The sequence below is a fragment of the Thiohalorhabdus sp. Cl-TMA genome (assembly GCF_041821045.1).
GTDB lineage: Bacteria > Pseudomonadota > Gammaproteobacteria > Thiohalorhabdales > Thiohalorhabdaceae > Thiohalorhabdus > Thiohalorhabdus methylotropha.
This window is the reverse complement of record NZ_JBGUAW010000008.1, coordinates 112451-168715: the sequence shown is the minus strand read 5'-3', so window position 1 is coordinate 168715 and position 56265 is coordinate 112451. Positions and strand designations below refer to the sequence as shown.

At 65.4% G+C, this 56265-nt stretch carries 54 protein-coding genes, 1 other RNA gene and 2 pseudogenes (1 of these 57 running past the window's edge); 41 read left to right on the top strand and 16 right to left on the bottom strand.

Features of this window, described 5'->3' with window-relative positions:
• Nucleotides 1–167 precede the first annotated feature (167 nt).
• The 10 genes and pseudogenes from ACERLL_RS12785 to ACERLL_RS12740 form a co-directional block, all read right to left on the bottom strand.
• Nucleotides 168–524: pseudogene (locus tag ACERLL_RS12785) on the bottom strand (transposase); the annotation flags it as partial.
• 193 nt (nt 525–717) lie between these two features.
• Nucleotides 718–1035: a TRL domain-containing protein gene (locus tag ACERLL_RS12780; RefSeq protein WP_373656479.1), complete on the bottom strand. Its 318-nt coding sequence runs from the start codon at nt 1033–1035 to the stop codon at nt 718–720.
• A gap of 209 nt (nt 1036–1244) precedes the next feature.
• Nucleotides 1245–1865: an SUF system Fe-S cluster assembly protein gene (locus ACERLL_RS12775; RefSeq protein ID WP_373656478.1), complete on the bottom strand. Its 621-nt coding sequence runs from the start codon at nt 1863–1865 to the stop codon at nt 1245–1247.
• Nucleotides 1866–1923: 58 nt separating this feature from the next.
• On the bottom strand, nt 1924–2382 hold the full coding sequence (gene sufU / locus ACERLL_RS12770) for a Fe-S cluster assembly sulfur transfer protein SufU (protein WP_373656477.1): 459 nt from the start codon (nt 2380–2382) through the stop codon (nt 1924–1926).
• An 84-nt stretch (nt 2383–2466) separates the two neighbouring features.
• Nucleotides 2467–3711, bottom strand: a complete 1245-nt coding sequence (locus ACERLL_RS12765) for a cysteine desulfurase (protein ID WP_373656586.1) — start codon at nt 3709–3711, stop codon at nt 2467–2469.
• 19 nt (nt 3712–3730) lie between these two features.
• Entirely contained in the window at nt 3731–5068 is a 1338-nt protein-coding gene (gene sufD, locus ACERLL_RS12760; protein WP_373656476.1) for a Fe-S cluster assembly protein SufD, read from the bottom strand.
• A 3-nt stretch (nt 5069–5071) separates the two neighbouring features.
• Entirely contained in the window at nt 5072–5851 is a 780-nt protein-coding gene (gene sufC, locus ACERLL_RS12755; protein ID WP_373656475.1) for a Fe-S cluster assembly ATPase SufC, read from the bottom strand.
• Nucleotides 5852–5912: 61 nt separating this feature from the next.
• Nucleotides 5913–7364: a Fe-S cluster assembly protein SufB gene (gene sufB, locus ACERLL_RS12750; RefSeq protein WP_373656474.1), complete on the bottom strand. Its 1452-nt coding sequence runs from the start codon at nt 7362–7364 to the stop codon at nt 5913–5915.
• Between the two features lie 54 nt (nt 7365–7418).
• Nucleotides 7419–7898: an SUF system Fe-S cluster assembly regulator gene (locus ACERLL_RS12745; RefSeq protein WP_373656473.1), complete on the bottom strand. Its 480-nt coding sequence runs from the start codon at nt 7896–7898 to the stop codon at nt 7419–7421.
• 194 nt (nt 7899–8092) lie between these two features.
• Entirely contained in the window at nt 8093–9274 is a 1182-nt protein-coding gene (locus ACERLL_RS12740) for an NAD(P)H-dependent flavin oxidoreductase (protein WP_373656472.1), read from the bottom strand.
• A gap of 414 nt (nt 9275–9688) precedes the next feature.
• Here ACERLL_RS12740 and ACERLL_RS12735 point away from each other — a divergent pair, with 414 nt between their 5' ends.
• The 10 genes and pseudogenes from ACERLL_RS12735 to ACERLL_RS12695 all read left to right on the top strand — a co-directional run bounded on the left by ACERLL_RS12735 (nt 9689) and on the right by ACERLL_RS12695 (nt 19101).
• On the top strand, nt 9689–10135 hold the full coding sequence (locus ACERLL_RS12735) for a hemerythrin domain-containing protein (RefSeq protein WP_373656471.1): 447 nt from the start codon (nt 9689–9691) through the stop codon (nt 10133–10135).
• Between the two features lie 25 nt (nt 10136–10160).
• Nucleotides 10161–10304: pseudogene (locus tag ACERLL_RS17800) on the top strand (glutathione-dependent formaldehyde dehydrogenase); the annotation flags it as partial.
• Nucleotides 10305–10324: 20 nt separating this feature from the next.
• Nucleotides 10325–10630, top strand: a complete 306-nt coding sequence (locus ACERLL_RS12730; protein ID WP_420018519.1) for an MDR/zinc-dependent alcohol dehydrogenase-like family protein — start codon at nt 10325–10327, stop codon at nt 10628–10630.
• 74 nt (nt 10631–10704) lie between these two features.
• Nucleotides 10705–10863 (top strand): YqaE/Pmp3 family membrane protein, encoded by a 159-nt coding sequence (locus tag ACERLL_RS12725; protein ID WP_373656585.1) that lies wholly within the window; start codon nt 10705–10707, stop codon nt 10861–10863.
• Nucleotides 10864–10991: 128 nt separating this feature from the next.
• The gene (locus ACERLL_RS12720) at nt 10992–12209 is read left to right on the top strand and encodes a hypothetical protein (protein ID WP_373656470.1); all 1218 of its coding nucleotides are present in this window, start codon (nt 10992–10994) and stop codon (nt 12207–12209) included.
• Between the two features lie 890 nt (nt 12210–13099).
• Nucleotides 13100–15220, top strand: a complete 2121-nt coding sequence (locus tag ACERLL_RS12715; protein WP_373656469.1) for a TonB-dependent receptor — start codon at nt 13100–13102, stop codon at nt 15218–15220.
• A 78-nt stretch (nt 15221–15298) separates the two neighbouring features.
• A complete protein-coding gene (locus tag ACERLL_RS12710; protein WP_373656468.1) occupies nt 15299–16444 on the top strand; it encodes a PepSY-associated TM helix domain-containing protein in 1146 nt (381 codons plus the stop codon).
• On the top strand, nt 16441–16632 hold the full coding sequence (locus tag ACERLL_RS12705) for a hypothetical protein (RefSeq protein ID WP_373656467.1): 192 nt from the start codon (nt 16441–16443) through the stop codon (nt 16630–16632). Before ACERLL_RS12710 ends, ACERLL_RS12705 begins: the two co-directional genes overlap by 4 nt.
• 50 nt (nt 16633–16682) lie before the next feature.
• The gene (locus tag ACERLL_RS12700; RefSeq protein WP_373656466.1) at nt 16683–18371 is read left to right on the top strand and encodes a sirohydrochlorin chelatase family protein; all 1689 of its coding nucleotides are present in this window, start codon (nt 16683–16685) and stop codon (nt 18369–18371) included.
• Nucleotides 18372–18561: 190 nt separating this feature from the next.
• Nucleotides 18562–19101, top strand: coding sequence for a DUF2380 domain-containing protein (locus tag ACERLL_RS12695; protein WP_373656465.1), 540 nt, complete (start codon nt 18562–18564; stop codon nt 19099–19101).
• A 120-nt stretch (nt 19102–19221) separates the two neighbouring features.
• On the opposite strand, the gene ssrA is transcribed toward ACERLL_RS12695, so the two are convergent.
• Together ssrA and smpB are read right to left on the bottom strand one after the other, a co-directional pair.
• Nucleotides 19222–19582, bottom strand: a transfer-messenger RNA (tmRNA) gene (gene ssrA, locus ACERLL_RS12690).
• 303 nt (nt 19583–19885) lie between these two features.
• Entirely contained in the window at nt 19886–20350 is a 465-nt protein-coding gene (gene smpB / locus ACERLL_RS12685) for an SsrA-binding protein SmpB (protein WP_373656464.1), read from the bottom strand.
• A gap of 202 nt (nt 20351–20552) precedes the next feature.
• Here smpB and ACERLL_RS12680 point away from each other — a divergent pair, with 202 nt between their 5' ends.
• Genes ACERLL_RS12680 through ACERLL_RS12670 form a run of 3 tightly spaced genes read left to right on the top strand, consistent with a single transcriptional unit; the run spans nt 20553 to nt 23069 of the window.
• Nucleotides 20553–22220 (top strand): sodium-dependent transporter, encoded by a 1668-nt coding sequence (locus tag ACERLL_RS12680; protein WP_373656463.1) that lies wholly within the window; start codon nt 20553–20555, stop codon nt 22218–22220.
• 57 nt (nt 22221–22277) lie between these two features.
• Nucleotides 22278–22718, top strand: a complete 441-nt coding sequence (locus ACERLL_RS12675) for a type II toxin-antitoxin system RatA family toxin (protein WP_373656462.1) — start codon at nt 22278–22280, stop codon at nt 22716–22718.
• A 15-nt stretch (nt 22719–22733) separates the two neighbouring features.
• Entirely contained in the window at nt 22734–23069 is a 336-nt protein-coding gene (locus tag ACERLL_RS12670) for an RnfH family protein (RefSeq protein ID WP_373656461.1), read from the top strand.
• On the opposite strand, the gene ACERLL_RS12665 is transcribed toward ACERLL_RS12670, so the two are convergent.
• On the bottom strand, nt 23042–23401 hold the full coding sequence (locus tag ACERLL_RS12665) for an outer membrane protein assembly factor BamE (RefSeq protein WP_373656460.1): 360 nt from the start codon (nt 23399–23401) through the stop codon (nt 23042–23044). The two genes, ACERLL_RS12670 and ACERLL_RS12665, sit on opposite strands and share 28 nt — an antisense overlap.
• Nucleotides 23402–23534: 133 nt before the next feature.
• On the opposite strand from ACERLL_RS12665, the gene fur reads away from it, so the two are divergent.
• Nucleotides 23535–23969, top strand: coding sequence for a ferric iron uptake transcriptional regulator (gene fur, locus ACERLL_RS12660; RefSeq protein ID WP_373656459.1), 435 nt, complete (start codon nt 23535–23537; stop codon nt 23967–23969).
• 5 nt (nt 23970–23974) lie between these two features.
• On the opposite strand, the gene recN is transcribed toward fur, so the two are convergent.
• Both recN and ACERLL_RS12650 read right to left on the bottom strand, forming a co-directional pair.
• The gene (gene recN / locus ACERLL_RS12655; RefSeq protein ID WP_373656458.1) at nt 23975–25657 is read right to left on the bottom strand and encodes a DNA repair protein RecN; all 1683 of its coding nucleotides are present in this window, start codon (nt 25655–25657) and stop codon (nt 23975–23977) included.
• Nucleotides 25658–25796: 139 nt separating this feature from the next.
• On the bottom strand, nt 25797–26678 hold the full coding sequence (locus tag ACERLL_RS12650; protein ID WP_373656457.1) for an NAD(+) kinase: 882 nt from the start codon (nt 26676–26678) through the stop codon (nt 25797–25799).
• Nucleotides 26679–26925: 247 nt separating this feature from the next.
• Between ACERLL_RS12650 and hrcA the strand changes: the two genes are divergently transcribed.
• The 8 genes from hrcA to greA all read left to right on the top strand — a co-directional run bounded on the left by hrcA (nt 26926) and on the right by greA (nt 38011).
• Nucleotides 26926–27996 (top strand): heat-inducible transcriptional repressor HrcA, encoded by a 1071-nt coding sequence (hrcA, locus tag ACERLL_RS12645; protein ID WP_373656456.1) that lies wholly within the window; start codon nt 26926–26928, stop codon nt 27994–27996.
• Between the two features lie 176 nt (nt 27997–28172).
• Nucleotides 28173–28787, top strand: a complete 615-nt coding sequence (grpE, locus tag ACERLL_RS12640) for a nucleotide exchange factor GrpE (protein ID WP_373656455.1) — start codon at nt 28173–28175, stop codon at nt 28785–28787.
• A gap of 72 nt (nt 28788–28859) precedes the next feature.
• Complete coding sequence (gene dnaK / locus ACERLL_RS12635) at nt 28860–30803, top strand: molecular chaperone DnaK (protein WP_373656454.1); 1944 nt, start codon at nt 28860–28862, stop codon at nt 30801–30803.
• Nucleotides 30804–30895: 92 nt separating this feature from the next.
• Entirely contained in the window at nt 30896–32026 is a 1131-nt protein-coding gene (gene dnaJ / locus ACERLL_RS12630) for a molecular chaperone DnaJ (RefSeq protein ID WP_373656453.1), read from the top strand.
• Between the two features lie 36 nt (nt 32027–32062).
• Nucleotides 32063–32866 carry a 4-hydroxy-tetrahydrodipicolinate reductase gene (gene dapB, locus ACERLL_RS12625; protein ID WP_373656452.1) on the top strand — a complete coding sequence of 268 codons (804 nt, stop codon included), beginning with the start codon at nt 32063–32065 and terminating at the stop codon, nt 32864–32866.
• Between the two features lie 202 nt (nt 32867–33068).
• Nucleotides 33069–34244 (top strand): glutamine-hydrolyzing carbamoyl-phosphate synthase small subunit, encoded by a 1176-nt coding sequence (gene carA, locus ACERLL_RS12620; protein ID WP_373656451.1) that lies wholly within the window; start codon nt 33069–33071, stop codon nt 34242–34244.
• A 51-nt stretch (nt 34245–34295) separates the two neighbouring features.
• Nucleotides 34296–37538: a carbamoyl-phosphate synthase large subunit gene (gene carB / locus ACERLL_RS12615; RefSeq protein WP_373656450.1), complete on the top strand. Its 3243-nt coding sequence runs from the start codon at nt 34296–34298 to the stop codon at nt 37536–37538.
• A complete protein-coding gene (greA, locus tag ACERLL_RS12610; RefSeq protein WP_373656449.1) occupies nt 37535–38011 on the top strand; it encodes a transcription elongation factor GreA in 477 nt (158 codons plus the stop codon). The genes carB and greA overlap by 4 nt, the downstream gene beginning before the upstream one ends.
• Nucleotides 38012–38065: 54 nt before the next feature.
• On the opposite strand, the gene yhbY is transcribed toward greA, so the two are convergent.
• On the bottom strand, nt 38066–38362 hold the full coding sequence (yhbY, locus tag ACERLL_RS12605) for a ribosome assembly RNA-binding protein YhbY (protein ID WP_373656448.1): 297 nt from the start codon (nt 38360–38362) through the stop codon (nt 38066–38068).
• Between the two features lie 12 nt (nt 38363–38374).
• On the opposite strand from yhbY, the gene ACERLL_RS12600 reads away from it, so the two are divergent.
• The 19 genes from ACERLL_RS12600 to nuoL form a co-directional block, all read left to right on the top strand.
• Nucleotides 38375–38599, top strand: coding sequence for a hypothetical protein (locus tag ACERLL_RS12600; protein WP_373656447.1), 225 nt, complete (start codon nt 38375–38377; stop codon nt 38597–38599).
• A 45-nt stretch (nt 38600–38644) separates the two neighbouring features.
• The gene (locus ACERLL_RS12595; protein WP_373656446.1) at nt 38645–39259 is read left to right on the top strand and encodes an RlmE family RNA methyltransferase; all 615 of its coding nucleotides are present in this window, start codon (nt 38645–38647) and stop codon (nt 39257–39259) included.
• 166 nt (nt 39260–39425) lie between these two features.
• Nucleotides 39426–41345, top strand: a complete 1920-nt coding sequence (ftsH, locus tag ACERLL_RS12590; protein WP_373656445.1) for an ATP-dependent zinc metalloprotease FtsH — start codon at nt 39426–39428, stop codon at nt 41343–41345.
• 113 nt (nt 41346–41458) lie between these two features.
• Nucleotides 41459–42301: a dihydropteroate synthase gene (gene folP, locus ACERLL_RS12585; RefSeq protein ID WP_373656444.1), complete on the top strand. Its 843-nt coding sequence runs from the start codon at nt 41459–41461 to the stop codon at nt 42299–42301.
• A gap of 90 nt (nt 42302–42391) precedes the next feature.
• Nucleotides 42392–43753 (top strand): phosphoglucosamine mutase, encoded by a 1362-nt coding sequence (gene glmM, locus ACERLL_RS12580; protein WP_373656443.1) that lies wholly within the window; start codon nt 42392–42394, stop codon nt 43751–43753.
• A 229-nt stretch (nt 43754–43982) separates the two neighbouring features.
• Nucleotides 43983–44747, top strand: a complete 765-nt coding sequence (gene tpiA, locus ACERLL_RS12575; protein ID WP_373656442.1) for a triose-phosphate isomerase — start codon at nt 43983–43985, stop codon at nt 44745–44747.
• Nucleotides 44748–44792: 45 nt separating this feature from the next.
• On the top strand, nt 44793–45200 hold the full coding sequence (gene secG, locus ACERLL_RS12570) for a preprotein translocase subunit SecG (RefSeq protein WP_373656441.1): 408 nt from the start codon (nt 44793–44795) through the stop codon (nt 45198–45200).
• A 351-nt stretch (nt 45201–45551) separates the two neighbouring features.
• Complete coding sequence (locus tag ACERLL_RS12565) at nt 45552–45908, top strand: NADH-quinone oxidoreductase subunit A (RefSeq protein ID WP_373656440.1); 357 nt, start codon at nt 45552–45554, stop codon at nt 45906–45908.
• A complete protein-coding gene (locus ACERLL_RS12560) occupies nt 45899–46378 on the top strand; it encodes a NuoB/complex I 20 kDa subunit family protein (protein WP_373656439.1) in 480 nt (159 codons plus the stop codon). Before ACERLL_RS12565 ends, ACERLL_RS12560 begins: the two co-directional genes overlap by 10 nt.
• Nucleotides 46379–46387: 9 nt before the next feature.
• Nucleotides 46388–46981: an NADH-quinone oxidoreductase subunit C gene (locus ACERLL_RS12555; protein WP_373656438.1), complete on the top strand. Its 594-nt coding sequence runs from the start codon at nt 46388–46390 to the stop codon at nt 46979–46981.
• Nucleotides 46974–48227: an NADH-quinone oxidoreductase subunit D gene (locus ACERLL_RS12550; RefSeq protein WP_373656437.1), complete on the top strand. Its 1254-nt coding sequence runs from the start codon at nt 46974–46976 to the stop codon at nt 48225–48227. The genes ACERLL_RS12555 and ACERLL_RS12550 overlap by 8 nt, the downstream gene beginning before the upstream one ends.
• A 3-nt stretch (nt 48228–48230) precedes the next feature.
• Nucleotides 48231–48704, top strand: a complete 474-nt coding sequence (gene nuoE, locus ACERLL_RS12545) for an NADH-quinone oxidoreductase subunit NuoE (protein WP_373656436.1) — start codon at nt 48231–48233, stop codon at nt 48702–48704.
• 25 nt (nt 48705–48729) lie between these two features.
• Nucleotides 48730–50052, top strand: a complete 1323-nt coding sequence (nuoF, locus tag ACERLL_RS12540; RefSeq protein ID WP_373656435.1) for an NADH-quinone oxidoreductase subunit NuoF — start codon at nt 48730–48732, stop codon at nt 50050–50052.
• Between the two features lie 92 nt (nt 50053–50144).
• Nucleotides 50145–52502: an NADH-quinone oxidoreductase subunit NuoG gene (gene nuoG, locus ACERLL_RS12535; RefSeq protein WP_373656434.1), complete on the top strand. Its 2358-nt coding sequence runs from the start codon at nt 50145–50147 to the stop codon at nt 52500–52502.
• A gap of 58 nt (nt 52503–52560) precedes the next feature.
• Nucleotides 52561–53616 (top strand): NADH-quinone oxidoreductase subunit NuoH, encoded by a 1056-nt coding sequence (nuoH, locus tag ACERLL_RS12530; protein WP_373656433.1) that lies wholly within the window; start codon nt 52561–52563, stop codon nt 53614–53616.
• A gap of 18 nt (nt 53617–53634) precedes the next feature.
• Complete coding sequence (gene nuoI, locus ACERLL_RS12525; RefSeq protein ID WP_373656432.1) at nt 53635–54120, top strand: NADH-quinone oxidoreductase subunit NuoI; 486 nt, start codon at nt 53635–53637, stop codon at nt 54118–54120.
• 111 nt (nt 54121–54231) lie between these two features.
• Nucleotides 54232–54849, top strand: coding sequence for an NADH-quinone oxidoreductase subunit J (locus ACERLL_RS12520; RefSeq protein WP_373656431.1), 618 nt, complete (start codon nt 54232–54234; stop codon nt 54847–54849).
• A 39-nt stretch (nt 54850–54888) separates the two neighbouring features.
• On the top strand, nt 54889–55194 hold the full coding sequence (gene nuoK / locus ACERLL_RS12515; RefSeq protein WP_373656430.1) for an NADH-quinone oxidoreductase subunit NuoK: 306 nt from the start codon (nt 54889–54891) through the stop codon (nt 55192–55194).
• A gap of 87 nt (nt 55195–55281) precedes the next feature.
• A protein-coding gene (gene nuoL / locus ACERLL_RS12510; protein ID WP_373656429.1) for an NADH-quinone oxidoreductase subunit L crosses the window boundary here: on the top strand, nt 55282–56265 show its 5' portion. It continues 939 nt past the right edge of the window; 984 of the gene's 1923 nt are visible here — the first part of the coding sequence; the start codon lies at nt 55282–55284; the stop codon falls past the right edge of the window.

Here is a 56265-nt window from a genome sequence, read left to right as displayed (position 1 = left end):
GATTCATTTCGCGGACACGAAAAACGGGCGTGACCATTCCATCACTTGTGGTTGACCGCATGCCCGTCTAGGCGCAGGCGGGCGTGAATGCGCCAGTAGCCGAACCGGCGCCGCTCCAGGGCATGGTCGATGATTGCTTGCTGGAGCTGCACCTCCTCGGCCGATTGGCGGGATTCATAGCGCAGCACCGATCGGGAGATCCCCGCAAGCCGACAGGCCCGACGCTCGGAAATGGCCGTCTGTGCCCGCATCCGGGCTGCCCTGCCTCGCGCTTGGCCTGCGGGGTCGCTACTTTTCCGACAACGGCGCTTTCAGGGCTTCGTTGTCCAACATGCTGTCCGCCAGCAGCTTCTTGAGGCGTTGATTTTCCTCTGCCAGCGTCTTCAGTCGGCGGGCTTCCGAGACCTCCAGGCCGCCGTATTTCTTTCGCCAGTTATAGAATGTGGCGTCGCTGAAGCCGTATTTCCGGCACAGATCCGCTACGCCCACACCGGACTCGGCCTCCTTCAGAATCCGGAGGCAATCTGCTCCTCGCCGAACCGCTTCTTTTTTGCCCGTCCGCCTCCTCAGGGGTTAAGCGGACTCTACAAAGAAATTACTGGTCGGGAAATCGGGGAGCAGGTCAATTGTTTCCTATTCTCATTAACCGGTCCAGACACTAAAAAGCCCCGCCGGAGCGGGGCCTTTGGGTAGCGGTTTGCTGTCGGAAAATGCGGGTTAGCTCTTCGAGTTGTCCCCGTAAGCAATCACGCAGTCTTGGCCAAGGAGGACATAGTACGACCACCTATAATCGACAACCTCCACGTTGGAGATATTGCCGTTCTTAGCCGCTTCCACCAACGAAGCATCCCCGAAAGGACCGATGAAACCCAAAAGGTAGTTGGCGCAAGCCTTCCCCTTCTGAAATTCCTTCGAGAAGTCGGTGGTTTGGAAGTTGTTGGTGTTCACCACAGGGCTGGTTTTAGTGGAGCATCCAGTGATCGCCAGCCCTGCGACCCCTACCACGACCAGTTTTTTAAGCTGGGAAAACCGCAAGTTAGTCCTCCTTTTGCCGGTTGGGTATGAACGACACATACCCTACAGACATGTCCGGAGGATTTCTAAGGTGTCCGCTCCGGTAGGATGACGGACTGCGGAACGCGGTTAGGATGGGAAGCGGTGACCGAGACATGGCCCCAAAATAAGGAAAGGCCCCCCGCCATTCACGAAGGGCCTTCCGAATTCCCTAGGATCAGGGGTTTACGCTACCAGATTCCCAAAGCCAGCTTTACGTCCTCGGACATGTGGTCCTTGGTCCATGGCGGATCCCAGACCAGCTCCACCTCGGCGTCGGCCACTCCGGGCACGGACTTCACCGCCGCCTCCACCTTTCCGGGGAAGGTGGCCGCCTCGGGGCAGCCGGGAGTGGTCAGGGTCATCTTCACATCCACCTTGTGGCTGGGGTGGATGTCGAGGTTGTAGATGAGGCCCAGATCGTAGATGTTGACCGGGATCTCGGGATCATAGACCTCGCGCAGGGCGCTAATGATCCGGTCCTGCTCGATCTCCGGGAGCTGGGAAATGTCCACCTCTTCCTCCGGCTCCGAGCCGGTCGGGTCGGCGGGGTCGCTATTGCGCAGCGCCTCCCACGTGTAGGTGGCGGACTCGCCCGTGTCGAAGGTCATCTGGATGGCGTAGTGCCCCACGGGCTGAAAGCCGGAGATGTCGATCCCCTCCGCGTCCGCCCGATCGGGCAGGGCGGGGGCGTTCTCCCGCAGGAAGCTATAGGGAAAATCGGAGATGTGCCCGTCGCCCCATTCGATCTCCAGACGCTTGGACTTGGTATGGGGGCGGATCTCCTGGGGTTGTACACGCGGTTCACTCATCAGGCTCGCTCCTCAGGCAACGGCTTGGCCCGGACCGCCGGCAGGCGGCGGGCGGGCGCTACTCGGTGGTAACGCTGGCGCCTTCTTCGTCGTGCTCCAGGGCGGCGTGAACGGTGTGCCAGGCGAGGGTGGCGCACTTCACCCGGGAGGGGAAGTCGCGAACCCCGGTGAGCACGGACAGCTTGCCGAGCTCCGGGGTGTCGTCGGCCTCGCGCTGCTTGGTGCACACGTCGTGGAAGGCCTGGAAGATCTCCTCGGCCTCCGCCTTGGATTTGCCCTTGATGATCTGGGTCATCAGCGAGGCCGACGCCACCGAGATGGCGCACCCGGAGCCCTCGAATTTCACGTCCTGGACCGTGTCGGCCTCATCCACCTCCAGGTAGATGGTGAGCTGGTCCCCGCATAGCGGATTGTGGCCCACCGCATGGCGGTTGTGCTCGGCCAGCACCCCGAAGTTCCGGGGGTTCTTATTGTGCTCGAAGATCACTTCTTGGTAGAGATCGCGAACGTCCGCCATGGACGGTACTCCTTGCAGAAAGCGGCTGATCCACTTGTTCTTGTTGGTTGGGTTCCGTATCCGCTTTGGGCCCGATCCCGAGCGCTAGCCGAGGATGTCCTGCACCTCTTGCAGCCCCTGGATGAAGGCGTCCACATCGGCGCGGGTATTGTAGAGACCGAAGGAGGCACGGGTGGTGGCCGGAACCTGGAACCGGTCCATTACCGGCTGCGCGCAATGATGGCCCGTGCGCACCGCGATTCCCTGGTTGTCCAGGATGGTGCCGATGTCGTGGGGGTGGATGCCCTCCAGGACGAAGGAGAGGATGCCGGCTTTCTCCGGGGCGGTGCCGATCAGGTGCACTCCGGGCAGCTCCCGGATGGCGTCCGTGGCATAGGCCAGTAGGTCGCGCTCGTGCTCGAAGATGGCCTCCAGGCCGATGCCGTCCACGTAGTCGATGGCGGCATGCAGGCCCACGGGACCGGCGATATTCGGCGTGCCCGCCTCGAATTTCTGCGGGACCTTGGCATAGGTGGTGTGGTCGAAGGTCACCCGCTGGATCATCTCGCCGCCGCCCTGGTAAGGGGGCATGGCCTCCAGCAGCTCCTGCCGGCCGTAAAGAACGCCGATACCACTCGGCCCATAGAGCTTGTGGCCAGAGAAGACGTAGAAATCGCAGCCCAGCTCGGTCACGTCCACCGGAACCCGCGGCGCCGCCTGGCAGCCGTCCACCAGCACCCTGGCGCCCTGGGCGTGGGCCTTCTCGATGATCGCCTTCAGGGGGTTGATGGTCCCCAGGGCATTGGAGACGTGACCCACCGCCACCATCTTGGTCCGCTCGCCGAGCAGCTCGTCGAAACGGTCCATCATGAGCTCGCCGTCGTCGCTGATGGGGACCACCTTGATCACCGCCCCGGTCTGCTCGGCGACGAGCTGCCAGGGGACGATGTTGGAGTGGTGCTCCATTTCGGTGAGCAGGATCTCGTCGCCCGGCCCGAAGTTGACCCGACCGTAGCTGGCGGCAACCAGGTTGATGGCCTCGGTGGCGCCGCGCACGAAGACGATCTCGCGGGAGTCGGCCGCACCGATGAACTGCGCCACCCGCGAGCGCGCCCCCTCGTAGGCCTCCGTGGCCCGCTCGGAGAGCATGTGGGCGCCGCGGTGGACATTGGAATAGCTGGTCTCGTAGAACCGGCTAAGGGCGTCGATCACCGCGCGCGGCTTCTGGCTGGTGGCCGCGCTGTCCAGGTAGACCAGCGGCTTGCCGTGCGCCTCCTGCTGAAGACACGGGAAGTCCTGGCGGTAGCGATCCGAGTCGGCGTCGGTGACCTTGCCCGTCTGGCTGCGCATTTCTTTCACGGACACGGTCCTAGTCCTCCATGGCTTCGGTATGCGGCAACCGCTTGAGCAGCCGCTCCTCCAGCCGCGCCCGTACCGGCTCGATCCGGACCCGCTCGATGATCTCGTTGGCGAAGCCGAAGATCAGCAGGTTGCGGGCATCCTCGTAGCCGATACCGCGGGAGCGCAGGAAGAACAGCGCGTCCTCGTCGAGCTGGCCCACGGTGGCGCCGTGGGTGCAGGAAACGTCGTCGGCGAAGATCTCCAGCTCCGGCTTGGGGTCCACCTCGGTGTTCCGGGACAGCAGCAGGTTGCGGTTCTGCTGGTCGGACTCGGTGCCCTGGGCCTCGGGCTGGACCACCACTTTGCCGTTGAAGACCCCGCGGGCGCGGCCGTCCAGGATGCCCTTGTAGTACTCCCGGGACTCGGCGTTGGGCTTCAGGTGGTCGATGCGCGTGTGGTTGTCCACGTGCTCGCGCCCGTCGCCCAGGTACAGGCCGTTCAGGTTCACCAGGGCCCCTTCGGCGTCCAGGGCATCGTTGATGTCGTTGCGCACCAGCCGGCCGCCGAGGGCGATGTTGTGGTGCGTGAGCACGCTGTTCTCGCCCTGGTAGCCCTCGAAGGTGGCTACGTGGTAGCCGCCGGGGCCCTCCTGCTGGAGCTTGTAGATCTCCACCCGGGCCTGGGCGGGAGCCACCGCCTCGGTGACGGTGTTGTTGAAGTAGGCGCCGTCGCCGAGACCGACGAAATCCTCCAGCACGGTCACCGAGGCGCCTTCCTCGGCCACTACCAGGTTCCGGTAGTGGGGGCCCACGCCCTCGGCGCCCGGGCTGGTAAGGAACAGAGCGTGAATGGGGGTATCCACGGTGGTGCCGGCCGGCACGTGGACGTACACGCCGTCACCCATGAGGGCGGTGTTGAGGGCCACGAAGGCCGTACCTTCCGGATCGGCGTATCGCCCCAGGTTGCGCTGGAGCGCTTCGGAGGGCTCCGCCAACGCCGCGCTCATGGGCTGCACCACCACGCCCTCCGGCAACGGCGCGGTGCGGGACAGGGCGGGGGAGTACACGCCGTCAACGAACACTAGGCGCACGGTCTCTGGGTCGTCGAAAACGTACTCGGCGATCTCCTCCGGCCGCAGTCCCGGCGCCTCGGTAGCGGGAAGCCCGAACTGGCGCTTCTCCAGCGGCCGCAATGAGGTGTACTTCCACTCCTCGTCCCGCGGAGCGGGGAGGCCGGTCTCGGCGAAGCGGTTCATGGCGGCCTGGCGCCGCTCGGTTACCCAGGCCACGTCCGAGCCGGGCAGCCGTTCCCGCTCCTGCTCGAACAGCCCGGAATAGTGATCGACGATCTCGGTGCGTTCGGTCATGGCTTACTGCCCCTGCGCCACTTCCTCGGCCTGCGCCTGATCGGCGCCGGTGAGCCAAGCGTATCCGGTCTTCTCCAGCTCCTGCGGCAGGCCGGCGTCGCCGGACTTGGCGATCTGGCCGTTGTGGAGCACGTGCACCTGGTCCGGGACGATGTAGTCCAGCAGCCGCTGGTAGTGGGTGATGAGGATGAAGGAGCGCTTCTCGTCGCGCAGCTGGTTCACCGCGTCGGCGACGATCTTCAGGGCGTCGATGTCGAGGCCCGAATCGGTCTCGTCGAGGATGGCCAGCTTGGGCTCCAGCACGGCCATCTGCAGCATCTCGTTGCGCTTCTTCTCGCCGCCGGAGAAGCCCTCGTTCACCGAGCGGTAGAGGAGGCTGTCGTCCATGCCGGTGAGCTTCATCTTCTCGCGGATGAAGGCCACCAGGTCCATGGCGTCCAGCTCCTCCTCGCCGCGGTGCTTGCGGGCGGCGTTCACCGCGGACTTGAGGAGGTAGATATTGCTCACGCCGGGGATCTCGACGGGATACTGGAAGGCCAGGAACAGACCCTCGTTGGCCCGCTTCTGGGGCTCCATGTCCATGAGGTCCTTGCCGTCGAAGGACACCTCCCCGGCGCCGACGGTGTAGCCGTCGCGGCCGGCGAGCACCCCGGCCAGGGTGGATTTCCCGGAGCCGTTGGGGCCCATGATGGCATGGACCTCGCCGTCGCCCACCTCCAGGTTGATCCCCTTCAGGATCTCGGTGTCGTCCACGCTCGCGTGCAGGTTCTTGATGCTGAGCACGGTGCCGTCCTCTTCATGATTCGGTGTTCGGCCGGAGCGCTGGCCCCGGCCATTGGAAGTTTTACCCGACGCTGCCCTCGAGGCTCACCCCGAGCAGGTTCTGCGCCTCCACGGCGAACTCCATGGGCAGCTCGTGGAAGACCTCCTTGCAGAAGCCGCTCACGATCATGGAGACGGCATCCTCGGGGTCGATGCCCCGCTGGGTCAGGTAGAAGATCTGGTCCTCGCCGATCTTCGCCGTCGAGGCCTCGTGCTCCACCTGGGCGGTGGGGTTCTTGGTCTCGATGTACGGGAAGGTGTGCGCGCCGCACTTGTTGCCCATGAGCATGGAATCGCACTGGGTATAGTTGCGGGCGTTCTCGGCGTTCTTGCCCACCTGCACCAGACCCCGGTAGGAGTTCTGGCCGAAGCCGGCGCTGATCCCCTTGGAGATGATGGTGGACTTGGTGTCCGCGCCGAGGTGGATCATCTTGGTGCCGGTATCCGCCTGCTGGTAGTTGTTGGATACGGCCACCGAGTAAAACTCGCCCACGGAGCGGTCGCCGCGCAGCACCACGGAAGGGTATTTCATGGTGATGGCGGAGCCGGTCTCCACCTGGGTCCAGGCGATCTTGGAGTCGTCGCCGCGGCACTCGCCGCGCTTGGTCACCAGGTTGTAGATGCCGCCCTGGCCGTTCTCGTCGCCCGGGTACCAGTTCTGCACCGTGGAATACTTGATCTCGGCGTCCTTCTCCGAGACCAGCTCCACCACCGCGGCGTGCAGCTGGTTCTTGGAGTGGGCGGGCGCCGTGCAGCCCTCCAGGTAGCTCACGTAGGCGCCCTCGTCGGCGACAATCAGGGTGCGCTCGAACTGGCCGGTCTCCGAGGCGTTGATGCGGAAGTAGGTGGACAGCTCCATGGGGCAGCGCACGCCCTTGGGCACGTAGACGAAGGAGCCGTCGGAGAACACCGCCGAGTTCAGGGCGGCGAAATAGTTGTCCCCCGGCGGTACCACGGTGCCCAGGTACTTCTCCACCAGCTCCGGATAGTCCTGCAGGGCCTCGGAGAAGGAGCAGAAGACGATGCCCTCCTCGGCCAGCTTCTCCTTGTAGGTGGTGGCCACGGAGACCGAGTCGAACACCGCGTCCACCGCCACCCCGGCGAGCTGCTTCTGCTCGTCGAGCGGAATGCCGAGCTTCTCGTAGGTTTCGAGCAGCTTGGGGTCCACCTCGTCCAGGGACTGCGGCTTGTCCTCTTCGCTCATGGACTTGGGCGCCGAGTAGTAGACGATATCCTGGTAGTCGATGTAGGGGTGGCGGATGTTCGCCCACCGCGGCTCGGTCATTTCCTTCCATTGCCGATAGGCATTGAGGCGCCACTCCAGCATGAACTCCGGTTCTTCCTTCTTGGCGGAGATCATGCGGATGATGTCCTCGTTGAGCCCCGGAGGGACCGCATCGACTTCGATGTCGGTATAGAAGCCGGGGGTATAGCCCCGATTGAGAACTTCGTCGAGCTGGCTCGAAGACGCCATATTTGCCTCCATCCCGGGAATTGGGAAATCCCTCCGGACCGCGTCCGGGTCGTTTTATTCCGCTTGGACCAGGGGGGCCTGCTCGTGGACCCCCAGGAACGCCAGGGTGCGGGTCTGCACACCCTGGACCGAAATCGGTTCCGTCATTTCTGCCACCGAGACCCCTTCCAGGGCCCGCATGATGGCGTGATTGATGCGCTGCCAGTTGCTCTGCACCGAGCAGGACTTCTCCTGCTCGCACTGCAGGGCGTCGCTGGCGCACTCGGTCAGGGCGATGGGCCCTTCCATGGCCCGGATCACCTGGGCCACGGAGATCTCCTTCGGGTCGCGGGCCAGAGAATACCCGCCGTTCTTGCCGCGCTGGGCCACCAGCAGGTTGCCGCGCTCCAGGACCTTCAGGATCTTGCTCACCGTGGGCACGCCGATGTGCAGATCGCTCGCTAGCTCCCGAGCGCTGAACCGCCGCTCCGGGTTCCTGGCGAGGTGCGTCATGACCACGGTGCCGTAATCGGTCATCTTACTGATGCGTAGCATCCGGTGCCGCTCCGTTCACAGGCTGTTGGAAAACGATCGGGGACTCGCCTTGCTTCCGGGCCTGGGCGTTCAGCAGCGCCCGCTCTACGTTTTGCAACACCCTGGTTCGCCCTGTCGGGAAACTAGGACTAATCTAGTCCTATTTAGTTTCCCATGCAATACTTATGGTCCGATTTTTTTGGTCGGGTATTGGGTCAGGGGGTCGCTATGGCCGTCTCATGGGAGGCAGTGACGCCCAGGAGGTGGCACAGCGTCTCGCGCACCGAGCGGATCTGGCTCCCGAAGGGAAGGGCGGCGCCGCCGCGGAAGAACAGGCCCTGGCTGACCTTGCCCTTCTGGGCGGCGGCCAGGCGCGTCTCGATACAGAACTGGCCGGCGCTCGCCTTGCCGTCCTTGAAGCCGCAATGGGCGAGGCACTCGACGAAGGTGGGGCAGGTGGCCGTTTCCGGGCAGGCTCGGTTCAAGAGCTGCTCTTCCAGTCCCAGGTAGCGGTCGAGCCAGGGGGTGCGCACGGCCCGTGCGGGCAGGCCGGCGGCGCTGATGAAGGTCACGGTGTCGCTGGCCGGGTTGGCCCCCAGCAGGACGCGCTTGAACTCGGGATGGGCGTCGCCTTCGGCGGAAACGGCGAAGGGGGTGCCCACCTGGGCGCCGTCGGCGCCCAGCTCCATGACCTCGGCTAGCCGCTCGGGTCCGTTTATGCCCCCGGCGGCGATCACCGGCACCGCGGCGGCCTCGTCGCCGAACTCGGCCAGGGCGGCGCGCACCTCGGGCAGCACCGTGGGGTAGTCGTAGCGCGGGTCCCGCTCCTCGCCCACCTTGCCCACTCCCAGATGGCCCCCGGCGTAGCGGGGATTCTCCACCACCACCGCGTCGGGGAGGCGGTTCTGCCGTTTCCAGCGCTTTAGGGTGATCCGCAGGGCGCGGCCATCGGAAACGATGGGAATCAGTGCCACATCGGGGTAGTCCGCGGTGAGCGCCGGAAGCTCCAGCGGCAGGCCGGCCCCCATGATGATGGCGTTTGCGCCGCTGGCGCAGGCCTGGCGCACCTGCTCGGCGTAATCGCGCAGGGCGCGCATGACGTTCACCGCGATGAAGCCCCCGGATCCCGCAATGGCCCGCGCCGCCCGGATTTCCCGGTCGATGGCCACCAGGTTGGCGGCGGTATGGTCCGCCGGATCCCGGCTGCGCTTGTGCTCCTTGAGGAGGTCGGGGTGCAGCTGGCGCAGGTCCACGCTGGCGATGGTGCCCACGCCCCCCGCGGCGGCGACGGTTCCGGCCAGGTTGTGGGCGGAAACCCCCACACCCATGCCGCCTTGAATGATGGGAAGAAGCTTCCGGCCGAGGATGCGGAGCGCGGGAAATGCGTGATCGATCATGGAGCGCTTCAGCTCTCGATTGGAGTGTTTCGGGACAGGCTAGCGGCGGACGGCCCGCCGGGAATTGATGGCGGTCAAAGTAGCCTTACTCTGTATACGTGTTTTTTGGCCGTGTTTCAAGCGCGGATGTCCGCGTGCCTGTCCGGGAAGCCCTGCCCCCTGTCTTCGGCGAGCCCGCTCCTTTCGGGCGTTCCGGTGTGGCGCAGCCCGTAACCGGTGCTGGCGGCTGCGCTCCCGGCTCGAATCCTCTTCCTCCGCCGCCGCTTCCTCCGTTTCCGCCAACCGTTCCACACCGGCCCATGCATCCGCGCCGGAGCGGCTTCGGGCAAATGCCAGGGAGGCTGCGGCTGCCCCCAATGGACCGACTCCCGGCCTGGGAGTAAGCCTGCTAGAAACGAAAGCGGAGGAACCGTAATGACGGATATCTACCAGAAGCTGGTCCAGGATCACCGCGAGACCGCGAAGATCCTCTCGGAGCTGGACAACATCGCTGAGAGCGATCCGGTGCGGCGGGACGACCTGTTCGCCAAGCTGAAGCAGGAGCTTCTCATGCATGCCCGGGCGGAGGACGCCACGTTCTATAACGCCCTGCGCCAGCACCGGGAGAGCGAAGGCGATGCCCAGCATGCCAAGCACGAGCACGACGAGGTGGAGAACATGCTGCGGGAGCTCAGCCATCTCGATCGCTCCACTCCGGAATGGGCCGCCAAGTTCCGCGAGCTGAAGCAGAACGTGGAAGCCCATGTGGACGAGGAGGAGAGCCAGATTTTCTCCGAGGCCCAGGATATTTTCGATGCGCAGCAGGCCGGCGAGATCGGGCGCAGCTTCGATCAGCAGAAGGCGCAGCTGGCCCGGCAATAGGTGGCCAGGCATTCGGGGGGAAGCAATAAAGGCCGTGGTCTTTCACGACGTGGGCGATATTCGGCTCGACAACGTTGCCGATCCCGGGCTCCACGAGGGTAAGGACGCCGTCATTCGCACGACGAGCAGCGCCATCTGCGGTACGGACCTGCACATGGTGCGCGGAACCTCCCCTTCAGCAATGTGGGTGTGGGTACGGTAAAGCTGCCCGAGGAGGGGGGGACGGCCAACGCGGGACTGCTTTCGATCATCGGGGTCTATCCGCCCATGCATCGGAGCTTCCCCACCGGCCAGGCCATGTCCAAGAACCTGACCCTACCCATGGGCAACTGCAATCACCGCCAATACATCCCGGGAATGGTGGAGCTGGTGAAAAACGGTTCCCTGGATCCGGAGGGGATCCTTACCCGGCGGGAGCCCGTCACCAACGTTCTGGAGGCCTACAGCCGGTTCGATGAGCGTCGGCCGGGCTGGGGCAAGGTGGCGCTGCAGTAGGGCTCGACGGAGGCCTCCACCGGTTCGAGCTTACCGAGGAGCGAGGGATGGAAGCACGGGAAGACAGTCTCTTCATGGATATTCTGCGCATCATAGCCGCCGTAATTCTTCCGCCCCTGGGCGTTTTCCTTCAGGTGGGGATCAAGGGGGCCTTCTGGCTGAATATCCTGCTTACCATTCTTGGATTCATACCGGGGATCATTCACGCCGTCTGGGTGATTGCCAGGCGGTAGGGGCTGCCTGGAATTGTTGACAGGGTGGGGCTCCCGCCGCAACGCGAGCGCGTCCGGGAGCCGTAGCCCCGCTGTTCATTGTACTGGCGGATGGTTCCGCCCCTTGCAAATCGCGGAGGAGGTCCGCAATGGCGTTCAATCCCCTCACCGAAACCGGAATTCCGCTCGATCAGCAGCTTCGTTCCTGGCGCGAGCTCAACGTGGAGCCCTATGACACCCAGTCGGTGAATCCCTACACCCGCTGCCGGATCATCGTCATGAACGGCGCGGAAATGGAGAGCATGTGGTTCGGGCACCACTTCGCCCGCCACACTACGGACCTGGACATCAAGCGCCAGCTTGCCCAGGTGCGCCGTATCGAAACGCAGCAGCAGAAGGTGAACAACTGGCTCATACCCGGCAACGAGGACGCCCTGGAGCTGACCATCGGCTACGAGCAGGTGGCGGTGGACCTGACCGCCTGGGTGGCCCAGCAGGAGCCCGATCCCTACGCCAAGCAGTGCTACGACTTCGGTCTGCTCGAGGACTTTGACCACCTGTTCCGGTACGCCAATCTGATGGACATGACGAATCCGCGGAAGGCTACCGAGCTGGTCGGTGATCTTACCGAGATCATGCCCGGCCGGCCCACGGTGTTCGAGCATCGGGACCCGTATGACGACATCCGTCGGCCCCTGGCGCGCACCAGCGACCCCCGTTCGGCCATGCATGCCATGACCATTACGGCCGCCGAGCAGCAGACGCTGAACTTCTATTGCAACGTGGGCAATCGCCCGGAGGAGCCGCTTGCCCGCGCCCTATACCAGGAGATCGCGCAGATCGAGGAGCAGCACGTCACCCATTACGAGAGCATGCTCCCCGCGGACGCCAGCTGGGCGGAGCAGCTGGTAATGCACGAATACAACGAATGCTGGCTGTACTGGTCCTTCATGCAGACCGAGGACGACGAGCGCATCCGCAAGGTCTGGGAGACCCACCTGGCCATGGAGATTGAGCAGCTCAAGAGTGCCGTGGAGCTCATGAAGAAGCTCGACGGTCGCGATCCGGCGGCCGAGCTACTTCCGGAAAGCCTGCCCGAGCCGCTCAAGTTCGAGAGCAACAAGCAGTACGTGCGCCAGGTGCTGGCCGACCAGGTGGCACTCACGGGGGACGGGACGGACTTCGTCCGCGTCGACGATCTCCCCGAAGGGCACCGCTACTACGAGTACCAGAAGAAAGTCCACGGCGACGGTTGGGTGCCCAGCGAAGAGGTTATCGGCTCCCACAGGGATTCCAAGGGAGACGAATATCGGAGTCAGCCCGCCGGCGAGCACCCGGTGAACGAGCTCCGGGAAGAAAAGCACTGACTTTTCTGGGGGTCGTGCCAGCCGCCCGCGGGGAGAACCCGCGGGCGTTTTTGTGCGCTAGCGCGGTCCGATAAAAGGTAGGCGGGCATTGTAAAGCGGGCCCCTGCCGGGTCCGGAAAGCGGGGGATATCCGGGTGTCAGCTGGAATCCCGTTCAGCCTCCGCTTCGGCGTTCCGTTCATCGAGCACCTCCAGCCCTCTTGCCGTGATCCGCAGTCCTTGGCTCTTATATCGGGGATGGTGTCGCTTTCCGAAAGCATGAGGAGAATGCGGAATTCGGATAGGGCCATTCCGGGGCTCTTGATGCGAAAGATATTTACGGATATGAGGAGGGCTTTGCTTTTTAGTGTATGTTTTGTTGGTACTTGTTTTTTCTTTTTAAATTTTTGTTTTTTTCGGGGGGTCAGATAATATCTGTTTTATTTTTAAGGGGGGGGTATTTATTATGAGCTTCGGAAAGCAGAAAATCTTTAAAAAGTATGAAGTATTTATGTGGGAGAGGTGGTCGAGGACCTTGCAAAATCCAGACGCTGATCCCTTGCATCATGGACTCGATTTGTCCGGAAAAGGCAAAAAGAGAAGTATCCCGGGCACAGATCCTCCGCGCATGTACCTCCCGTCAGCTCCAACCCCGTAAACGCTTCCAAGATTCCGGCCGGACCATGCCCGGGTCGGTTCAGGCCATCCAGTCCTTATGGAGTCGGGGATGTCCTTCAGGAGCGGGCTGAGTCTTTTTTGTAAATAAAAACGATTTTCATTAGGATTATTGTTCAATATAAAACCTTTTTGAACCAACCCGGGAGGAAGTGCATGGCTCCCCCACGCAGGCGCCGCAATACGGCTGCTGTCCGCCTCCAATCCATGGGCCGGCGGCCGTCCGTCCGGAACCCCTTGCTCCTCCTCGCGCTGTCCGGCCTCGCGGTCGCGCCGGGACAGGCCCTGGCGGATAGCGAAGATCTGGAATCCATCACGGTGACCACCACGCGCACCAGTCAGGGACGCTCTATCGCCGATATACCCGGCTCGGTGACCGTGATCGACCGAGAGGAGATCGAAAAGCAGACCCGTACCACGCAGGACCTGGGCGAGATTCTGTCCAACCTGGTGCCTGGTCTGGGCCAGTCTTCCGAGAGCCTGACCAACTACGGCCAGCAGATGCGCGGCCGCAGCTTCCTGGTGATGATCGACGGCGTGCCCCAGAACGCCGTGCTGCGCCAGGCCTTCAAGCACCTTCGCAGCGTTTCGCCGGGGGCCATCGAGCGCATCGAGGTCATTCGCGGGGCCGTGGCCACCTACGGCGCGGGCTCCACCGGCGGCATCATCAACTTCATTACCAAAAGTGGCCAGGGCCTTGACGGCACCGAAATGCAGACCACGGTCGGCGTCACTGGCCAGATGGAGGACAGCGACAGCTTCGGCGGCCGGCTCTACCAGGCCTTCCGCGGCGACACGGGCGCTTTCGACTATAGCGTCAACCTGAGTGTTAGGGACACCGGTAGCTGGTACGACGGTGAGGGAGACCTCATCCCGCCCAACTTCGGCTCCCAGGGCGGTGGACTCGCCGAGTCCCGCGAGTACAACCTGCAGACCAAGCTGGGCTACCAGCTGACTCCCGACCAGCGCCTGCGGCTGGCGATCAACTACTACGACCATGCCCAGGATGCCGAACACCGCCGCCCTGGTGAGACGGATCCAGGCAGAGGCAATCCCGATACCGATGAGGCCACCCAGGCCCTCGACGAGGAGCCGGAAGGTATCGATCCCGGCACCGAGAACCTCAATATCAGCCTGGACCACACTTGGCAGGACCTGCTCGGCGGTACCCTGTCCACCCAGGTCTACCATCAGGACTACCGTACTGATTTTGGCTACTACCCTTATTACACCACCGGGGCCGGGCAGACCTATCTGGAGACCCAGCACACCGGCGTGCGGCTGGCCCACGACCGGTCCATCGGTCAGAGCGCCAACGCCGTCTACGGCATCGATGTTGGCACAGAGACCTCCTCCCAGAGCTTCGTGGACGGCCGCACCAGCGTGGGTGAGCTCGACCAGGTGAATTACGCGCCCTTCCTGCAGCTGCAGGCCAATCTGGGCCAGGACTGGTTAGTGCGGGGCGGGGTTCGCCACGAGCGCGTGCAGATCGATGTGCCCACCTTCCAGGATGAAGGCTGGCAGGATTCCCATACCGTGTTGGGAGGAAAGCTCAGCTATAGCGAGACCGTTTTCAACGCGGGCCTGGTGCACTACCTGACCAACCGGCAGGAGTTGTTCGCCAGCTTCAGCCAGGGCTTCTCGGTAGCCGACATCGGTCGCCAGCTTCGCACAAAAAGTGCGGATATCGACAATGAAATCCCGGCGGGTAACGACATCGAGGCGGAGGATTTCGAGTCAGAAGCCAAAGTGGTGGACAACTACGAGATCGGCTGGCGGGGGCGCTTCAACGCCTGGCGGGCAAGCGCCAGCGCTTACTACAGCGTCTCCGATCAGGGCGCCACCTTCGGCGGCCCGCCCAACTTCCCGTTGCTCCGGCGCAAGGAGCAGATCTACGGCGTGGAGCTGACCGCCGACGTGGACGCCACCCGCGCCCTGCGGCTGGGCGGCACCGCCTCTTGGCAGGAAGGGCGCGTGGACACCGACAGCGACGGCGATACCGACGAGTACCTGGATGGTACCCGGATCGCGCCGCCGGAACTGACCCTGTACGGCGAGTATGCCCCAACCGAGCGCTGGTCCGCACGCCTGCAGGCCAAGCAGGTGTTCGACCGCGATCGTTTCGACTCAGCTGCTCTGCCTGCTAGCGATGCGTTCGCCAAGGGCAAGGTCGACGGTTACACCTTGGTTGACGCTAGTGGTCGCGTCGAGGTGGGCCCGGGCAGCCTAGAGGTGGGTATCAATAATCTGCTCGACGAGCAGTACATCACGCCGCTGGGTCAGGCCTACAACCTGGCTGGCTATGTGTTCGCCGGCCGCGGCCGGACCCTGAGCGCCTCCTATAGTGTCACCTACTAACCCGCTCTAGGGTCGCGCCACAGGCCCGGGGTGCCATGCCCCGGGCCGTTTGCATTGGGTCCGCCCAGGAGGGAAATCGTGAACGGAAGGCGCCTGAAGGGCTGGTACCGGGTGCACAAGTGGACCAGCCTGATCTGCACCGTATTCATGCTGCTGCTGTTCGTGACCGGGCTGCCGCTGATCTTCCACGAGGAGATCGACCGGGCGTTGGGCTACCGCGTGAGCGCCCCGGCGGTCGAGGCCTCGGGGCAGCGGGCGGAAGTTGATGCCATCCTGGCCGACGCACGGGAGCGCCGGCCGGACGAGGTTGTCCAGTTCCTAGTGCGCGAGCCGGAACATCCGGATCTGTGGTTCGTGCGCCTGGGCGAGACCGTGGAGGCGACCGAGGCCTCGTCGTTCCTGACCTACGACGCCCGCACCGGCGAGCTGCTGAACGCCTACCCGGTGGGGCAGGGGGTCATGAATGTCATCCTCCGCCTGCACGTGGACATGTTCGCGGGGCTGTGGGGGACGTTGTTCCTGGGAGCGATGGGGCTGCTGTTGGTGGCCTCCCTGGTGTCCGGCGCCGTGCTGTACGCCCCCTATCTGGGGCGGGCGGGCTTCGGCCGGGTGCGCCGGCAAACAAGGCGCCTGCGCTGGCTGGACGCCCACAACCTGGTGGGCATGGCCACCCTGGTCTGGGTGCTTGTGGTGGGCTTTACAGGAGTAGTCAATACCCTGTCGGTGCCCATCTTCAGCCAGTGGCAATCCACTCAGCTTGCCGAGATGACCGCCGGGGCGACGGGGGACGACACTGTGGCCGAGCGATCTCCGGCCGAGGCGGTGACGGCCGCCCGCCGGGCCCAGCCGGACAAAGCGCTGAGCTTCATGGCCTTCCCGGGCAACGGTTTCACCGGCGATGGCCACTTCATGGCTTACATGCAGGGCACCACGCCGCTGACCGCACAGCTGCTGACCCCGGTGATGATCGATGCCGATACCGGCGAGGTTGTCGCCACGCGCGGGCTCCCCTGGTACGTAAGCGCCCTGTTGCTATCGCAGCCGCTGCATTTCGGCGATTACGGCGGCTTGCCCTTGAAGATCCTGTGGGGGCTTCTGGACCTGCTTGCCATCGGTGTCCTGGTTACCGGCCTCTACCTCTGGCTGCGGCGCAACGGCGGCCGGTCCGTTGAAGCCGGCCCGCGACCCGGGAATGGCCCTGAATCCCGGGGGCGGACGCCATGACCCGGGCCGGACCCAGAGGCCGTGTCTGGGGCGCTCCGCTGGCGCTGGCCCTGCTCTCCGGGATCGGCTTGGTGGCCGCCCTGCTCTCCGACGGATTCGGCGATGTCCTCTCCTGGGCGGCGCTGACCATACCCACCGTCGTGTCCCTGTTGATCGGGGCACGCGCCACCCTTCCCGATCGCTTTTGATCCCGGGCCCGGTCCGAACGGCGAGACGGTATTGCAGAAGGAGGACCATGATGATTCGAGCCATTTGGGTCCTGGCCCTCTTAGTGGCCCCGGGCTTTTCGTCAACGACCCTGGCCGGCGAGGCCGCTCACGGCTTCGTGCTGGCCGTGCCCGACCGGGGCTTTCTGGGCAACGAGCAGGCACGCCGGGTCTTCGACAAGCTGTCGGAGCGCCACCCTGCCCGTCTCCTGTTCGTTACCGACGACCGCACCGGCGACATGCTCGCCTCGGACGTCGAGGACCTGCGAAAGCAGGTGTCGGCGGTGACGGTGCTGCCGTTGTTCCTGTCCGAGGGCAGCCCGGCCTTCGATACCCTGGAAGTGGTCATGGCTGGCCTGAAGGCGGACACGGTCGACCGGGGCCGAGTCTTCGGCCGCAGCTATCTGGCCGTGGAAGTGCTGGCCGATCGGCTCCGGAACGTCCGCTCCCCCGCGGACAAGCACTTGGTGGTGGCTGGCTACGGAGCCGGGGACAAGGCCAGCTGCGGGGCCATGCGCGAGGGTTTGGCCCGACTGGCGCGACAGGCGGCCAGGGGCTTCGGCTTCGCCTCCGTGACGGCCGAGGTGTGGCCCGCCCACGGCAAGGCCGGCGACACCCGCTGCGCCGGGGCCACCGTCAGGGGGCTGCGCCAGGGCCCCGAGCCCAAGGTTCTGGCGCCATTCCACCTCGGGCCCAAGTACGACAGCCGCATGAACGTCACCGCTTCCTGGCAACGGCGCATGGGCGACAAGGGCCGAGTCCTCTCCGGGCTCCTGCCCCACGACGCGGTGGCTACCTGGGCCTTGCGCGAGGCCAACCGGCACCTGCCGCTCGCCGCCGACGACATCGGCGTGCTGTTCCACGCCCACGGCGCCGACTACCACTGGAACGAGCGCATGCGACGGGCGGCGGCTGGGCTGGCCGAGGATTATCGGCTGGATTTCGCCTTCTCCATGGCCGACCAGCGCACCATCGAGCCCGCCGTGGAGCGTCTGGAGGCGAAGGGGGCCCGCCTGATCCTGCTGGTCCGGGTGTTCGGACGCGAGACCTCGTTCCGGGACACCATCCGGCGCATGCTCGGCCGCGACATCGAGGGCACCGGCGGGGTTGCAGCCGCTGGCGGCATGGTCGGCCACGGCGGCAGCTCGGGGCCGCCCCCGAAGCGTATTCGCACCACCGCCCAGGCACTCACGGTGGGCGGCCTGGGTGCCCATCCCTTGTTCGCCCGGGCCCTCCTCGACCGTGCCCAAGCGCACTCCTCGGATCCCGAGCGGGAGTCCGTGATCCTGGTGGCCCACGGGGTGGGCCAGGACAAGGCCAACAAGGCCTGGCTGGAGACCCTGGAGCGGCTTGCCGAGCGCATGCGGGCGCACGGCGGGGATGCCTTCCGCCATATCCGTGTGGCCACGTGGCGGGAGGATTGGTCGGAAAAGCGGCAGGCCGCGGTGGGGCGCGTGCGGGAGCTGGTGCGCCAGGCCGCGGCGGACGGCGGGCGGGCCATCGTTGTTCCCGCGCGCACTACCGGTACCGGTCACGCGGAGGAATTCCTGAAGGGCCTCGAGCTCGAGCTCGGCAAGGGCTTCGTGCCTCATCCCCTGTTCGAGGACTGGCTTCGGGAGCAGGTGGCCGCGGGACTGGAAACCTATCGTGAGGCCCTTGGCGGACGGTTGACCAGCGCATTACGCAAGGCGGCGAAGGCCGCGCAGGGGTCGGGCCGGTAGGGGAAAAGTCCTGTGGCAGAAGGCTCGAGTTTCCGGCGGCGCAGGGTGTTCGGAAAAAGGAGAGGCTCCTCCCCCGTGCACCCTTGGCGCGAAAAGAGAAGCGGTTGCGCCCGGCAAGGTATAACCTCCCGGAGAAAGGGCCCATGACTGCCCGCGCATCGGGCGCGGGATGGGATTCGGGAGGAGAGCCATGCGGCATGGCCGGCGAGTCTTTCGTAGCGTAGTGCTCCTGATGGCAATGGCGTATCTGACGGTCCCCGCTCCGGCCAGCGCCGAGAGCCCGGTTCCGGTGGTGATCGCCGATTTCGACTATAAGGACACCTCGGGAGAGGTACGGGACCAGAGCGCGGAGCACGCCGCGCGGATGCGCACCTTCGTGCGGATCCTCCGGGAACAGCTATCGGCCGGGGAGGAATACGCGGCTGCTCCACTGCAATGCGGAGCCGCGCGCTGCTCCGCCGGGAGTATGGCCCCGGCGGATCTGATCCGGGCGGCAGAGCAGGCCGGTGGTCGGATCCTCGTGTACGGCGGGGTTCACAAGATGAGCACGCTTGTCCAGTGGGGGAAGGTATACGTCCTCGATTTGCGGACTGAGAAACTGCTGCTCGACCGCCTGTTTTCCTTCCGGGGCGATAATGACCGGGCCTTCCGCCGGGCGGCCGGTTTTCTCGTGCCGAAGCTGGAGGAGGTTCTGAAGCCCGTGGCGTCGGCTCCCCGGCCGGATAAGTAGTTTCGACTTCCGGCCGGACGGTTGTGCGTGCGGTGAGGTATTGCGGAGGGATTGGGAATAAAAAAAAGCCCGCCATTTGGCGGGCTTCCAGGAGGTCTCGGATTTCGCCGGACCGGATGTTGGTGGAGGCGGCGGGACTCGAACCCGCGTCCGCGAACCGTCCACTATTGGATCTACATGCTTAGTCACCCTTTGGTTTCACCGATCACGGTCCCGGGTGACGGGGATGTGACCGGTTAGCCCGGATTGGATTTAACGGCAGGTGGCCCCGGGCGGGGCGCTGCCGCGGTCCCGTGAAGGTCGACCCGCTTGATCCCTTGCCACGGGCAGCTCGGGAAGCGGGGCAGCCGGCTATGCGGCTACGGCGAACTCTTCGTTGTCGGCAGGTATCTTTGCCCGCTGGGAGGATTTACGAGGTTACCCAGCTACCTCGGCATGCACCAATAGCTTGCGGGTTCACGTCGAATCCAGAATCGCCCCCTTCGCAAGCTGTTGACCAGCCTATCAGATCGGCCCCGCGGGGGCCATCCCTCGGCCAAATTCACCTACTAGGACTGTGGGCTTGTGGGGAAGTTCCACGGTCGGGAACAGAAGGTTGAACCGTCAGGGACGCCAAGCACGCCAAGACGACGAAGGCAGGAATAAAGAGAAAAATATCGGTGGCTTCCGGGCCGGTCGGATCGCAGAGCCGAAATGGACGGTGCAGCTGTTCGGGTGCTCGCCAGGAGAGGCTACAGCCATTATTGTTCGCCTTCCTGGGTGTACTTGGCGGTTGGCCCCGCGCCTACTGGTTCTTTTCCTTCAGTAGCCGTTGCTTCTGGCGCTGCCAGTCGCGCTCCTTGATGTCGGCACGCTTGTCCTGCTTTTTCTTGCCCTTGGCCAGGGCGATCTGCACCTTGGCCAGGCCGCGGGTCCAGTGCATGTCCAGGGCCACGATGGCAAATCCCTTCTGCTGGGTCTGGCCGATCAGGGTCCGGAGCTGGCGGGCGTGCAGGAGCAGCCGCCGGGTCCGCGTGGGGTCGGGGCTCACGTGGGTGGAGGCCTCGGGCAGTGGTGAGATGCGCGCGCCCACCAGGAAGGCCTCGCCGTGGTGGATGATGACGTGGCTTTCCTTGATGTTCGCCCGCCCGGCCCGCAGGGCCTTCACCTCCCAGCCCTGCAGCTCGATGCCGGCCTCGAATTCCTCTTCGATGTGGAAGTCGAAGCGGGCCTTCTTGTTCTGGGCGATCTGGCGCGGTGGTGCTCCCATGGGCTCCTTTTCCCGGAATACTGGCCTGGGCGTAAGCGATCTATGCTACCCGGAAGCGGTAAGCGCCTCAATTCCGCCGAGGGCACGGGCTGGACAAGTCTGGTAGGCTGGTGGCGCTTTTCGCGCCGCCGGTTATCGGCGATTCAGCCCACCCTCGGCCCCACGGGCGGGGCCGCTCTCGGCGAAAGGGGATTTCGCGGCCATGAGCGAGCAACGGGAGCAGTGGCAATCCACCGCGGGCTTCATTATGGCGGCCATCGGCTCGGCGGTGGGGCTCGGGAATATCTGGCGCTTCTCCTACGTCACCTATGAGAACGGCGGCGGCGCCTTTCTGGTGCCCTACATACTGGCCCTGTTCATCGTCGGCATCCCGCTGCTGATGCTGGAGTTCGGTATCGGTCACTACATGAAGGCCTCGGCCCCGGTGTCGCTGTTCCGCATCGACCGGCGCTTCCAGTGGGTGGGCTGGTGGGCCGTGGGCTTCACCATGTTCGGCATCCTGGTGTACTACTGCGTGGTGATCGCCTGGTGCCTGAACTTCATTTTCTTCGCCCTCTACCAGCCTTGGGCCGGCATGGACGGCGGCGCCAACGCCTTCTTCTTCGGGGAGTTTCTGGGTGCGAGCACCGAGGACGGCCTGCGCAAGCCCTTCGAGCTGACGGCGCCCCGTTTCACCATCCTGGTGTCGCTGGCTGTCGTCTGGGCGCTCAACGGCATCATCGTGGGCCGCGGCCTGCGCGGCGGGGTGGAGCCGGTTATCCGGGTGTTCATCCCCATGCTGTTTCTGCTCATGATCGTGCTCGTGATCTGGTCTCTGTTCCTGCCCGGGGCGGGGCAGGGCCTCGCCTGGTACCTGGCGCCGGATTGGAGCAAGCTGGCCGACTGGCGGGTATGGGTGGAGGCCATCACCCAGATCTTCTTCACCCTGTCCCTGGGCTTCGGGATCATGATCGCCTATGCCTCCTATCTTCCGGAGCGGTCCAACATCACACGCAACGCCCTGATCACCGCCTTCGCGGACAGCGGCTTCGCCATCTTCGCCGGCGTGGCGGTGTTCGCCACCCTGGGCTTCATGGCCCAGGCGCAGGGCCAGGGCGTCGACCAGGTGGTAACCAGTGGCATCGGCCTGGCCTTCGTGGCCTACCCGCAGGTGATAAGCGAGCTTCCCTTCCTGCCCACCGTATTCGGCGTCCTGTTCTTCACCGCCCTGGCCATCGCTGGCCTTTCCTCCTCCATCTCCATCATCCAGGCCTTCGTGTCCGCGCTCTCGGATAAGTACGAGGTCAACCGCACCAAGGTGGTGGGTACCGTGTGCACCGTGGGCTTCCTGATGGGAATCGTATTCACCACCGGCGCCGGCATCAGCTGGCTGGACATCGTCGACCACTTCATGACGAGCTACGGTCTGGTGCTGGTAGGCCTGCTCGAGGCACTTATCGTGGGCTGGGTGTTCGGTGGTGAGCGGCTCGGCTCCCATATCGAGGGCGCGGGCAGCTTCCGCTTCAGCAGCCACTACGGCACCTTCATGCGGCTGCTCATGACCGGCGCCCTGGCCTTTACCTGGTTCGGTCTGCACCAGGCGGAAGACGGCCTCGGCACCTTCCTGGGAAGGCTGTTCGTGCTGCTTTCCATCGCCGGCGTCTGGCTGCAGCGCTCCTGGCTGGATTACAGCCTCAAGATCATCATTCCCGTGGCCCTTCTGGGTCTGCTGGATCGGGCCCTGGCCCAGGAGTTCCTCGCCCCCTATGGCGGCTATTCCCCGTGGGCGGTGGTGGGTATCGGGCTGGGGTGGCTCCTGGCTACCCTGGCGGTGGCGGTGATCATCGACCTCCATTCCTGGCGCCAGGAGGACCGGCCCGGAGCCGATTGAGGTCCCCGGGATGGCGACACCCGAGAAAAGAACCGAAACCGGAGGCACTGTCCGTCTATGCCGTCCATGGAACGCAGCGAGGTCGTTCCCTACTCCCCCGATCAGATGTACGACCTGGTCATGGATATCGAGTCCTATCCGGAATTCCTGTCCTGGTGCAGCAAGGGCCGGGTCCTTACCCGGGAGGAGGACAACCTCACCGCCGAGCTGACCCTGGAGTACAAGGGGCTCCGTAAGTCCTTTTCCACCCGTAACGCCTTTCAGCGGCCCAAGCTGGTGGAGATGCGCCTGCTGGAGGGGCCGTTCCGTTTCCTGGAGGGAGTCTGGACCTTCGAGCCGCTGGAGGGCCGCGGCACTCGGGTGCATATGTCCATCCAGTTCGAGTTCGTCAACCGCATGCTGTCCATGATGGTGGGCCCGGTCTTCCACCGGGCGGTGGATACCCTGGTGGCCGACTTCCGGAAGCGGGCGGAATCGGTTTACGGCCGGTCCCGATAAAGGAGGGGGCGGACAATGCAGGTGAGCGTGGCCTATGCGGAGCCGGACCACCAGGAGTGGGTGGAGTTCGAGGCCCCCGAGGGGGTCACCGCCGAGCAGGCGGTGCGGATGTCGGGCATCCTGGAGAAGTTCCCCCACCTGGAGCTTGAGGGGAAGAAGCTCGGGATCTTCGGCAAGCCGGTGAAGAACGATCAGGAGCTGCGGGAGGGCGACCGCGTGGAGGTCTATCGCCCCCTTCAGGCGGATCCCAAGAAGGCCCGGACCCGCAAGCGCAAGCAGGCGGAGGAGGAATCCGGCGGCGAGGCGGAAGGGACTAAGGCCGGTCAGGATGCCCCGGAGGAGGGCACATAGCCTTCGGGGAAGTCGGAGCCCGCCTTCTCCGTGCGTGCCACCCGGCCCTGGCCGTCGAAGAAGACCGACAACCGGCGATAGGTCCGCTCGCCGTCCTCGGAGATCCGCATGAAGACGTAGTCCCAGCGCCGCGGATGGAAGGGGTCCTGGAGAAGCGGCTCGCCCAGGGCCCGGCGCACCTCCGAGCGGCTCATGCCCTGCTCCATCTTTGCCACCTGGCCGCGAGTCAGATAGCTTCCCTGCTCGATGTCCATGGCCGCGCAGCCACCCAGGCCGAGTAGGACCGCTAGACCGGCGGGAAGCAGGCGGCGGGTGGGGCCGGACTTGCACATGGTGCGCTCCCTGGATGGTACTGGAGGACGCATGGAATGCCGCTTTCGTTTCATCGGTCCTCCGGGTGTAAAATAATGATTTAATCCGATTCCCGTTCCCTGTGGGATCGTTTCCCGTGAAGGAGGCCCGTGCATGAGCCGGGAAACCAAGGAACTGAAGCAGGTCGGGCTCAAAGCGACCCGGCCGCGTTTGATGATATTACAGTTGCTCGAGGATGCCGAGGAGCGGCACCTCACCGCCGAGGGGGTCTATCGCAGCCTGCTGGACGCGGGGGAGGAGGTGGGCCTGGCCACCGTCTACCGGGTACTGACCCAGTTCGAGCAGGCGGGGCTGGTGAAGCGCCACCACTTCGACGGTGAGCGCGCGTTCTTCGAGCTGGACGAGAACAAGCACCACGACCACATGGTCTGCGTCCGCTGCGGCCGCGTCGAGGAGTTCGTCAAAGACGAGATCGAGCGCCTTCAGCAAGAGGTGGCCAAGGAGCATGGCTTCCGGCTCACGGACCACCGCATGGAGCTCTATGGGCTCTGCGCGGACTGCATCCGGGAGCAGCAGGACAAGGAATAGGCGGTCTAGTCGGCCGCCTCCGCCTCGGCCAGCATCTCCCGGGCGTTGGCTCGGGTCGAGTCTGTGATGTTGCGGCTGCCCAGGATGCGGGCGATCTCTTCCACCCGGTCCTCGTGGGCCAGAGGCTCCACCCGGGTGTAGGCGCCCTCGGCGTCCGTTTCCTTGAAAATCCGCAAGTGGTGGTGGCCCTGCGCCGCCACCTGGGGCAGGTGGGTAACCGCCAGGACTTGGCTGCGCTCGCCCACCGCCCGCAGCTTGCGGCCCACCATTTCCGCCACCGCCCCCGAGACGCCCACGTCCACCTCGTCGAAGATCAGGGTAGGCACCTCCGTGTGCCGGGCCAGCACCACCTGAATGCCCAGGGACAGGCGCGATAGCTCGCCGCCCGAGGCGATCTTGGCCAGGGAGCGCGGCGGCTCGCCCGGATTGGTCCGCACCCGGTACTCCACCCGGTCCATGCCGTGTGCTCCACCCTCCGCGGGATCGTCGGCGGTCTCCACCGCAACCACCAGGGCGGCGTCCGGCATGCCCAGAACCTGTATCTCCTCGGTGACCCGCTCGGCGAGCTTCTCGGCGCCCGCGCCGCGCATGCGCGTCAGCTCGGCGGCGGCGTCCGCATAGATGCCGCGTGTGCGCTCCACCTCCTTCCGGGCGGCCTCCAGCCTGGGGCCGAGCTCCTCCAGCTCGTCGAGCTCGCCGCGCAGCCGCTCGGCGAGCCCCACCAGCTCCTCGGGCTCCACGTGGTGCTTGCGGGCCAGCTGGTAGACGGTGTCCAGGCGTTCCTGAACCGCTGCCAGTCGCTCGGGATCCGCTTCCAGGCGATTCAGGTAGTGGCGCACGGCCTCCGCGGCCTCCTCCGCCTGGGCCGTGGAGTTGGCCACTAGGTCACGGGCCTCCGCCAGCTCGGGATCGGTCTCCGACAGGTTTTCCAGTTCCGTCTGGGCGTGCCCGAGGCGGTCGGAGACGGAGCCCTCCTCCTCGTAGAGGAGCTGGATCAGTCCCTGGGCGCCCTCCATGAGGCGGTGTGCGGAGCCCAGCCGGTTCCGCTCCGTTTCCAGCTCCTCCGTTTCCCCGGACCGCAGGTCCAGCTCCTCCAGCTCGCTCACCTGGAAGCGCAGCAGTTCCCGACGCTCCTCGCGCTCCCCCTGGCTCCGCTCCAGCTCCTCCAGTCGCTCCCGTGCCGAGCGCCAGTTCCGCCAGGCTTCGGCCACCCAACCGGCCTGCTCCGCGGATCCCGCGAAGGCATCCAGGAGGTCGCGCTGGGTGGCGGTATGGAGCAGGGTGTGATGCTCGCCCTGGCCGTGGATGTCCACCAGCCACTCGCCCAGGTCCTTGAGGGTCTGAACGGGCGTCGGGCGGCCATTGATGAAGGCCTTGGAGCGGCCCTCCCGGGACAGCACCCGGCGGATCACGCACTCGCCCTCTTCGCCCTCAAGGGCCTGATCGCGCAGGATGGCTCGCGCCGGGCTGTCCGGTGGAAGCTCGAAAGTGGCGCTGATCTCCGCCTGATCGGCGCCGCTGCGCACCTGATCGAGGTCCGCGCGGTCGCCGAGCACCAAGCCGAGCGCGTCCACGAGGATGGATTTGCCGGCGCCGGTCTCGCCGGTCAGAACGGCGAATCCGGGGCCGAGCTCAATGTCGCAGGCCGCCATCACGGCGAGGTTGCGGATGGAAAGGTGTTGGAGCATGTCAGCCTGCCCGGTTAATGGGGAAGTCCGGCGGCCCCGGAGCGCGGGGGTCGCGATTCCGGCCCTTCAGTAGATCGCAGGGGCCCGGAGCGGGGCAAGCCGCGGCGCATCCGCACGGGTCGGTCCGCTCCGGCGGCCGTCAATTCCGCTCGCCCCAGCTGAACTTCTCCCGCAGTACGTCGAAATAGCTGCGCCGGGGATCGGAGAGCAGATGCACGTTGTGCTCGTCCCGCTGGATGTGGATGCGGTCGCCGTCCTGCAGGGCGAAGTTCGTCTGGCCGTCCATGGTGAGCTGGACCTCGCCCGGGTTGTTGGCAAGGACCACCTCGATATGGCTGTGGCCGGGAACGATCAGGGGCCGGTTGGTCAGCGTGTGCGGACACACCGGCACCAGGGTGAAGGCGCGCATGGAAGGGTGCACGATGGGTCCGCCGGCGGAGAGGGCATAGGCGGTGGAGCCCGTGGGACTGGCGACGATGAGGCCGTCGGAGCGCTGGGAGAAGACAAACAGGCCGTCGACGTAGGTCTCCATCTCCACCATCCGGGCGATGTTGCCGCGATGGATGACCACGTCGTTGAAGGCCCGCTCCACGGCCAGGTCCCCGGCCTGGCGCTGAACCCGGACCCGGAGCATCATGCGCTCCTCCACCTGGTAGGCGCCGGCCAGCAGATCTTCCAGGCTGCCCTCGATGTTGGTCAGGCTGGTTTCGGTGAGGAAGCCCAGCCGCCCCAGGTTCACGCCCACCAGCGGTATCTCGTACTCGCAGAGGTTGCGGCCCGCGCCGATGAGGGTGCCGTCGCCGCCCACGACGATGGCCAGATCCGCGCGGTTGCCAATGGCCGCCAGGCTGGAGGCCTCGTAGCGGGCCTTCGTGGGCAGGGAGCCGGCGGTGGCGTGCTCTACCAGCACAGTGACGCCCTCGGCGGTGAGCATCTCCACCAAGTGGGCCACGGATTCCTTTACATTGGGGTCGCCGTACTTGCCGATCAGGGCGACCGTCTGGAAGTTTACCGCCTGCACCGTAGGGATTCGCTGTCTCTGTAGGGAAGGGGCTCGCGGGGAACCATTCCCGCGCGAAGGGATCAACCTAGCACGGGGGCGGGCAGCCGCCAAGCCGGCATGCTTCTTGAACGCCCTGTTGCGGAAGCAAAAAATGGGGTATAACGCTCGGCATCGTCCCCGCAGGCCGAGAATTGACACCCTCCGGTCCGCCTGCTAGCTTCCGCTGGCCGGACAGGGGACCAAAGGCAGATAGAGGTAGGCGCGTTTGCACTCCGAGCTGGACGCCCGATCCAAACAGGTATTGAAAGCCCTGGTTCGCCTGTACATCGAGACCGGCGCCCCGGTGGGCTCCCGGGTCCTTGCCCGGGAATGCGGGCTGGATGTCAGCGCCGCCACGGTGCGGAATACGGTAGCGGACCTGGAGGAGCGGGGGCTGGTGCAGTCCCCGCATACGAGCGCCGGCCGGGTCCCCACCAGCCGGGGCTACCGGCTGTTCGTCGGCATCATGCTGGAGATGCGGCCCCTGGCCTCCGAGGAGCAGGCCCAGATCCGGGATAATCTCTACCAGCAGGCCTCCGATATCTACCAGCTGTACCACGCCGTGGGTCGGCTTATCTCCGGGCGCACCCACTACGTGGGCCTGGTCCTGGTGCCGCGCCTGGGACAGGGTCGGTTTCGCCAGATCCAGTTCCTCACCCTTTCCCGGATCCGCATCCTGGCGATCCTGGTTACCACCACCGGGATCGTGCAGAACCGCATCGTCGAGCTGGGTAGGGCCCCTTCGGAATCCGAGCTGGAGCGGGCGGCCAACTACCTGAACGAGCGCTTCCAGGGACGACCCCTGACCGAAGTGAAACGGACCCTGGCCGGGGAAGCACGCGGCGAGCCGGGTACCCTGGAGGCGCTCGCCGCGGAGATCGGCTGGTCGGCCCTGGATTACGACGAGGAGGAGGAACTGTTCATCGAAGGGCAGGGCAATCTCCTCGACTATCCCGAATTCACCCAGGGCGGACGGCTGCGTGAGCTGTTCGAGGTGCTGGAGGCGCCCGAGGAGCTCACCCGCGTGCTGGAGGCGGCCCCCGAGGACGGCCGGGGGGAGGAGAGCTCCGGGGTGCAGCTCATGATCGGCGATGAGGTAGGGCACGAGGCCCTGGAAGACTGCAGCGTGGTCACTGCCAGCTACAGCACCGAGGACGACGGGCTGGGCACCGTGGCGGTGATTGGCCCCGCGCGCATGAACTACGCGGCCACCATTCCGTTCGTGGACTGCACCGCCCGCCAGCTTTCCTCCGTGCTGTCCCTGAACAGTCCACCGGGAGCCAGGGATACCGCCTGATACCCGGTTCCCGCTGCCCGATTTCATCGAACCGATCCCGCCGGGATCGGTTTTTTCGTGAAAAAATTCTTCCTTCCCGGTTGAAACCCGGGAGCCGGGCCCCCAATTAATCCAGGAACCCGCCGGATGGCGGTTCGGGGTTGAACCTAACCGGTGCTTAGATCAACGAGGGAGCCATGACTGACTCCAGCCAAAAGAATGAGGGTGAAGAGCACGTCCCCGAGCAGGAGACGGAGCAGCAGACCCAGGAGACGTCCGACGACCCGGAAACGCTGAAGGCCCGCGTCCAGGAGCTCGAAGGCAAGGTGGAGGAGCTGGAATCCACCGCTTCCGACTACTGGGATCAGGTCCTGCGTGCCCGGGCCGAGGGAGAGAATGCGCGGCGGCGGGCGGAGAAGGATGCCGAGCAGGCCCGCAAGTTCGCCCTGGAGGGCTTCCTTAAGGAGCTGATTCCGGTAAAGGACAGCCTGGAGATGGCCCTCCAGGTCGAAGTGGAGGGAGCCGACAGCGCGCAGAAGCTCCACAAGGGCGTCAGTATGACCCTCGATATGTTCAATGAGGTGCTTTCCAAGCACGGCATCGAGGAGGTCAATCCCGTCGAGGAATCCTTCGACCCCAACTACCACCAGGCCATGAGCACCGTGGAGACCGAGGGTGACCCCAACCAGGTGGTCTCCGTGATGCAGAAGGGCTACCTGCTGAACGGCCGCCTGGTGCGGCCGGCCATGGTGGAGGTCTCCGTCCGACCGGACAGCGCCCAGAAGGACGACGCGGAACAGGACTCCGAATAAGCGGCCCGGCATCGACACGCGATCCACGAAACCGAATCCGTATTACCGAATTCAAGCCAAGGGGATTAGGCCATGGGTAAGATTATTGGCATTGACCTGGGGACCACCAACTCCTGCGTCGCCGTCATGGAAGGCGAGCGCACCCGGGTAATCGAGAACAGCGAGGGCGACCGCACCACGCCGTCCATGGTGGCCTTCACCGAGGACGGCGAGCGTCTCGTCGGGCAGGCCGCCAAGCGGCAGGCCGTCACCAATCCGGAGCGGACCCTGTACGCCATCAAGCGGCTCATCGGCCGCCGCTTCGACGATCCGACCACCAAGAAGGACATCGAGCAGGTGCCCTTCCAGATCGTCGAGGCCGACAACGGCGACGCCTGGGTGCAGGTGGACGACAAGAAGTACGCGCCGCCGGAGATCTCGGCCATGGTGCTGCAGAAGATGAAGCAGACCGCCGAGGACTACCTGGGTGAGGAAGTTACCGAGGCGGTGGTGACCGTGCCCGCCTACTTCAACGACTCCCAGCGTCAGGCCACCAAGGACGCCGGCCGCATTGCCGGGCTCGAGGTGAAGCGCATCATCAACGAGCCCACGGCGGCCTCCCTGGCCTACGGCCTGGACAAGAAGGAGAGCGGCCAGCAGAAGGACCGCAAGGTGGCGGTCTATGACCTCGGCGGCGGCACCTTCGACATCTCCATCATCGACATCGCCGACGTGGAAGGCGAGGCCTCCTTCGAGGTGATGGCTACCAGTGGCGACACCTTCCTGGGCGGCGAGGACTTCGACCTGCGCCTGGTGGACCACCTGGCCGACGAGTTCAAGGGCGACGAGGGCATCGACCTGCGCAAGGACCGCCTGGCCCTGCAGCGGCTCAAGGACGCCGCCGAGAAGGCCAAGATCGAGCTGTCCTCCAGCCAGCAGACCACGGTGAGCCTGCCCTTCATTACCGCCGATCAGAACGGGCCCAAGCACCTGGAGATCAAGGTCACCCGGGCCAAGTTCGAGTCTCTGGTGGAAGACCTGGTGCAGCGCAGCATCGAGCCCTGCAAGACCGCGCTGAACGATGCCGGGGTCTCCGCCAAGGAGGTGGACGATGTGATCCTGGTGGGCGGCCAGACCCGCATGCCGCAGGTGCAGCAGCAGGTGCAGGAATTCTTCGGCAAGGAGCCGCGCAAGGACGTCAACCCCGACGAGGTGGTGGCTATCGGTGCGGCCATTCAGGGCGGCGTGCTGGCCGGCGACGTCAAGGACGTTCTGCTCATGGACGTGACGCCGCTGTCCCTCGGCATCGAAACCCTGGGCGGGGTGATGACCAAGCTCATCGAGAAGAACACCACCATCCCCACCAGCGCCTCGCAGGTGTTCTCCACCGCCGAGGACAACCAGAACGCGGTGACCATCCACGTCCTGCAGGGCGAACGCGATATGGCGAGCGGCAACAAATCCCTGGGCCGCTTCGATCTCAGCGACATCCCGCCGGCCCCGCGCGGCGTGCCGCAGATCGAGGTCACCTTCGACCTCGACGCCAACGGCATCCTCAATGTCTCCGCCAAGGACAAGGGCACTGGCAAGGAGCAGTCCATCCAAATCCGCGCCGGCTCCGGGCTCTCCGAGGAGGAGGTGGAGCAGATGGTGCGGGATGCCGAGGAGCACGCCGACGAGGACAAGAAGCAGCGTGAGCTGGTGGAGAGCCGCAACCAGGCCGACAGCCTCATCCACTCCACCCGCAAGTCCCTGGAAGACTATGGCGACAAGGTGAGCGACGAGGACAAGCAGAACATCGAGTCGGCCATCTCCGAGCTGGAGCAGACCCTGGAGGGTGAGGACAAGGAGGCCATCGATCAGGCCATGGAGAAGCTGGCCCAGGCCTCGCACAAGCTCGCCGAGCAGGCCTATCAGCAGGCCGGTGCCGAGCAGACCGCCGAATCCGGCGGCGAGCAGGCCAGCTCCGATAGCTCCGATGACGATGTGATCGATGCCGAGTTCACGGAAGGCGACGACAAGAACAAGAACCAGTAAGGTATCATCACGCAAGCGTCCGGAATCAGGCGTGGGGGCTCCCCGCGCCTGATTGCCATTAGACGGAACCGAATTAACGGGAAAGGGCTTTCATGGCTCAGCGGGATTATTACGAGATCCTCGGAGTCAGCCAGGACGCCTCCGATGAAGACCTCAAGAAGGCCTATCGGCGTCTGGCCATGAAATACCATCCGGACCGCAATCCGGATGACGAGGATGCCGAGGAGAAATTCAAGGAGGCCAAGGAGGCCTACGAGGTCCTGTCGGACTCGCAGAAGCGGGCTGCCTATGACCGCTTCGGCCACGCCGGCGTGGAAGGCGCCGCGGCCGGAGGCGGGGGCGGCGCCGAAGGGTTCGGCGGTTTCGGCGATATATTCGGCGACATTTTCGGCGATATATTCGGTGGCGGCGGCCGGGGTCGGCAGCGGGCCTACCGGGGCGCGGACCTGCGCTATTCCCTGGATCTGTCCCTGGAGGAGGCGGCCCGGGGCACCGAGGTCACCATCAAGGTGCCGAGCAAGGTCAAATGCGATACCTGCGAGGGCTCCGGCGCCAAGCCGGGAACCTCCAAGAGCAAGTGCTCCACCTGCGGCGGCATGGGGCAGGTGCGAATGCAGCAGGGCTTCTTCTCGGTCACCCAGCCGTGCCCGGATTGCGGCGGCGAGGGGGTCAAGATCGAACAGCCCTGCACGGATTGCCGCGGCACCGGCTTCCAGCGCCAGGAGAAGAGCCTGGAGGTGAACATCCCGGCCGGGGTGGACAGCGGCGATCGCATCCGCCTTTCCGGCGAGGGCGAGCCGGGCGAGAACGGCGGCCCGCGCGGCGACCTGTTCGTGGAAGTGCGCATCAAGCCGCACCCCATCTTCGAACGGGAAGGTGACGACCTGCGCTGCGAGGTGCCCATCAGTATCACCCAGGCCGCGCTCGGCGATCAGGTCACCGTCCCCACTCTGGAGGGCGAGGCCAAGATGAAGGTGCCCGGGGGCACCCAGTCCGGCAAGACCTTCCGACTGCGCGGCAAGGGTATCCAGGGGGTCCGTTCCTCCCGGCCCGGGGATCTGCTCTGCACCGTGAAGGTGGAGACCCCCGTGAACCTCAACAACCGCCAGAAGGAGCTGCTGCGGGAGCTGGAGGAGGAGGCCGGGAAGCAGAACGGCTCCCATCCGCACAGCAAGTCCTGGTGGGATAAGGTGCGCGACTTCCTCGACCGCCTGGCGTCCTGATCGAGGCGCGCGCTTCGGAACCTGAAAGGGTAGGGCATGACCAGAATCGTGATTACCGGCGCCACGGGCCGGATGGGCCGCACGCTGCTGCAGGCGGTGGACGGGGACGGACAGGCCGAGCTCGCCGGCGCCGTGGATCGCCCCGGCGGCGAGGCGGTGGGCCGGGACGCCGGGGAGCTGGCGGGAACCGGGCCGCTGGGCGTGGCGGTGGGCGATGACCTGGCGGGCGTCCTCCCGGGGGGCGACGCCGTTATCGACTTCACCCTGCCCGAGGCCACCGCCGTCTACGCGGAACAGTGCGCCGGCGCCGGGGTCCCGCTGGTGGTGGGGACCACCGGCTTCGACGAGGCGCAGCAGGGCCGGCTGAACGCCGCCGCGGAGCGGGTGCCGGTGCTGGTGGCGCCCAATATGAGTATCGGTGTCAACCTCACCTTCAAGGTGCTGGACATGGTGGCCCGGGCGCTGGGGGATGATTACGACGTGGAGGTCATCGAGGCCCACCACCGCAACAAGGTGGACGCACCTTCCGGCACCGCCCTGCGCATGGGGGAGGTGGTGGCCGATGCCCTGGGCCGGGATCTGGCCGAGGATGCCATCTATGGCCGGCAAGGGCGCACGGGCGTGCGGGATCAGAAGACCATCGGCTTCGAAACCATCCGCGCCGGGGATATCGTGGGCGAGCACACGGTCTTATTCGCCGGGGCGGGAGAGCGCGTGGAGATCGGCCACAAGGCGTCGAGCCGCATGACCTTCGCCAGCGGCGCCGTCCGCGCCGCCAAGTGGGTTACCGGGCAGCCGCCGGGCCGGTATGACATGCAGGATCTGCTCGGCCTTCGTTGACAGCCGTATCGGACCGCATTAGCCTGTACGGCTAAGCGAAAAAGCAAGGTGCCGCCCGCTTTAGCGGGCTGCCGGTCCGATCTGAACGCCGGGCCGGGAATAAAACGCGGGAGCCCAGCCTCCCGCTTTTGTGTGTCCGGACGACGCGGGGCCTGCCCCCGGACTCCAGTTTTTCCCGATCGCAACTTCGTTGGGGGATGTGGTGAGTGGACCAGCCATCCTGGCCCTGGAAGACGGGACCATCTTTGACGGGTATTCAATCGGGGTACCCGGCCGGCAGGTAGGGGAGGTTTGCTTCAATACCTCCATGACGGGGTATCAGGAGATCCTCACGGACCCCTCGTATGCCCGCCAGATCGTTACGCTGACCTATACGCATATCGGAAGCACCGGGGCCAACCCGGAGGATGACGAGAGCCGGGAGGTGTTCGCATCCGGGCTGGTCATCCGGGATCTTCCGATGCAAACCAGCAGCTGGCGGGCCGCCGAGGGGCTTACCGACTACCTGTGCCGCAACGATGTGGTGGCCATCGCGGGCATCGATACCCGTAAGCTGGTCACCCATCTGCGCGATCAGGGCGCCATGCGCGGGGTGGTGGCCGCGGGGGAGGACCTCGATGCGGAGGCCCTGGTCGCCGAAGCCCGGGGCTTCCACGGGCTTACCGGCCTGGACCTAGCGGGGGAGGTGAGCACGCCCCACAGCTACAGCCTTACCCAGGGGACGTGGAGCCTCGATCAGGGCGGCCTGCCGGCGCCCAAGCAGCCCGACGATCTGCCCTTCCACGTGGTGGCTCTCGATTACGGCTGCAAGCAGAATATCCTGCGGCTGCTGGTGGATCGCGGCTGCCGCGTGACCGTGATGCCCGGGACGGTTACCGCGGAAGAGGTGCTGGCCGCCGATCCCGACGGAATTTTCCTGTCCAACGGGCCGGGCGATCCCGAGCCGGTTACCTATGCGGTGGAGGCGTTGCGCCAGCTCCTGGCCTCCGGGGTCCCGATCTTCGGGATCTGCCTGGGCCACCAGCTCCTGTGTCTCGCGGAAGGCGCCCGCTCCGAGAAGCTGAAATTCGGCCACCGTGGCGGCAACCATCCGGTAAAGAATCACGAATCCGGTCGGGTGGAGATCACCGCTCAGAACCACGGCTTCGCCATCGACGGCGACTCGCTGCCGGAGGCCCTGGAGGTAACCCATACCTCCCTGTTCGACGGCACGCTGGAAGGGGTACGGCACCGCAGCCGACCGGCCTTTTCGGTGCAGTACCACCCGGAGGCCAGCCCGGGTCCCCACGATTCCCAGTACCTGTTCGACCAATTCCTCGCTCTCATCCGGGAGTATCGGGGCGAAGAGCCGGCTGGCCCCGTGCGTCGCGAGGCCTGAGGGGCCTCTTTTCGCATCCTTTCCGCTCCCCTGACGCCGAGTAGCGCCCGAATGCCCAAACGTACAGATTTAGAATCCATCCTCATCGTCGGTTCCGGGCCCATCGTCATAGGTCAGGCCTGCGAATTCGACTATTCCGGCGCCCAAGCCTGCAAGGCCCTGCGTGAGGAGGGCTACCGGGTCATCCTGGTGAACTCCAACCCGGCCACCATCATGACCGACCCTGAGATGGCCGACGCCACCTACATCGAGCCACTCAGCTGGCGATCGGTGGCGAAGGTGGTGGAACGGGAGCGCCCGGATGCCCTGCTGCCCACCATGGGTGGCCAGACCGGACTGAACTGCGCCCTCGACCTGGACCGCTACGGGGTTCTGGAGGAGTACGGCGTCGAGCTCATCGGCGCCTCCAAGGAGGCCATCGATAAGGCCGAGGACCGCGATTCCTTCAAGCACGCCATGGAGAAGCTGGGTCTGGGCCTGCCGCGCTCCGCCTTCGCCCACTCCATGGAGGAAGCCCAGGAGGTGATGGAGTACGTGGGCTTCCCCACCATCATCCGCCCCTCCTTCACCCTGGGGGGCTCCGGCGGGGGAATCGCCTACAACCGGGAGGAGTTCGACCACATGGTGGCGCTGGGCCTGGAGGCCAGCCCGACCAACGAGGTCCTGCTGGAAGAGTCCATCATCGGCTGGAAGGAGTACGAGATGGAGGTTGTCCGCGACAAGGCGGACAACTGCATCATCGTCTGCTCCATCGAGAATCTGGACCCCATGGGCGTGCACACCGGTGATTCCGTGACCGTGGCGCCGGCGCAGACGCTCACGGACAAGGAATACCAGGTCATGCGCAACGCCAGCCTCGCCGTGCTGCGGGAGATCGGCGTGGAGACCGGAGGGTCCAATGTCCAGTTCGCGGTGAACCCCGAGGACGGGCGTCTGGTCATCATCGAGATGAACCCGCGGGTATCCCGCTCCTCGGCCCTGGCCTCCAAGGCCACCGGCTTCCCCATCGCCAAGATCGCCGCCAAGCTGGCGGTGGGCTACACGCTCGACGAGCTGCAGAACGACATCACCAAGGTGACTCCGGCGAGCTTCGAGCCCTCCATCGACTACGTGGTCACCAAGATCCCGCGCTTCACCTTCGAGAAGTTCGCCCAGGCGGATCGGACCCTCACCACCCAGATGAAGTCGGTGGGCGAGGTGATGGCCATCGGCCGCACCTTCCAGGAGTCCTTCCAGAAGGCGCTGCGTGGGCTGGAGCAGGGCAGCTACGGCCTGGAGGAGCGCATCGCCGCCGAGGTAGAGGGGCCGGACGAGATCCCGGAGCGCCTGGACCACTACCTGCGGAATCCCGGCCCCGACCGGCTCTGGTACATCGGCGACGCCTTCCGTAACGGGATGCGCCTGGAGGAGGTCTTCGACCGCACCTGGATCGACCGCTGGTTCCTGGCGCAGATCCAGGGGATCGTTGAGGCGGAGAAGGGGCTATCCGGACTGACCCTGGAGGATCTGGACTCCGGCAGCCTGAGCGCCTACAAGCGAATGGGGTTCGCCGACCGGCGCCTGGCCGCGCTGCTGGGGACCCGGGAGGCCACCGTGCGGGCGCGGCGCGCCAAGCTCGGCGTGCGGCCGGTCTTCAAGCGGGTGGATACCTGTGCCGGGGAGTTCGAGTCCTTCACTCCATATCTCTACTCCACCTTCGAGGAGGAGTGCGAGGCGCGGCCCACGGAACGCCAGAAGATCATGGTGCTGGGCTCCGGTCCGAACCGCATCGGACAGGGCATCGAGTTCGACTACGCCTGCGTGCACGCCAGCCTCGCCCTGCGCGAGGACGGCTACGAGACCATCATGGTCAACTGCAATCCGGAGACCGTATCCACCGACTACGACACCAGCGACCGCCTCTACTTCGAACCGCTGACCCTGGAGGACGTGCTGGCCATCGTCGAGCTGGAGCAGCCCACCGGGGTCATCGTACAGTTCGGCGGCCAGACCCCGCTCAAGCTGGCCAACGACCTGGAGGCGGCCGGGGTGCCCATCATCGGAACCTCGCCCGACGCCATCGATCTGGCCGAGGACCGCGAGCGGTTCCAGAACCTCATCCACCGGCTGGGCCTCAAGCAGCCGCCCAACCGCATCGCCTTCACGCCCGCCCAGGCCCGCGAGGCGGCCCGGGAAGTGGGCTATCCCCTGCTCGTTCGGCCCTCCTATGTGCTCGGCGGCCGAGCCATGGAGATCGTCTACTCCGAGGCCGACCTGGACCGCTATATGACCGAGGCGGTGCGCGTGTCCGAGGAGCATCCCGTGCTGCTGGACCGCTTCCTGGTGGAGGCGGACGAGCTGGATGTGGACGCCGTGGCCGACGGCGAGAAGGTGGTGATCGGCGGCCTCATGGAGCACATCGAGGAGGCCGGTGTCCATTCCGGCGATTCGGCCTGCTCGCTGCCGCCGCACGACATGGCCCCCGAGGTGCTGGAGGAGGTTCGGCGCCAGACCAAGATGCTGGCCCAGGCCTTGCATGTGGTGGGCCTGATCAACGTCCAGTTTGCTGTTCAGGACGGGACGGTTTACGTTTTGGAGGTGAACCCGCGGGCGGCCCGTACCGTCCCATTCGTTTCCAAGGCCACCGCCCGGCCGCTGGCCAAGATCGCGGCCCGGGCCATGGCGGGAATGTCCCTTGCGGAGCAGGGGGTGGTCGGGGAGGTCATCCCGCCCTTCTATTCCGTGAAGGAGTCGGTGTTCCCGTTCATCAAGTTCCCGGGCGTGGATACGCTGCTGGGCCCCGAGATGAAGTCCACCGGCGAGGTCATGGGGGTCGGGGCCACCTTCGGCGCGGCCTACGCAAAGGCACAGAGCGGCGCGGGCGTGGTGCTCCCCGAGAAGGGGCGGGTTTTCGTATCGGTGCGGGATGCGGACAAGGAAGGACTGGTGCCGGTGGTCCGGCGCTTGGCCGAGCTCGGCTTCGAGTTCGTCGCCACCCGGGGGACGGCTTCGGCGCTGGAGGAGGCGGGCGTCGACCTGACCGTGGTGAACAAGGTCAAGGAGGGCCGCCCGCATATCGTCGACCGCATCAAGAACGGTGACATAGATGTGATCATCAACACGGCGGCCGGCAAGAGCGCCGTGGCGGATTCATATTCCATTCGACGTACTGCGCTCCAGCACGGGGTAACCTACTTCACCACGCTCGCCGGGGCCGAGGCCTCGGCCGCAGCCATCGCCAGACTGCGGGAGGGCCCCATGCAGGTGCGCAAGCTACAGGAACTGGCCCAGTTGCGAGAGGAAAAACCGGCATGAGCGAACAGGTTCCCATGACCAAGCAAGGGGCGCAGCAGCTCAAGGACGAGCTGCAACGGCTCAAGCACGAAGAGCGTCCCCGCGTGGTCGAGGCTATCGCCACCGCCCGGGAGCATGGCGATCTTTCCGAGAACGCCGAGTATGATGCCGCCAAGGAGCAGCAGGCCTTCGTCGAGGCCCGCATCCGGGAGCTTGAGGACAAGATCGCCCGGGCCCAGGTCATCGATCCGGCCGAGATCAACATGGAGACCGTGGCCTTCGGGGCGACGGTTTCCCTGGTGGACGACGAGAGCGGCAAGGAAGTGCAGTATCAGATCGTCGGTGACGAAGAAGCCGACATCAAGCAGAACAAGATCAGCATCAACGCGCCAATCGCCCGGGCGCTCATCGGCCGCGGCGAGGGGGAGGTGGTGGACGTGCAGGCCCCGGGCGGAACGCGCACCTACGAGGTGGTGGAGATCGAGTACAAGTAGGGGCGGATGGTCGCCCTCCGCCGGGGAGGCTTCTCCCCGGTGGCTTGAGGGGGATCAGGTTGCCGGAAGTTGGATCTGCGGTTCCTCGGCGGGCCGGAAAAGGACGGCCATGCGACCGATCTCCTGCACCAAATCGGCGCCCGTCCGGTCGCAGATGTCCTTTGCCAGGGCGCGTCGCTCCTCGCGGTCGCCTTGTTGGAAGCGGACCTTGATCAGCTCGTGGTGGGCCAGGGCCTCGTCGGTTGCCGCGGTAACCGCCTCCGTGAGGCCCGCCTCGCCGAGCTGGACCACCGGGTGCAGCGAATGGGCTTTGCCCTTCAGAAAGCTGCGTTGTTTGTTGGTCAATGCCATGAGAACCTCGCGATGAACATGTCCACCTCCGATTCCGACCTGGATTACGCGCTGGGCCGGGTGAAGATGCAGGCCGCCGCCCTTCTGGTGGGGATGCCCTTCTACAGTCTGGTGGTGACAGTGCTGCTGACCGGGATCGGCCAGGCGCTGGCCCTGGGCCTGTACGGCGTGGCCGCCGGCGGCTGGGTGATCTGGCGGACCCGCAGGGCGGTGCGGGGGGCCGCCGAGGTCCGGTAGGATAGCATCCGGTCCGGTACCTCCCAATATAAAGAGGCGCTCCGCTTGGGGAAGAGCAATCGCTGGCAGCGCCGCCAGGCCGCGGATCCCTACGTGGCGGAAGCCCGGCGGGCGGGATACCGGAGCCGGGCGGCGTTCAAGCTGACGCAGATCGATGACCGGGACCGCTTCCTGACACCCGGTTCGGTGGTCGTGGATCTCGGGGCCGCACCCGGGGGCTGGATGCAGGTGGCCGTGGAACGGCTCGGCGACGGCGGCACGGTGATCGGGATCGACCGGCTGCCCATGGATTCCGTTCCCGGGGCAACGATAATCCGGGAGGACTTCGCCACCGACGAGGGGCTCGCCGCGCTGCGGACGAAGATTGCCGGGAGGCCGGTGGATGTGGTTCTGTCGGATATGGCCCCCGAGCTTTCCGGGATCAAGGTTGCCGATCAGGCCCGGGCCATGGAATTGTGCGAGCTGGCCCTGGAGCTGGCCCGCGAGGTCCTGCGGCCGGGAGGGGCCCTGGTCATGAAGGCCTTCCAGGGGGAGGGCTTCGAGGAGCTTTTGCGCGCGCTGCGGGCGGAATTCCGGAGCGTCGCCGCCCGCAAGCCGGAGGCTTCGCGGGGGGAAAGCTCCGAGCAATATCTGGTGGCTCGCGGGTTCTCGGGAAACTGAGCCGCCAGCCAGCGGTCTCAGGTCGTAATAAGAAATTTTTGCCTTCAGCACCTTGAAGTTGCGCCGGGCGGGTCATTGCATCCGTCGGCGGCTGATCCTAGAGTGAACGTGCGGCTGATTGACCAATGCGGGCTGTCCCGCGCCGGCGATCGGACGAGGAGCGATTGTGAACAACGTTACGAAGAATATTGCCCTTTGGCTGGTTATCGGCCTGGTTCTGGTGATGGTATTCCAGAGCTTCAGCCAGACCGAGCAGCCCGGCAACCAGGTGAGCTTTTCCGAGTTCATGCACCAGGTCGAGCAGGGCAACGTGACCCAGGTGACCATCAAGGGCAGCCAGATCAACGGATCCTTCCTGGACGGCAAGCGGTTCTCCACCTATGCCCCGGCGGATTCGGGGGTCGTGAAGACGCTGCGCCAGCATGATGTGTCCATCACCGCGAAGCCGGAGGAAGGGACCTCCATGCTGGTCTCCATCCTCATCTCGTGGTTCCCCATGCTGCTGCTGATCGCCGTGTGGATCTTCTTCATGCGCCAGATGCAGGGCGGCGGTGCCGGCGGCCGCGGGGCCATGTCCTTCGGCAAGAGCAAGGCCAAGATGCTCACCGACGAGAGCAATAAGGTCCGCTTCGAGGACGTGGCCGGGATCGATGAGGCCAAGGAGGAGGTCGAGGAGCTCGTCGACTTCCTGAAGGAGCCCGAGAAGTTCCAGAAGCTGGGCGGCCACATCCCCAAGGGCGTGCTGTTCACCGGACCGCCCGGCTCGGGTAAGACCCTGCTGGGCAAGGCGGTGGCCGGCGAGGCCGGGGTGCCGTTCTTCTCCATTTCCGGCTCCGATTTCGTGGAGATGTTCGTCGGCGTGGGCGCCAGCCGTGTGCGCGATATGTTCGAGCAGGCCAAGAAGCAGGCGCCCTGCATCATCTTCATCGACGAGATCGATGCCGTGGGCCGGCAGCGCGGCGCCGGGCTGGGCGGCGGTCATGACGAGCGCGAGCAGACCCTCAATCAGCTGCTTACCGAGATGGACGGTTTCGAGGGCAGCGAGGGCGTCATCGTCGTGGCGGCCACCAACCGGCCCGACGTCCTCGACCCGGCGCTGCTGCGGCCCGGCCGCTTCGACCGCCAGGTAGTGGTGCCGCGCCCGGACGTGCGCGGTCGCGAGTTCATTCTCAATGTGCACATGAAGAAGGTGCCCTTCGCCGACGACGTGGAGCCGTACACCATCGCCCGCGGCACGCCCGGCTTCTCCGGCGCGGACCTGGAGAACCTGGTGAACGAGGCCGCCCTCATGGCGGCGCGCCGCGGCGGTCGTCTCGTGGAGATGCAGGATTTCGAGACCGCCAAGGACAAGGTGATGATGGGCCTGGAGCGCAAGTCCATCGTGCTCTCCGAGGAGCAGCGGCGGACCACGGCCTACCACGAGTCCGGGCACGCCCTGGTGGCCAAGCTGATCCCCGGTACCGATCCGGTGCACAAGGTCACCATCATCCCGCGCGGCCAGGCCATGGGGCTGACCATGCAGCTGCCCGACGAGGATCGGTACAACTATGAACGGCAGGAGATCCTCAACAACATCGCCATCCTGATGGGCGGCCGCATCGCCGAGCAGGTCTTCCTCAACCAGATGACCACCGGTGCCGGCAACGACATCGAGCGGGCCACGGAGATGGCCAGGAAGATGGTGACCGAGTGGGGCATGTCGGAGAAGCTGGGCCCGCTCACCTACGGGGAGAAGGACGAGGAGGTGTTCCTCGGGCGCGAGGTGACCCAGCACAAGAACATCTCCGAGACCACCGTGCAGGAGATCGATGCCGAAGTCCGGTCCATTATCGAGACCGAGTACAAGCGGGCCCGCCAGCTGATCGAGGACGACCGCGAGACCCTCGAGAAGATGGCGGAGGCGCTCCTGCAGTGGGAGACGCTGGACTCCAAGCAGATCAACGACATCATGGAAGGCCGGGATCCGAGGCCGCCCCAGGGTCCCGAGGGCGGCGGTCCCAGCCCCGAGCCCGGCCCGGCAGGGGACAACGACAGCGGCCGCCCCGTGGAGCCCGCTGGTGGAGGACAGCCTGCCGAACAGCCCTGACCCGGTCCTCTATGTCCCGGTTAGCGCGAACCGACTTGCTCGGTTCGCGCTTTTTTTGTACCTATTGAGTCCGGCGTCATGGAGGCGTTGGGCTGAACCACAAGGAGAGAGGCATGGCCAGGGAGCTGCGTTTCAAGGACCTGACCCTGGATCTGGAGCGGCCCCGGATCATGGGGATCGTGAACGTTACCCCGGATTCGTTCAGTGACGGCGGCCGCTATGCGGACCGCGAGGGCGCGGCGGCGCATGCCCGCAGTCTCGTGGAGGCGGGAGCGGACATCCTGGACGTGGGCGGCGAGTCCACGCGTCCGGGGGCCACGGAAGTTCCCGTGCAGGAGGAGCTGGATCGCGTGATTCCCGCCGTGGAGGCGGTCGCCGGACTGGGTGTCCCGGTTTCGGTGGATACCCGCAAGGCGGCGGTGATGCGGGAGGCGGTGGCCGCGGGGGCGACCCTGATCAATGATGTCTCGGCCCTCGAGCACGATCCGGATTCCGTGTCGGCTGCGGTGGAGCTCGATGTTCCGGTATGCCTTATGCATATGCAGGGTACCCCCGAAACCATGCAGGATGATCCCCGGTACGAGGACGTGGTGTCGGAGGTGAAGACGTATCTGGCTAAGCGCATGGAGCATTGTCAGCAGGCCGGGATAAAAGCCGATAATATCTTGGTGGATCCAGGGATCGGCTTCGGCAAGACCGTGGAGCACAACCTAGCGCTCATGCACGCACTGGAAAATTTTGCCGAGCTGGGCCGTCCCCTCCTGGTGGGAACCAGCCGGAAATCCTTGACCGGTAAGCTCTTCGACCGGGCGGTCCACGAGCGGACTTATTTCGATGCGGCGCTGGTGGCTTGGTCGGTGACACACGGGGCGGACATCGTGCGCGTGCACGATGTGCAGGCCATGTATGATGTCGTCCGAATGACCGAGCTCTTGAAACGGGGGCGCCGGCCCTGAACAGACCCGTTCCGGGCCGGTGGCCGTAAAGGGGGTGGCTGTACCCCGGAACGCCGCCGAACAGGCGGCTAGTCAGTTAGGGAGAAAGGCTTGAGCGGAAAGCGTACCTTCTTCGGCACGGACGGGGTGCGGGGACAGGTGGGTGAATGGCCCATCACCCCGGACCAGGTACTGAAGCTCGGTTGGGCGGCCGGGCGGGTGCTCGCCGGGGACAACGGCGACCATCCCAGGGTGGTGATCGGCAAGGATACCCGCGTATCGGGCTACCTGCTGGAATCGGCGCTGGAGGCGGGGCTCGCCGCCGCGGGCGTGGATGTCCTGCTCATTGGCCCCATGCCCACCCCGGGCATTGCCTACCTGACCCGGGCCCTGCGCGCCGATGCCGGCGTGGTCATCTCTGCTTCCCACAACCCCTTCGCGGACAACGGAATCAAGCTCTTCGGTCCGGACGGCTGTAAGCTGGCTGATGACGTGGAAGCGGCCATCGAGAGCCGGATGGCGGACCCCCTTCTGACCGCCGAGCCGGCCAAGCTTGGCAAGGCCACACGGGTGGAGGATGCCGCCGGGCGCTACATCGAGTTCTGCAAGCACACCTTCCCCAAGGATCTGACTCTGGAGGGCATGCGGCTGGTGGTGGACTGTGCCCATGGCGCCACCTACCGGGTGGCTCCCCAGGTGTTTCGGGAGCTTGGCGCCGAGGTGATCGAGGTGGGCGCTCGACCGGACGGTTTCAATATCAATGAGGACGTGGGCTCCATGCATCCCGACACCATGGCCGCGGAGGTGGTGGCGCGGGAGGCGGACGCCGGAATGGCCTTCGACGGCGACGGGGACCGCGTGGTGTTCGCCGACTCCCGGGGACGGATCGTGGACGGTGACGGTGTCCTCTATCTGGCCGCGCTGGAGATGAAGAAGCGCGGCGAGCTGGATGGCGGCGTGGTCGGGACGATCATGTCGAATCTGGGGCTGGAGCAGGGCCTGGCGGGAGCGGAAATCCCCTTCGAGCGCGCACCCGTGGGAGACCGTCACGTCTTCCAGATGCTCCGGGAGCACGGCTGGATTCTCGGAGGAGAGCCCTCCGGGCACGTCATGTGCCTGACCCGGAATACCACCGGCGACGGTATCGTGACTGCGCTGATGGTGCTCGCAGAGCTGGCCCACTCGGGTCAGCCGCTGGATCAGGCGGTAGCGGATCTGCGCTATTTCCCGCAGGCGCAGGTAAGCATCCGCCTGCCCGAGCAGCGCGATATCGGGGAGTTTCCGGCCGTGGCGGAAGTGATCCGCCAGGTGGAAGCCGAGCTGGGCGAGGAGGGCCGGGTCGTGGTGCGCAATTCCGGCACGGAGCCCAAGGTACGGGTGATGGTGGAAGGCCGAGATGAGCCCGGTACCCACGCGCTGGCGGAGCGTATCGCCGAAGTGGTGCGTGCGGAGGTGGCAACCGCCCAGGCCTGAAGCCGGCTTCCCGGGATTCCGGCGTCCGAACGGCATGCCGCCCCGCGGTGGCGGGGCGGTCACCCAGGCGGGCTACGGCCCCTGGAGGATATAGCTCGCAGGGACCGCCATTTCCCTCTTTCGGCCAGTGAATGGCATTTCCCCGCCTGTAATCCGGGTCTTCGTTGACCCTGCGTTCCCGCACGGCTAAGATGGCTCGTTTTCCGACAGGATTACCGAGGAGGGAGGCATGCGCCAGCCGTTAGTGGTCGGCAACTGGAAAATGAACGGTCGCGTGGGCGAGGCCGAAGATCTGGCCCGGGCGATCGCCGAGGCGGAGGTGGATTGGGAGCACGTCGGCTCCGGGATCTGCCCGCCTTTCCCGTTGATCGATCGCGTAGCCGGTGCGGTGCAGGGCTCCCCCGTCGCCTGGGGCGCGCAGAACCTCCATCAGGAGGACAGCGGCGCCTTCACCGGTGAAGTGGCCGGACCGCTCCTCAAGGACTTGGGCTGCACCTATGTGGTGGTCGGCCACTCGGAGCGTCGCGAGTACTTCAGCGAAAGCAACGAGCTGGTTGCCGAGAAGTTCTATGCGGCTAAGCGCAACGGCCTCATCCCGATTCTCTGCGTGGGCGAGACCGAGGCGGAGCGCGACGCCGGCAAGGCGGAGCAGGTGGTTCGCGAGCAGGTGGAGGCCGTTCTCGGGGATGGCAAGGAGGACGCCTTCCGGGACGCGGTGATCGCCTACGAGCCGGTGTGGGCCATCGGTACCGGCCGGACTGCCACCCCGGAGCAGGCTCAGGAGATGCACGCCCTGATCCGCGGGCAGGTCAAGGAGGGCTATCCGGTCACGGGGCAATCCCTGAAGATCCTGTACGGAGGTTCCATGAAGGCCGCCTCCGCCCCGGATCTGATGGCCCAGGAGGACATTGACGGCGGCCTGATCGGCGGCGCCTCCCTGAAGGCGGACGAGTTTGTCGGGATTCTCCGGGCGGCGGTGGCCTCGGACCTGTAGCCCGTCCGACCTTCCAGTCCCCAGTTCACTCTAGCGGGAGACCGCATGGTCACTATCTTGTGGATTATCCACGTAATCGTCTCCATCGCCCTGATCGGCGTGGTCCTCATGCAGCCCGGGCAATCGGGGGGAATGGGGACGGCCTTCGGCGGCGGCGGGTCCCAGACCCTTTTCGGGAGCCAGGGCTCCACGGGCTTCCTGGGCCGGGTTACGGGAATCCTGGGCACGGTGTTCTTCCTCAGCTCCCTGAGTCTCGCGGTGCTCTCCACGGGAGGCGATGAGAGCCTCATGGAGCAGCCGGCCCCGGCTCCGACGCAGCAGCAGGAGACCACGCCGAATACGCCCGAGCCGCCAACGGACTCCCCGGCCGCCCCCGGGTCGGGAGCGGGGGGAGCCGGTTCCCAGATCCCGTCCATTCCGGGCTCCGGTGGCGGCCAGGGGGGCGGGCAGTAAGTCCGCGCTCCCTACTCGCGCAGCCCGCTACCCTCCGCTAGAAGGTGCGTTCGGGGCCTGCGGCGGGGCCCCGTGGCTGAGCGGCGGATCCTACCTCCTTCGGCGTACGAGAAAACCGCTCTTCCTTTGGAGAGAAGGGCGGTTTTTTTGTTCTTGGGACCCAAAAAGCCCGGCATGGCGGGGCTGTAGCGAGACGTCGGCGCCCGTGACCGTTTCTTGACAGGGCAAGGGGCACGCCATAGACTCCGTTTGGCTTTTCCAGGCCAGGGCTGGCCACGGGCCCGGTCCCTTCCCTCCCGGGTAGCGGCTAGGGCTTACGATTTCTCCACTCGAGCCGGGTAAGGAACGCCGATGCTTCAAGAGTATCTGCCCATCCTCGTTTTTCTGGTGATTGCGCTCTTGATCGGGGTGGCCGCTCTGATCGCAAACTATGTGGTCGCGCCGAGAAACCCGGACCCGGAAAAACTGTCCCCTTATGAGAGCGGCTTCGAAGCCTTTGAAGATGCCCGGATGCGCTTCGATGTCCGCTATTACCTGGTTGCCATCCTGTTCATCGTTTTTGACCTCGAAATCGCTTTTCTTTTCCCATGGAGTGTGGTGCTCGATGAGATGGGCGCTACCGGCTTCGTTGCGATGGCGATCTTCCTGGGCATTCTGGTGGTCGGCTTCGTTTACGAGTGGAAAAAAGGAGCCTTGGAATGGGAGTAGAAGGGGCGCTTGAAAAGGGCGTGGTGACCACCACGGCCGATAAGCTCGTCAATTGGACCCGCACCGGCTCTCTGTGGCCCATGACCTTCGGGCTGGCCTGCTGTGCGGTGGAAATGATGCATACCGGAGCCGCCCGTTACGACATGGACCGCCTCGGCGTCGTGTTCCGGCCGAGCCCCCGCCAGTCGGATGTCATGATCATCGCCGGCACCTTGGTCAACAAGATGGCCCCCGCGCTCCGGAAAGTGTATGACCAGATGACCGAGCCCCGCTGGGTGATCTCCATGGGCAGCTGCTCCAACGGCGGCGGCTACTATCATTACAGCTACTCCGTGGTCCGGGGCAGCGACCGGATCGTTCCCGTGGATATCTACGTGGCGGGCTGTCCGCCCACCGCTGAATCTCTGCTGTACGGGATCATCCAGCTGCAGAAGAAGATCAAGCGAACCAACACCATCGCCCGCCAGTAGAGGTTCTCCATGGCGCTAAACCAGCAAACCATTGAGGAGCCCCTGCGCGCTCAGTTCGGCGACGCCATTGTCGGTGTCGAGGAATACCTGGGCCAGTGGACGGTGGAGGTGGCTCCGCAATCCCTCCAGAAGGTCTGCCTCTTCCTGCGGGACAACGCGGACTTCGCCTTCGATCAGCTGATCGACGTGTGCGGGGTGGACTACCTGGAATACTACGATTACCCCGCCGACGCGCCGCGTTTCGCCTCCGTTTACCATCTGCTCTCCCTCAGGCATAACCATCGCCTCCGGCTGCGGGCGCGGGTCCTGGAAGACCGGCCGGTCGTGCCCACCGTGGTGGACATCTGGGCCGCCGCCACCTGGTTCGAGCGCGAAGCCTTCGACATGTACGGGCTGATCTACGAAGGCCACCCCGACCTGCGCCGGATCCTCACCGACTATGGCTTCGCGGGCCATCCCTTCCGCAAGGACTTCCCGCTGGAAGGCCATGTGGAGATGCGCTATGACCCGGATCGGCAGCGGGTGGTGTATCAGCCGGTGACCATCGAGGAACGGAACCTGGTGCCGCGCACCCATTGGCAGGAGGCCGAGGAAGATGGCTGAGATCCGCAACTACACCCTGAACTTCGGCCCCCAGCACCCGGCCGCCCACGGGGTGCTGCGGCTGGTGCTCGAGCTGGACGGGGAGGTGGTGCAGCGCGCGGATCCGCACGTCGGACTGCTTCATCGGGGCACCGAGAAGCTGGCCGAGCATAAGACCTACATGCAGGCCCTGCCGTACTTCGACCGCCTGGACTACGTCTCCATGCTCTCCAACGAGCACGCCTTCTGCCTGGCGGTGGAGAAGCTTCGCGGTATCGAGGTACCGGAGCGGGCCCAGTACATCCGGGTCATGTTCGACGAGATCACCCGTATCCTGAACCACCTCCTGTGGCTCGGGGCGCACGGCATGGATGTGGGCGCCATGACCATGTTCCTGTACACCTTCCGGGACCGGGAATACCTCATGGACGCCTACGAGGCGGCCAGCGGGGCGCGGCTGCACGCCAACTATTACCGACCCGGGGGCGTGAACCGGGATCTGCCCGATTCCATGCCCAAGTACAAGCCTTCCAAGTGGCACTCGGAGAAGGACGTCAAGGAGATGAACAAGTACCGGGAAGGCTCCTTCCTGGACTTCATCGACGCCTTCACCGAGTTCTTCCCGAAGAGCATCGACGACTACGAGACCCTGCTCACCGACAACCGGATCTGGAAGCAGCGACTGGTGGGGGTGGGCGTGGTTTCTCCGGAGCGGGCCAAGCAGCTCGGCTTCAGCGGTCCCATGCTGCGCGGCTCCGGTATCGAATGGGATTTGCGCAAGAAGCAGCCCTATTCGGTGTACGACCGGATGGACTTCCGCGTGCCTGTGGGAACGGAGGGCGACTCCTACGACCGCTACTTGGTCCGTGTGGCCGAGATGCGGGAATCCGTGAAGATCATCAAGCAGTGCGTGGACTGGCTGCGGGAGAATCCCGGGCCCATCAAGACGGACGACTACAAGGTGGCTCCGCCGCCGCGCGCCGAGATGAAGCAGTCCATGGAAGCCCTGATCCACCACTTCAAGCTGTTCACGGAGGGCTTCCATATTCCGCCCGGGGAAACCTACCAGGCGGTGGAGCATCCCAAGGGCGAGTTTGGCGTCTATCTGGTCTCCGACGGTGCCAACAAGCCCTACCGGATGAAGATCCGCGCCGCCGGGTTCCCGCATTTGGCGTCCATGGACGAGATGGCCCGCGGCCACATGCTGGCCGACGTGGTGACCATCCTCGGAACCCAGGACATTGTGTTCGGCGAGATCGACAGGTAAGCCATGCAACTCTCCGAGTCCGTTCGCAAGAGGATCGACGAGGCGAGGGCGCAGTATCCGCCCGAGCAGAACCGGGCAGCGCTGATCTGGGCCCTGCACGCCGCGCAGGACGAGTACGGTTGGCTGGACGAGCCGACCCTGGAGTCCATCGCCGAGTACATGGATCTCGAGCCCATCAAGGTCTACGAGGCGGCGACCTTCTACGACATGTTCAACCGCTCCCCGGTGGGCAGGCACCAGATCAAGGTGTGCACCAATCTGTCCTGCATGCTCTGCGGATCCGACGGCATCGTCGATCATCTGCGCGGCAAGCTGGGAGTCGATTTCGGGGAAACCACGGAGGACGGCCGCTTCACGCTTACCGAAGTGGAATGCCTGGGGGCTTGCGGCGGCGCTCCGGTGGTCTGGATCGGCAAGGATTACTACGAGGACATCTCGCCGGAGCGGATGGACGAGATCCTAGCCAGCCTCGATTAGCGCTGAAGGCGAACGGGAAAGAGCGATGCCCGAATATCCGAAGGACTACACGCTGGTCACCCTCGACGGCACCGACCGTCCGGATTGCCACACGCTCCAGGCCTACCTGGACAACGGCGGCTACCGGGCGGTGAAGAAGGTGCTCCAGGAGGGCATGACCCGGGATGACGTGATCGGCGAGGTCAAGCAGTCCGGGCTGCGGGGGCGCGGCGGCGCGGGGTTCCCCACCGGCCTGAAGTGGTCGTTCATGCCGGTGGACACCCCCCAGCCCAAGTATCTGGCCTGTAACGCCGACGAGGCGGAGCCCGGCACCTTCAAGGACCGCGACATCATGCGCTACAACCCCCACATGCTGGTGGAGGGTATGGTGATCGGCGGATTCGCGGTGGATGCCACGGTGGGCTACGTCTACATCCGGGGCGAGTTCTGGGAGCCCTATGTCCGCGTCCAGCAGGCCATCGACGAAGCGTACGAGGCCGGATACCTGGGCCAGAACATCCTCGGATCCGGGGTGGACTTCGATCTGTACGTGCACCGGGGGGGCGGGGCCTACATCGCCGGCGAGGAAACGGCGATGCTCGAGTCCATCGAGGGCAAAAAGGCCATGCCCCGCTTCAAGCCGCCTTTCCCGGCGAACTACGGCATCTTCGGGCGGCCGACGACCGTGAACAACGTGGAAACCCTGGCCTCCGTTCCCGCCATCATCAACAACGGCGGCGAGTGGTTCCAGAATCTCGGCACGCCGGATTCCGGCGGGACCAAGATCTTCGCGGTATCCGGCCACGTGAACCGGCCCGGGAACTACGAAGTGCCCATGGGCACGCCTTTCTCCGAGCTGCTCGAGCTGGCCGGGGGTATGCGCGACGGCAACCGCCTGAAGGCCGTGATCCCGGGAGGTCCCTCGGTGCCCATCGTGCCCGGCGATGTAATGATGGACGCCAATATGGACTACGAGTCCCTCTCCAAGGCGGGGACCATGCTCGGTGCCGGCTCCGTGATCGTCATGGACGAGACCACCTGCATTGTCCGGGCCGTGGAGCGGGTGGCGAAGTTCTTCTTCCACGAGTCCTGCGGCCAATGCACGCCCTGCCGGGAAGGGGCCGGATGGCTCTACCGGATCGTGCACCGCATCGAGCAGGGCCAGGGTCGGCAGGAGGACCTGGACACCCTCCTCAACATCGGCTCCCGGATCGAGGGCCGGACCATCTGCGCCTTCGGGGATGCGGAGGTCGCCCCGGTGGTCAGCTCCATCCAGCATTTCCGCGACGAGTACGAATACCACATCGAGCACAAGCACTGCATGGTGGGTGCCTCCGCCCCCGCCGGGAAGATCGCCGAAGCGGGCTGACGTTTTCCGCAGGCTTGGGGCCCGGGCCCGCCGGGAGCGGGCGGCGGGCGCTTTCGGCAAAAGCACGGCCTCACCGAGAAGGGTAGGGTTTAATGGCCGAGATCTATATAAACGGCGAGCCGCATTCCGTCCAAGACGGGCAGATGATCATCGAGGTCACGGACAACCTAGGCATCGACGTGCCCCGGTTCTGCTATCACCGCAAGCTGTCGGTGGCGGCCAACTGCCGGATGTGTCTCGTGGAGGTGGAGAAGATGCGTAAGCCGGTCCCGGCCTGCGCCACCCCCGTTTCCGACGGGATGCATATCCATACCCACTCGGAAACCGCGGTGGACGCCCGGCGCGGGGTCATGGAGTTCCTGCTCATCAACCACCCCCTGGATTGCCCCATCTGCGACCAGGGCGGCGAGTGCGACCTCCAGGACCTGGCCATGGCGCACGGTTCCGGCCATTCCCGGTATCAGGAGGACAAGCGCTCGGTGGAGAACGAGGACCTCGGTCCGCTCATCGAGACCGAGATGACCCGATGCATCCACTGCACTCGCTGCGTCCGCTTCGGCCAGGAAGTGGGCGGGATGATGGAGCTCGGTGCCGCCTTCCGCGGCGAGCACATGGAGATCGGTACCTACGTGGGGCGTACCGTCGAATCCGAGCTCTCCGGCAACATGATCGATTTGTGCCCGGTCGGGGCCCTCACCTCCAAGCCCTACCGCTACACGGCGCGCGTCTGGGAGATGAAGCGCCACGAGACGGTGTGCCCCCACTGCAGCGTCGGCTGCAATATGGAGATCGAGGAGGTACGGGGGCAGGTGAAACGGGCGCTTCCCGTGGTCAACGAGGCGATCAACGAGGAGTGGATCTGCGACAAGGGCCGCTTCTCCTACGAGGCGGTGGCAGAAGGCCGTATCACCCAGCCCATGATCCACCGCGACGGCGCGTGGGAGGAGACCTCCTGGGAGAGCGCCTTCAACGTCGCCCTGAAGGGCCTCCGGGACCTGGGCGGCGATCTGGCGGCCACCGTGGCCCCCACCGCCACCCTCGAGGAGCAATGGCTGACCCAGCACTTGGTGCGCGGGCTCGGCGGTACGGACGTGGACCATCGGGTCCAGTGGACGGACGCGGATTTCGATAGCCAGGTGCAGGACGCCACTCCGCTCCTCGGACAGACCCTGGAAGACCTGGAAAGGGTGGATGCCGCCGTCGTGATCGGCGGCAATCCCCGCAAGGATCAGCCCCTTGCCAACCATCGCCTGCACAAGGCGGCGAAGCGGGGCGCGGCCATTGCCGCCCTCAATCCCGTGGCCTACCCCGAGAACTTCCGGCATGCCGCCCGGCTGGTCCATGCGCCGGGGGCGGAGTCGACGGCGGTCGCCGCCCTCGGCGCCGCCGTGGCCGAAGCGGCCGGTCAGGCCGTTCCGGAGAATCTGGCCGGAGCCGCGGATTCCGGCCTCGACGCCGAGCAGCTGGGGGAAGTGGCCCGGACCCTGGTTAAGGGTGGAAGGGTCGCGGTGCTGGTGGGCGTGCAGGCCCAGGAGCATCCCCAGGCAGCCGAGATTGCCGCCCTTGCGAGCCAGCTCGCGGATATGGCCGGTGCCCGCTTCGGATACCTGGCGCCCTACGGAAACAGCGTCGGTGCCTGGGCCATGGGCTGCGTTCCCCATCGGGGCCCCGGCGGGGACGCCGTGCCCAAGGGACGCCCGGCGGCCTCGTTCCTGGGCGATGCGCCTGCCAAGGGCTATCTGGTGGTGGGGAACGACCCGCTCGTGGAAGCCGGTGACCCGGTGACGGCCGGAAAGGCTTTCCAGAGTGCCGAATTCCGCGTGGTGATTACCAGCCACTGGTCCCACACCGCCGAGCAGGCGGACGTGATCCTGCCCTCCGCGGCCTATCCGGAAAACGAAGGGACCTACCTCTCGGGAGAAGGTCGCCTACAGACCTTCAAGCCGGCCGCCAACCCCGCGGGCGAGGCCCGTCCGGCCTGGAAGATCCTGCGGGTCCTGGCGCACAGCCTGGGCGTGCCGGGGAGCGAATTCGTCGAAGTGGATGAGATCCGGACCCACGCGGAAGCCGCGGTCGCTCGCACCGGGGTGGTGCTGGGCGGGGCTCCGGCGGACCCCGCGTACCGTGCCGAGCCCGAGACCCTGAAGGGGACGGGCCTTTGGCGGGTGCCCGCGCGTCACATCTACCATGACGACCTTTTCGTCCGGCATGCACCGCCGCTCCAGGAGCAGTTCGGCGGGCTTACCGCCACGCTCAGCCCGGAGACCGCCGAGGAACTGGGCCTGCGGGAATTCGCCGAGGCGCCCTTCCTGGGCTCGGAGGGGGCGGTGTGGCTGCCCGTGCACCTGGACGAAGGCGTGCCCAAGGGGACCGTCTGGATCCCCGCCGGAGAGGACTCGGCGGCCTTGGGGCCCGCTCACGGGTACGTGCGCGTCGAAACGAACAAGTAGCCTGGGCCGGCCGCATTTTCCGGCCCGGGCTCTGGCTACCAAACTTGAGGGGTGATGGATGACCTTGGCCTCATGGACATTCGAATACGTCCTTCCGGTGGCCTGGATTCTGGTCCAGATCGTGGCCATCGTGGCTCCGGTGATGCTCTCGGTGGCCTACCTGACCTTCGCCGAGCGCAAGGTCATCGGCTACATCCAGATGCGGGTGGGGCCCAATCGGGTCGGGCCGCGGGGCTGGCTCCAGCCCATCGCCGACGGACTGAAGCTCCTCCTGAAGGAATCCATCTTCCCCGCACAGGCGAGCAAGGGCGTGTACATCATTGCCCCCTTGATGTCGCTGGGACCCGCCCTGCTCGCATGGGCGGTGATTCCCTTCGGGCCGACCTATGACACGCCCTTCGGGGAGATAACCCCGGTGCTCGCGGACATCGACGTCAGCCTGCTGTTCCTGCTGGCGGTGACCGCGCTGGGCATCTACGGCGTGATCATGGCCGGCTGGGCGGCCAACTCGAAGTACGCGATCCTCGGCTCCATGCGCGCGGGGGCCCAGATGATCGCCTACGAGATTGCCATGGGCTTCGCTCTGATCGGCGTGATCATGGCGGCCAACAGCCTGAACATCGGCGAGATCGTCGCGGCGCAAACCGGTGGCATCTGGAACTGGTACTTCCTTCCCCTTCTGCCCCTTTTCGTGGTCTACTTCATCTCCGGTGTGGCGGAGACCAACCGGGCACCCTTCGACGTGGCCGAGGGGGAATCGGAGATCGTGGCCGGATTCCATGTGGAATATGCGGGCATGACCTTCGCCCTGTTCTTCCTGGCCGAATACGCCAACATGATCCTGATCTCCATCCTGACCGCCCTGCTGTTCCTGGGCGGTTGGGACGCTCCGCTGCCGGTGGCGCCGTTCACCTGGATTCCGGGGCCCGTGTGGCTGCTGCTGAAGACGGCCCTCTTCCTGTTCTTCTTCCTCTGGTTCCGGGCAACCTTCCCGCGCTACCGCTACGATCAGATCATGCGGTTGGGATGGAAGGTGTTCATCCCGGTGACACTGGTATGGATCCTGGTGATAGCTGTGGCCAATCTGACCCCCTTGGCCCCGGTATTCCACTGATAGATGGGAGTTCGAGTAATGTCCGGCGCAAGGTTCTTTCAGGCCTTCTTTTTGACGGAGCTGTGGCGCGGTCTTATGCTCACTGGCCGCCACATCTTCAAACGGAAGGTCACCGTCCAATACCCGGACGAATATACGCCCATGTCGCCGCGGTTCCGGGGTCTCCACGCCCTTCGGCGCTACCCCAACGGGGAGGAGCGCTGCATCGCCTGCAAACTGTGCGAGGCGGTGTGTCCCGCGCTTGCCATCACCATCGAGAGCGAGGAGCGGGACGACGGCACCCGTCGGACCACCCGCTACGATATCGACCTCACCAAGTGCATCTACTGCGGCTTATGTGAGGAGTCCTGTCCGGTGGACTCCATCGTGGAGACCCACATCTTCGAGTTCCACGGAGAGGAACGCGGCGACTTGGTGTACGGCAAGGAAAAGCTCCTGGCCATCGGCGACCAGTACGAAGCCGAGATCGCCGAGGCCCGCCGTCAGGATGCGCCGTACCGCTGAGTGCCGGCGAGGTCGGGCCCGGGTTGTGGCCTGCGTGAGCTGCGGGTCGGGACGTTTATGCCCGAGCCCGAAACATCATCGATAGCCCGCAAGCGAGGAATTACAGGGACCATGTCTGCCCTAGAGGCCATTTTCTATCTGTTCGCCACCATTCTGGTGGCCTCCGCCTTCATGGTGATTTCGGCCCGCAACCCGGTGCACTCGGTGCTGTTCCTGGTACTGGCCTTCTTCAACGGCTCCGCCCTGTTCATTCTCGCGGGCGCCGAATTCCTCGGCTTCACCCTGATCCTGGTGTACGTCGGCGCGGTCATGGTGCTTTTCCTGTTCGTGATCATGATGCTCGACATCAACCTGTCCCGAATGCGGGAGGGGATTCTCAACTATCTTCCGCTCGGGGCGGCGATCGCCTTCATCCTGGTGGTGGAGATGGCCATGGCGCTGTCCGCCGGGGGCGGGGGGCCGGTCATCGGCGGCGAAAGCGCCTTGGGCGGCGAGGCCGCGGGCAATACCACGCTGTTGGGTAGGGTGCTGTACACCGAGTACTTCCTACCTTTCGAGGTGGCGGCGCTGGTCCTGCTGGTGGCGCTCGTGGCCGCCATTGCTCTGACGCTCAGGCGCCGGCCGGATTCCAAATACCAGGCGCCCGGCGATCAGGTGCGGGTGAAGCGGGGCGACCGCCTTCGGATGGTGGATATGCCCTCCGAATCGAGCCAATCGACCGAGCAATAGGACCCGGGACCCCGTCCCGATCCGGACCCTGGAGATCGCATGATTCCGCTTTCCAATTACCTGGTGCTGGGGGCAATCCTGTTCGCCATCGGCGTCATGGGGATTTTCCTCAACCGGAAGAACGTCATTACCATCCTCATGGCCATCGAGCTGATCCTGCTGGCGGTGAACATGAACTTCATCGCCTTCAGTCAGCACCTCAATAACCTGGACGGCCAGGTTTTCGTCTTCTTCATCCTGACCGTGGCGGCGGCGGAAGCGGCCGTGGGGCTGGCCATCCTGGTGCTGTTCTTCCGCAACAAGCGCAGCATCGACGTGGACGACATCAACAGCCTGCAAGGTTAGCGGTCCGCCCCTGGACCAAAGACCAAAAGGGGCCCCGGTCCACGCGGCCGGGGTGCGATCAACGATTCGTTAGGGGAAGCGGTAATCATGGAAGTGCTTTACCTGCTGATCCCGCTGGCTTCGCTGGCGGGGGCCATCATGGCCGGGACAAAGGCCCTGAGCGACCGGGAGGTCGGGCACCGCTGGGCCATCCCGGGGGTGGCCGCGTCCTTCCTCCTTTCCCTCTACGTGCTTGCCGATACGCTCCAGGGCGGCACCTTTAACGGGACCGTCTACAACTGGCTGGTGAGCGGTGACCTCAGCCTGGAGGTGGGCTTCCTCATCGACCCCCTCACCGCCCTGATGATGACGGTGGTCACGTTCGTGAGCCTGCTTGTGCATGTCTATACCATCGGCTACATGCACGGCGATCCGGGTTATAACCGCTTCTTCAGCTACATCTCCCTGTTCACCTTCTTCATGCTCATGCTGGTCATGGGCAACAACTTCCTGGTGCTGTTCTTCGGCTGGGAAGGGGTGGGGCTGGTCTCCTACCTGCTGATCGGCTTCTGGTACAAGCGCTCCACGGCGATCGCCGCCAACCTGAAAGCCTTCCTGGTCAACCGGGTCGGGGATTTCGGGTTCGTCCTCGGTATCGCGGCCATCTACGCCTACTTCGGGACCCTTCAGTACGACGCGGTTTTCGAGCAGGTGGGTGAGCTGGGGCATGCCACCTTCGCCCTCATCCCCGGATGGGAATGGTCGGTGGTTACCTTTATCGCCATCGCCCTGTTCGTGGGTGCAATGGGCAAGTCCGCCCAGGTGCCGCTGCATGTTTGGCTGCCGGATTCCATGGAAGGTCCGACGCCCATTTCCGCGCTGATTCACGCCGCCACCATGGTGACCGCCGGCGTGTTCATGCTGGCTCGGCTGTCGCCCATCTTCGAGCATAGCGAGACGGCCCTCGCCGTGGTGCTGATCGTGGGCGCCGCGACGGCGCTGTTCATGGCCCTGATCGGTCTGGTCCAGAACGACATCAAGCGGGTTGTGGCGTACTCCACCCTGAGCCAGCTGGGATACATGGTGGTGGCC

Coding starts and splice junctions, on each gene's coding strand:
- ACERLL_RS12775 (WP_373656478.1), bottom strand. CDS start 1,865: ATGAGTGAACCGCGTGTACAACCCCAGGAGATCCGCCCCCATACCAAG.
- sufU (WP_373656477.1), bottom strand. CDS start 2,382: ATGGCGGACGTTCGCGATCTCTACCAAGAAGTGATCTTCGAGCACAAT.
- ACERLL_RS12765 (WP_373656586.1), bottom strand. CDS start 3,711: ATGCGCAGCCAGACGGGCAAGGTCACCGACGCCGACTCGGATCGCTAC.
- sufD (WP_373656476.1), bottom strand. CDS start 5,068: ATGACCGAACGCACCGAGATCGTCGATCACTATTCCGGGCTGTTCGAG.
- sufB (WP_373656474.1), bottom strand. CDS start 7,364: ATGGCGTCTTCGAGCCAGCTCGACGAAGTTCTCAATCGGGGCTATACC.
- ACERLL_RS12745 (WP_373656473.1), bottom strand. CDS start 7,898: ATGCTACGCATCAGTAAGATGACCGATTACGGCACCGTGGTCATGACG.
- ACERLL_RS12740 (WP_373656472.1), bottom strand. CDS start 9,274: ATGATCGATCACGCATTTCCCGCGCTCCGCATCCTCGGCCGGAAGCTT.
- ACERLL_RS12735 (WP_373656471.1), top strand. CDS start 9,689: ATGACGGATATCTACCAGAAGCTGGTCCAGGATCACCGCGAGACCGCG.
- ACERLL_RS12725 (WP_373656585.1), top strand. CDS start 10,705: ATGGATATTCTGCGCATCATAGCCGCCGTAATTCTTCCGCCCCTGGGC.
- ACERLL_RS12720 (WP_373656470.1), top strand. CDS start 10,992: ATGGCGTTCAATCCCCTCACCGAAACCGGAATTCCGCTCGATCAGCAG.
- ACERLL_RS12705 (WP_373656467.1), top strand. CDS start 16,441: ATGACCCGGGCCGGACCCAGAGGCCGTGTCTGGGGCGCTCCGCTGGCG.
- ACERLL_RS12700 (WP_373656466.1), top strand. CDS start 16,683: ATGATTCGAGCCATTTGGGTCCTGGCCCTCTTAGTGGCCCCGGGCTTT.
- ACERLL_RS12695 (WP_373656465.1), top strand. CDS start 18,562: ATGCGGCATGGCCGGCGAGTCTTTCGTAGCGTAGTGCTCCTGATGGCA.
- smpB (WP_373656464.1), bottom strand. CDS start 20,350: ATGGGAGCACCACCGCGCCAGATCGCCCAGAACAAGAAGGCCCGCTTC.
- ACERLL_RS12680 (WP_373656463.1), top strand. CDS start 20,553: ATGAGCGAGCAACGGGAGCAGTGGCAATCCACCGCGGGCTTCATTATG.
- ACERLL_RS12675 (WP_373656462.1), top strand. CDS start 22,278: ATGCCGTCCATGGAACGCAGCGAGGTCGTTCCCTACTCCCCCGATCAG.
- ACERLL_RS12670 (WP_373656461.1), top strand. CDS start 22,734: ATGCAGGTGAGCGTGGCCTATGCGGAGCCGGACCACCAGGAGTGGGTG.
- ACERLL_RS12665 (WP_373656460.1), bottom strand. CDS start 23,401: ATGTGCAAGTCCGGCCCCACCCGCCGCCTGCTTCCCGCCGGTCTAGCG.
- fur (WP_373656459.1), top strand. CDS start 23,535: ATGAGCCGGGAAACCAAGGAACTGAAGCAGGTCGGGCTCAAAGCGACC.
- recN (WP_373656458.1), bottom strand. CDS start 25,657: ATGCTCCAACACCTTTCCATCCGCAACCTCGCCGTGATGGCGGCCTGC.
- grpE (WP_373656455.1), top strand. CDS start 28,173: ATGACTGACTCCAGCCAAAAGAATGAGGGTGAAGAGCACGTCCCCGAG.
- dnaK (WP_373656454.1), top strand. CDS start 28,860: ATGGGTAAGATTATTGGCATTGACCTGGGGACCACCAACTCCTGCGTC.
- dnaJ (WP_373656453.1), top strand. CDS start 30,896: ATGGCTCAGCGGGATTATTACGAGATCCTCGGAGTCAGCCAGGACGCC.
- dapB (WP_373656452.1), top strand. CDS start 32,063: ATGACCAGAATCGTGATTACCGGCGCCACGGGCCGGATGGGCCGCACG.
- carB (WP_373656450.1), top strand. CDS start 34,296: ATGCCCAAACGTACAGATTTAGAATCCATCCTCATCGTCGGTTCCGGG.
- greA (WP_373656449.1), top strand. CDS start 37,535: ATGAGCGAACAGGTTCCCATGACCAAGCAAGGGGCGCAGCAGCTCAAG.
- yhbY (WP_373656448.1), bottom strand. CDS start 38,362: ATGGCATTGACCAACAAACAACGCAGCTTTCTGAAGGGCAAAGCCCAT.
- ACERLL_RS12600 (WP_373656447.1), top strand. CDS start 38,375: ATGAACATGTCCACCTCCGATTCCGACCTGGATTACGCGCTGGGCCGG.
- folP (WP_373656444.1), top strand. CDS start 41,459: ATGGCCAGGGAGCTGCGTTTCAAGGACCTGACCCTGGATCTGGAGCGG.
- tpiA (WP_373656442.1), top strand. CDS start 43,983: ATGCGCCAGCCGTTAGTGGTCGGCAACTGGAAAATGAACGGTCGCGTG.
- secG (WP_373656441.1), top strand. CDS start 44,793: ATGGTCACTATCTTGTGGATTATCCACGTAATCGTCTCCATCGCCCTG.
- ACERLL_RS12565 (WP_373656440.1), top strand. CDS start 45,552: ATGCTTCAAGAGTATCTGCCCATCCTCGTTTTTCTGGTGATTGCGCTC.
- ACERLL_RS12560 (WP_373656439.1), top strand. CDS start 45,899: ATGGGAGTAGAAGGGGCGCTTGAAAAGGGCGTGGTGACCACCACGGCC.
- ACERLL_RS12555 (WP_373656438.1), top strand. CDS start 46,388: ATGGCGCTAAACCAGCAAACCATTGAGGAGCCCCTGCGCGCTCAGTTC.
- ACERLL_RS12550 (WP_373656437.1), top strand. CDS start 46,974: ATGGCTGAGATCCGCAACTACACCCTGAACTTCGGCCCCCAGCACCCG.
- nuoE (WP_373656436.1), top strand. CDS start 48,231: ATGCAACTCTCCGAGTCCGTTCGCAAGAGGATCGACGAGGCGAGGGCG.
- nuoF (WP_373656435.1), top strand. CDS start 48,730: ATGCCCGAATATCCGAAGGACTACACGCTGGTCACCCTCGACGGCACC.
- nuoG (WP_373656434.1), top strand. CDS start 50,145: ATGGCCGAGATCTATATAAACGGCGAGCCGCATTCCGTCCAAGACGGG.
- nuoH (WP_373656433.1), top strand. CDS start 52,561: ATGACCTTGGCCTCATGGACATTCGAATACGTCCTTCCGGTGGCCTGG.
- nuoI (WP_373656432.1), top strand. CDS start 53,635: ATGTCCGGCGCAAGGTTCTTTCAGGCCTTCTTTTTGACGGAGCTGTGG.
- ACERLL_RS12520 (WP_373656431.1), top strand. CDS start 54,232: ATGTCTGCCCTAGAGGCCATTTTCTATCTGTTCGCCACCATTCTGGTG.
- nuoK (WP_373656430.1), top strand. CDS start 54,889: ATGATTCCGCTTTCCAATTACCTGGTGCTGGGGGCAATCCTGTTCGCC.